The 53,595-nt window shown below is 50.1% G+C and carries 49 protein-coding genes (1 of these 49 running past the window's edge); 25 read left to right on the top strand and 24 right to left on the bottom strand.

Annotated elements, in window-relative coordinates; all coding sequences use genetic code 11:
* Positions 1 to 973, bottom strand: partial view of an SLC13 family permease gene (locus DFR60_RS21070; RefSeq protein WP_110324648.1) — the 5' portion only. Its footprint begins 464 nt before the window's first position; the window shows 973 of its 1,437 coding nt (coding positions 1–973); the start codon lies at positions 971 to 973; the stop codon falls past the left edge of the window.
* 153 nt (positions 974 to 1,126) lie between these two features.
* On the opposite strand from DFR60_RS21070, the gene DFR60_RS21075 reads away from it, so the two are divergent.
* Positions 1,127 to 1,816 (top strand): Crp/Fnr family transcriptional regulator, encoded by a 690-nt coding sequence (locus tag DFR60_RS21075; protein WP_167437668.1) that lies wholly within the window; start codon positions 1,127 to 1,129, stop codon positions 1,814 to 1,816.
* Entirely contained in the window at positions 1,794 to 1,946 is a 153-nt protein-coding gene (locus DFR60_RS30475) for a hypothetical protein (protein WP_167437669.1), read from the top strand. Before DFR60_RS21075 ends, DFR60_RS30475 begins: the two co-directional genes overlap by 23 nt.
* A gap of 95 nt (positions 1,947 to 2,041) precedes the next feature.
* Here the strand turns inward: DFR60_RS30475 and DFR60_RS21080 are convergent, their stop codons facing one another.
* The 7 genes from DFR60_RS21080 to DFR60_RS21115 all read right to left on the bottom strand — a co-directional run bounded on the left by DFR60_RS21080 (position 2,042) and on the right by DFR60_RS21115 (position 15,255).
* Positions 2,042 to 8,746 carry a bacterial Ig-like domain-containing protein gene (locus DFR60_RS21080; protein WP_110324650.1) on the bottom strand — a complete coding sequence of 2,235 codons (6,705 nt, stop codon included), beginning with the start codon at positions 8,744 to 8,746 and terminating at the stop codon, positions 2,042 to 2,044.
* Positions 8,747 to 9,505: 759 nt separating this feature from the next.
* On the bottom strand, positions 9,506 to 9,919 hold the full coding sequence (locus DFR60_RS21090) for a GNAT family N-acetyltransferase (RefSeq protein WP_110324651.1): 414 nt from the start codon (positions 9,917 to 9,919) through the stop codon (positions 9,506 to 9,508).
* Between the two features lie 117 nt (positions 9,920 to 10,036).
* Positions 10,037 to 11,215, bottom strand: coding sequence for a DHHW family protein (locus tag DFR60_RS21095; RefSeq protein ID WP_110324652.1), 1,179 nt, complete (start codon positions 11,213 to 11,215; stop codon positions 10,037 to 10,039).
* A gap of 32 nt (positions 11,216 to 11,247) precedes the next feature.
* Entirely contained in the window at positions 11,248 to 12,651 is a 1,404-nt protein-coding gene (locus tag DFR60_RS21100) for an MBOAT family O-acyltransferase (RefSeq protein WP_110324653.1), read from the bottom strand.
* Positions 12,652 to 12,653: 2 nt separating this feature from the next.
* Entirely contained in the window at positions 12,654 to 13,226 is a 573-nt protein-coding gene (locus DFR60_RS21105; protein ID WP_110324654.1) for a DUF4358 domain-containing protein, read from the bottom strand.
* Between the two features lie 108 nt (positions 13,227 to 13,334).
* On the bottom strand, positions 13,335 to 14,759 hold the full coding sequence (locus DFR60_RS21110) for an ATP-binding protein (protein ID WP_110324655.1): 1,425 nt from the start codon (positions 14,757 to 14,759) through the stop codon (positions 13,335 to 13,337).
* A 205-nt stretch (positions 14,760 to 14,964) separates the two neighbouring features.
* Positions 14,965 to 15,255 (bottom strand): hypothetical protein, encoded by a 291-nt coding sequence (locus DFR60_RS21115; protein ID WP_110324656.1) that lies wholly within the window; start codon positions 15,253 to 15,255, stop codon positions 14,965 to 14,967.
* A 188-nt stretch (positions 15,256 to 15,443) separates the two neighbouring features.
* Here DFR60_RS21115 and DFR60_RS21120 point away from each other — a divergent pair, with 188 nt between their 5' ends.
* From DFR60_RS21120 to DFR60_RS21145, 6 genes are all read left to right on the top strand, one after another.
* Entirely contained in the window at positions 15,444 to 16,472 is a 1,029-nt protein-coding gene (locus DFR60_RS21120) for a 3-deoxy-7-phosphoheptulonate synthase (protein ID WP_110324657.1), read from the top strand.
* 305 nt (positions 16,473 to 16,777) lie between these two features.
* Positions 16,778 to 18,025, top strand: coding sequence for an MFS transporter (locus tag DFR60_RS21125; protein WP_110324658.1), 1,248 nt, complete (start codon positions 16,778 to 16,780; stop codon positions 18,023 to 18,025).
* A 372-nt stretch (positions 18,026 to 18,397) separates the two neighbouring features.
* Complete coding sequence (locus DFR60_RS21130; protein ID WP_110324659.1) at positions 18,398 to 18,643, top strand: HPr family phosphocarrier protein; 246 nt, start codon at positions 18,398 to 18,400, stop codon at positions 18,641 to 18,643.
* A 21-nt stretch (positions 18,644 to 18,664) separates the two neighbouring features.
* Complete coding sequence (locus DFR60_RS21135) at positions 18,665 to 20,755, top strand: glycogen debranching protein (RefSeq protein ID WP_110324660.1); 2,091 nt, start codon at positions 18,665 to 18,667, stop codon at positions 20,753 to 20,755.
* A gap of 271 nt (positions 20,756 to 21,026) precedes the next feature.
* The gene (locus tag DFR60_RS21140; protein WP_110324661.1) at positions 21,027 to 22,415 is read left to right on the top strand and encodes a YeiH family protein; all 1,389 of its coding nucleotides are present in this window, start codon (positions 21,027 to 21,029) and stop codon (positions 22,413 to 22,415) included.
* 16 nt (positions 22,416 to 22,431) lie between these two features.
* A complete protein-coding gene (locus DFR60_RS21145; protein WP_110324662.1) occupies positions 22,432 to 22,731 on the top strand; it encodes a hypothetical protein in 300 nt (99 codons plus the stop codon).
* A 94-nt stretch (positions 22,732 to 22,825) separates the two neighbouring features.
* Here DFR60_RS21145 and DFR60_RS21150 read toward each other — a convergent pair whose 3' ends face one another.
* The 5 genes from DFR60_RS21150 to DFR60_RS21170 all read right to left on the bottom strand — a co-directional run bounded on the left by DFR60_RS21150 (position 22,826) and on the right by DFR60_RS21170 (position 26,487).
* A complete protein-coding gene (locus tag DFR60_RS21150; protein WP_110324663.1) occupies positions 22,826 to 23,659 on the bottom strand; it encodes an undecaprenyl-diphosphate phosphatase in 834 nt (277 codons plus the stop codon).
* A gap of 22 nt (positions 23,660 to 23,681) precedes the next feature.
* Entirely contained in the window at positions 23,682 to 24,356 is a 675-nt protein-coding gene (locus DFR60_RS21155) for a uracil-DNA glycosylase (protein ID WP_110324664.1), read from the bottom strand.
* A 61-nt stretch (positions 24,357 to 24,417) separates the two neighbouring features.
* Positions 24,418 to 25,179 carry an imidazole glycerol phosphate synthase subunit HisF gene (gene hisF / locus DFR60_RS21160; protein ID WP_110324665.1) on the bottom strand — a complete coding sequence of 254 codons (762 nt, stop codon included), beginning with the start codon at positions 25,177 to 25,179 and terminating at the stop codon, positions 24,418 to 24,420.
* A gap of 11 nt (positions 25,180 to 25,190) precedes the next feature.
* Entirely contained in the window at positions 25,191 to 25,799 is a 609-nt protein-coding gene (hisH, locus tag DFR60_RS21165; protein ID WP_110324666.1) for an imidazole glycerol phosphate synthase subunit HisH, read from the bottom strand.
* Between the two features lie 70 nt (positions 25,800 to 25,869).
* On the bottom strand, positions 25,870 to 26,487 hold the full coding sequence (locus DFR60_RS21170) for an SIR2 family NAD-dependent protein deacylase (RefSeq protein ID WP_110324667.1): 618 nt from the start codon (positions 26,485 to 26,487) through the stop codon (positions 25,870 to 25,872).
* Positions 26,488 to 26,681: 194 nt separating this feature from the next.
* Here DFR60_RS21170 and DFR60_RS21175 point away from each other — a divergent pair, with 194 nt between their 5' ends.
* The 3 genes from DFR60_RS21175 to DFR60_RS21185 all read left to right on the top strand — a co-directional run bounded on the left by DFR60_RS21175 (position 26,682) and on the right by DFR60_RS21185 (position 29,222).
* Positions 26,682 to 27,122, top strand: a complete 441-nt coding sequence (locus DFR60_RS21175) for a DUF4430 domain-containing protein (protein WP_243005138.1) — start codon at positions 26,682 to 26,684, stop codon at positions 27,120 to 27,122.
* A gap of 326 nt (positions 27,123 to 27,448) precedes the next feature.
* Positions 27,449 to 27,943: a hypothetical protein gene (locus DFR60_RS21180; protein ID WP_110324668.1), complete on the top strand. Its 495-nt coding sequence runs from the start codon at positions 27,449 to 27,451 to the stop codon at positions 27,941 to 27,943.
* 37 nt (positions 27,944 to 27,980) lie between these two features.
* Complete coding sequence (locus tag DFR60_RS21185; RefSeq protein WP_110324669.1) at positions 27,981 to 29,222, top strand: class I SAM-dependent rRNA methyltransferase; 1,242 nt, start codon at positions 27,981 to 27,983, stop codon at positions 29,220 to 29,222.
* Positions 29,223 to 29,226: 4 nt separating this feature from the next.
* Here the strand turns inward: DFR60_RS21185 and DFR60_RS21190 are convergent, their stop codons facing one another.
* Positions 29,227 to 29,838 (bottom strand): GNAT family N-acetyltransferase, encoded by a 612-nt coding sequence (locus DFR60_RS21190; protein ID WP_110324670.1) that lies wholly within the window; start codon positions 29,836 to 29,838, stop codon positions 29,227 to 29,229.
* Between the two features lie 141 nt (positions 29,839 to 29,979).
* On the opposite strand from DFR60_RS21190, the gene DFR60_RS21195 reads away from it, so the two are divergent.
* Entirely contained in the window at positions 29,980 to 30,417 is a 438-nt protein-coding gene (locus DFR60_RS21195; protein ID WP_110324671.1) for a LytTR family DNA-binding domain-containing protein, read from the top strand.
* A 15-nt stretch (positions 30,418 to 30,432) separates the two neighbouring features.
* On the top strand, positions 30,433 to 30,861 hold the full coding sequence (locus tag DFR60_RS21200; RefSeq protein WP_110324672.1) for a DUF3021 domain-containing protein: 429 nt from the start codon (positions 30,433 to 30,435) through the stop codon (positions 30,859 to 30,861).
* 36 nt (positions 30,862 to 30,897) lie between these two features.
* On the opposite strand, the gene DFR60_RS21205 is transcribed toward DFR60_RS21200, so the two are convergent.
* Positions 30,898 to 33,132, bottom strand: coding sequence for a bifunctional diguanylate cyclase/phosphodiesterase (locus tag DFR60_RS21205; protein WP_110324699.1), 2,235 nt, complete (start codon positions 33,130 to 33,132; stop codon positions 30,898 to 30,900).
* Positions 33,133 to 33,316: 184 nt separating this feature from the next.
* Here DFR60_RS21205 and DFR60_RS21210 point away from each other — a divergent pair, with 184 nt between their 5' ends.
* The 3 genes from DFR60_RS21210 to DFR60_RS21220 are packed head-to-tail and all read left to right on the top strand — an operon-like array spanning position 33,317 to position 35,077.
* Positions 33,317 to 33,895 carry a PadR family transcriptional regulator gene (locus DFR60_RS21210; protein ID WP_110324673.1) on the top strand — a complete coding sequence of 193 codons (579 nt, stop codon included), beginning with the start codon at positions 33,317 to 33,319 and terminating at the stop codon, positions 33,893 to 33,895.
* Positions 33,870 to 34,400 (top strand): flavodoxin family protein, encoded by a 531-nt coding sequence (locus tag DFR60_RS21215; protein ID WP_110324674.1) that lies wholly within the window; start codon positions 33,870 to 33,872, stop codon positions 34,398 to 34,400. The genes DFR60_RS21210 and DFR60_RS21215 overlap by 26 nt, the downstream gene beginning before the upstream one ends.
* A complete protein-coding gene (locus DFR60_RS21220) occupies positions 34,397 to 35,077 on the top strand; it encodes a hypothetical protein (protein ID WP_110324675.1) in 681 nt (226 codons plus the stop codon). The genes DFR60_RS21215 and DFR60_RS21220 overlap by 4 nt, the downstream gene beginning before the upstream one ends.
* A 62-nt stretch (positions 35,078 to 35,139) precedes the next feature.
* Here the strand turns inward: DFR60_RS21220 and DFR60_RS21225 are convergent, their stop codons facing one another.
* Genes DFR60_RS21225 through DFR60_RS21235 form a run of 3 tightly spaced genes read right to left on the bottom strand, consistent with a single transcriptional unit; the run spans position 35,140 to position 39,138 of the window.
* A complete protein-coding gene (locus DFR60_RS21225) occupies positions 35,140 to 36,837 on the bottom strand; it encodes a glycoside hydrolase family 3 protein (protein WP_110324676.1) in 1,698 nt (565 codons plus the stop codon).
* On the bottom strand, positions 36,830 to 37,690 hold the full coding sequence (locus tag DFR60_RS21230) for an HAD family hydrolase (RefSeq protein ID WP_110324677.1): 861 nt from the start codon (positions 37,688 to 37,690) through the stop codon (positions 36,830 to 36,832). The genes DFR60_RS21225 and DFR60_RS21230 overlap by 8 nt, the downstream gene beginning before the upstream one ends.
* A gap of 56 nt (positions 37,691 to 37,746) precedes the next feature.
* A complete protein-coding gene (locus DFR60_RS21235) occupies positions 37,747 to 39,138 on the bottom strand; it encodes an MFS transporter (protein ID WP_110324678.1) in 1,392 nt (463 codons plus the stop codon).
* Positions 39,139 to 39,313: 175 nt separating this feature from the next.
* On the opposite strand from DFR60_RS21235, the gene DFR60_RS21240 reads away from it, so the two are divergent.
* The 3 genes from DFR60_RS21240 (at position 39,314) to DFR60_RS21250 (ending at position 41,423) form a co-directional block, all read left to right on the top strand.
* Positions 39,314 to 40,543 (top strand): AraC family transcriptional regulator, encoded by a 1,230-nt coding sequence (locus DFR60_RS21240; protein WP_110324679.1) that lies wholly within the window; start codon positions 39,314 to 39,316, stop codon positions 40,541 to 40,543.
* Positions 40,544 to 40,570: 27 nt separating this feature from the next.
* On the top strand, positions 40,571 to 40,927 hold the full coding sequence (locus DFR60_RS21245; RefSeq protein WP_025531290.1) for a winged helix-turn-helix transcriptional regulator: 357 nt from the start codon (positions 40,571 to 40,573) through the stop codon (positions 40,925 to 40,927).
* Between the two features lie 70 nt (positions 40,928 to 40,997).
* Positions 40,998 to 41,423, top strand: a complete 426-nt coding sequence (locus tag DFR60_RS21250; RefSeq protein WP_110324680.1) for a pyridoxamine 5'-phosphate oxidase family protein — start codon at positions 40,998 to 41,000, stop codon at positions 41,421 to 41,423.
* A 107-nt stretch (positions 41,424 to 41,530) separates the two neighbouring features.
* Here the strand turns inward: DFR60_RS21250 and DFR60_RS21255 are convergent, their stop codons facing one another.
* Genes DFR60_RS21255 through DFR60_RS21275 form a run of 5 tightly spaced genes read right to left on the bottom strand, consistent with a single transcriptional unit; the run spans position 41,531 to position 44,803 of the window.
* Positions 41,531 to 42,256 carry a PHP domain-containing protein gene (locus DFR60_RS21255; protein WP_110324681.1) on the bottom strand — a complete coding sequence of 242 codons (726 nt, stop codon included), beginning with the start codon at positions 42,254 to 42,256 and terminating at the stop codon, positions 41,531 to 41,533.
* The gene (locus DFR60_RS21260; protein ID WP_110324682.1) at positions 42,243 to 42,596 is read right to left on the bottom strand and encodes a hypothetical protein; all 354 of its coding nucleotides are present in this window, start codon (positions 42,594 to 42,596) and stop codon (positions 42,243 to 42,245) included. Before DFR60_RS21260 ends, DFR60_RS21255 begins: the two co-directional genes overlap by 14 nt.
* 18 nt (positions 42,597 to 42,614) lie before the next feature.
* Positions 42,615 to 44,015 carry a [Fe-Fe] hydrogenase large subunit C-terminal domain-containing protein gene (locus DFR60_RS21265; protein ID WP_110324683.1) on the bottom strand — a complete coding sequence of 467 codons (1,401 nt, stop codon included), beginning with the start codon at positions 44,013 to 44,015 and terminating at the stop codon, positions 42,615 to 42,617.
* A 15-nt stretch (positions 44,016 to 44,030) separates the two neighbouring features.
* Positions 44,031 to 44,456: an ATP-binding protein gene (locus DFR60_RS21270; RefSeq protein ID WP_022030802.1), complete on the bottom strand. Its 426-nt coding sequence runs from the start codon at positions 44,454 to 44,456 to the stop codon at positions 44,031 to 44,033.
* Entirely contained in the window at positions 44,456 to 44,803 is a 348-nt protein-coding gene (locus tag DFR60_RS21275; protein ID WP_002604563.1) for a DRTGG domain-containing protein, read from the bottom strand. Before DFR60_RS21275 ends, DFR60_RS21270 begins: the two co-directional genes overlap by 1 nt.
* Before the next feature lie 387 nt (positions 44,804 to 45,190).
* On the opposite strand from DFR60_RS21275, the gene DFR60_RS21280 reads away from it, so the two are divergent.
* The 6 genes from DFR60_RS21280 to DFR60_RS21305 all read left to right on the top strand — a co-directional run bounded on the left by DFR60_RS21280 (position 45,191) and on the right by DFR60_RS21305 (position 52,197).
* Complete coding sequence (locus DFR60_RS21280; protein ID WP_110324684.1) at positions 45,191 to 45,685, top strand: NADH-quinone oxidoreductase subunit NuoE family protein; 495 nt, start codon at positions 45,191 to 45,193, stop codon at positions 45,683 to 45,685.
* 10 nt (positions 45,686 to 45,695) lie between these two features.
* Positions 45,696 to 46,253 (top strand): sensor histidine kinase, encoded by a 558-nt coding sequence (locus DFR60_RS21285; protein WP_002604565.1) that lies wholly within the window; start codon positions 45,696 to 45,698, stop codon positions 46,251 to 46,253.
* A gap of 24 nt (positions 46,254 to 46,277) precedes the next feature.
* A complete protein-coding gene (locus DFR60_RS21290; protein WP_002604566.1) occupies positions 46,278 to 46,655 on the top strand; it encodes a (2Fe-2S) ferredoxin domain-containing protein in 378 nt (125 codons plus the stop codon).
* A 12-nt stretch (positions 46,656 to 46,667) separates the two neighbouring features.
* A complete protein-coding gene (gene nuoF, locus DFR60_RS21295; protein WP_110324685.1) occupies positions 46,668 to 48,455 on the top strand; it encodes an NADH-quinone oxidoreductase subunit NuoF in 1,788 nt (595 codons plus the stop codon).
* Between the two features lie 17 nt (positions 48,456 to 48,472).
* Entirely contained in the window at positions 48,473 to 50,218 is a 1,746-nt protein-coding gene (locus tag DFR60_RS21300) for an NADH-dependent [FeFe] hydrogenase, group A6 (protein ID WP_110324700.1), read from the top strand.
* Positions 50,219 to 50,790: 572 nt separating this feature from the next.
* Positions 50,791 to 52,197 (top strand): amidophosphoribosyltransferase, encoded by a 1,407-nt coding sequence (locus tag DFR60_RS21305; RefSeq protein WP_110324686.1) that lies wholly within the window; start codon positions 50,791 to 50,793, stop codon positions 52,195 to 52,197.
* A gap of 76 nt (positions 52,198 to 52,273) precedes the next feature.
* On the opposite strand, the gene DFR60_RS21310 is transcribed toward DFR60_RS21305, so the two are convergent.
* Positions 52,274 to 53,344 (bottom strand): glycerol dehydrogenase, encoded by a 1,071-nt coding sequence (locus tag DFR60_RS21310; protein WP_110324687.1) that lies wholly within the window; start codon positions 53,342 to 53,344, stop codon positions 52,274 to 52,276.
* Positions 53,345 to 53,595 lie beyond the last annotated feature (251 nt).

Here is a 53,595-nt window from a genome sequence, read left to right on the forward strand (position 1 = left end):
TGGAAACAATCGTCTTAAAATTAACCAGCGGCTTTTTATCTACGTGGATCAGGCAGCATACGGTTATGATAAAGACGGGGACTGCATTCTGTGTATCCTTTAACAGCTGCTGCAGAGCCCCTTCCGGCAAAAGAGAGGGAGCCAGCACCCAGATGATAAAAAAGAGCAGGGCAAAGCTTAAGCTTTTCTGGCGGAGATTCATGGGAGGCAGCGGATTTTTGTCAAAAAGCCCGGCATCGATCTGTTTCAGCGGCGTCACGTCCGGCTTAAGTACGAAACGCATGAGCAGAAGGATGGCCGCCAGCGCCGTCAGAGAAATCGCCGCTGCGGTTACCATATAGGGAAGGTATTCGATCGCCGTCCCGGTCACCTTTGCATAATTGCCCAGCAACCCCGGGAGCGCGCCCTTGAAAGGTGTTGTCGCAAACCCAAAGGAAGCCGCCATTACCACGGAGATCAGCATTAAGGTCACATACCGGTCGCCTTCTTTATAGCCGATTACCGCAAATAAGCTGTAGAGAATCGGCCAGAAAATGAATATGGTGGGACTCGGAGCGGTCAATACGGATAAAAGATATACTCCCAGTAAAAGCATTGCGGTGAATACCCATGGTCGTCCGTTATTGATCCTGCGGGTGATAAACCAGCGGGAAATATACTCGCAGATTCCTTCTTCTGTTATGGCTCCCGTCAGCATGATGACAAAGAACAGCATGATGACGATTGGATTTCCGAAGGTCGAGCTCAAAAGGCCGTTAAAACTGCCGAAACCGGTAAATCCTAACATCAGGACACCGAACAGACTGGGCCAGAGCGTATCGACAAAGGTCCATAGATACATCGTTCCAAGAAAGACGCCTAATACCTTGACTCCGACTTCCGTAACTGGTCCAAAGGGAGAAATAAAACGGAAAACCAGCATAATCAATATGCCAATAATACAATGAATATAATACTTAACCCCTGATTTCATGGTGCTTCTCCTTTTATCGGTTGAATTTGTCTGAGTACTCTGTTAAGATAATAACATACGACTGCTGTTAAAAAAATAGCAATCACTAAACATCGCTTATAAAATAAAAAAAGGATGCATCTTTTATGTGCATGTTGTACAACCGGAGGGACTGTGAAGGAGAACGAAAGAGATCATTTTTTAGAAATTCTATGCAAAGAGGGCACCAGGATCCAATTGGACAAAAACCAGTACTTTTCTTCGATCATCAATCATGAAAATACTGCCTACTGTCTGATATCCGGCGTATGCGCCCTGCTGCGTTTCACCCAAAACGGGGAAGAGATTATCTATCACTATTTCAGGGAAAAGGATTTGATCGGCGGCGTGCCGTTTTTTCTATCCCACAAGGGGGCAGCCCAGGTTAATTCACTCTATAGCTTCTGTTCTTTGTATACAAAAACAGAGTGCATTCTATACAAGATTCCTTTTTCCGTACTGGAGAGAAAGATAAAAGAAGAGCCGGAAATCGGCTACTGGATCAGCGAAGGAATCGCCCGGCATTTTATGGAGGAAATCTCCCATGTACATTCTTCGAAGGAGGATCATACGTCGGGGCGTCTCTGCCGGACTCTGATTGAGCTGGCAAATGAAAAGAACGGAAGATATGAACTTCAAAAATATTTTACCTACACCGAACTGGCCAGATACCTTGGAGTCCATTCGGTAACCGTTTCCAAAATCATGCTGGTGCTGAAAAAAATGAAGGTGATTGAAAAGGAAGGTCACAAAACCGTAATCTGTGATATGGAGCAGTTAAAGTATCTTGCAGAAAATCCACATGAAATCGGTGATTTTTCGTAACAGTTCAGACGGCGGGAAAATCAGTGCAAAGGCGGACGTTAAGCTTGCCTATAAGACCGTTTTTGCGCTGATTTTTGCATCGGATGGATATCCGATGCTTCTTGACCGGCTTTTGGGGTCAAGAAGATAAGCCGTCTGGACTGTTACGAGTTCTCCACGCAGGAAGATGAATAGGATCAGACGTATGCCCCCTGTCTGCTTGACAGGGGGCATATCTATTTGTTTTTATTTTACCCATTTTCCATCGCTGCCGACCCGGTACCCATCTGCAGTGGCAGTGTTTTTAGCCATGGTACCGTCTGCATTCAGATAATACCATGCGCCGTTGTATTCCAGCCAGCGGTTCCCATACATGGCTCCGCTCTGTCCTAAATAATACCAGTTTCCGTTATATTCCAGCCAGTGGTTTTCATACATGGCTCCGCTTTCGTCCACGAAGTACCAGACGTCTGCATCCATCATCCACTCGTTGGCCGCCATCCTGCCGTCCCCCTTAAAGAAATACCAGGAACCGTTAATGCGTCCCCATTCATTTCTGGCAGGCTGGCCGTTTGGCTTCGTGTACCGCCAGCTTCCGCCGTCCTGCTTCCAGCTTCCGCCGTCCATGCTGCTGCTCGGTTTGGGAACGGGTTTGGCCTCATAAGTATCCGTACTTCCGGAACTGCCGCTGCTGCTTTCGGCCGGTCTGACGGTCACCCACAGGTAATCCTGGAACACCCTGGCGTCGCCGTTTTTGTCGATTCCGGTGTAAGAAACAGTCACCTTGATATCGCCGGAAATCATGAACAGTGCCGGACTGATTTTGTAATCACTGATCGGTTCCTCCACGGCTTCCCCTGTTTCACGGTTCATCCGGATAGCCGTCACCACCATTCCTGCCGGGGCAAACATATCCCCCACACGGTATACTGTCTGACTTGGCTGGGCAGTGATGTTAATTTTTTCTGTGTAAAAGCCCTCTTCCGCCTCATCGGCTACGGAGACATCAACGGTTGCCTGGAACTCCTTTTCTTCCTGATTCTTACCGGTTCCCATATAGACTACCGTGACCTTCTTATTGCCCGATGTGCTGAAATCGTATTGACAGTCCAGCTCTTCCAGCGGAATTTCCACCGCTCTCGTGGCATTCCCCGGACTGGCCTTTTGGATATCCATCACCTTCATTCCTTCCGGATTGAACTCCTCTCCGACCTTGTATACGACCTTCTTCGGCTTTTTATTAACCCGGATGCGGGTCGTGTAATACTCCGGTTCCACCGGTTCATCCTCTACGGTTACGGTAAAGGAGTCGGTAAACTCTATCCGCTCGCCGTCGCTGTTCTCGTCCTCGTAGATAACCTCGACGGTTGCCTTCCCCGCTTTGCTGAAATCGTAGTCTGTCACATAATCCGATATCTCGATGTCTCTTTCCGCGTTGCTGGGGCTGGCTTTCTGGTGAGCCTTCACCACCATGCCGGCAGTGTCTAACTCGTCGCCCGTATAGTATTTCATCTTGTCCGGCTTCTCGGTCACTTTAATCTTTGTTGTATAGTACTCGGTGCCTTCCTCTGTTACGACTACCCGGAAGGTGTCCGTATATACGGTTCCACTCTTTCCGGCCGCCGATACGGTAATCTCCTTTTCACCGGGAGTCCCGGAATTTAAAGTACTTACGGTGTACTGGTCTTCCTCCAGTTCGACTCTGGTCGCGTCACTCATGGTGGCCACCACCACCATACCGGCGGTATCCAGTTTTTCACCAATCCGGTATTCTGTCTTATCCGGAAGTCTTTCCACCTTCACTCCGCTGATATCCAGCACCTCCGGCTGTTTCGCAACTGCCAGCCAGCTGATAACCGGATCATTTTTACTTACCTTGTCAACTCTTAACGTTATTGTATCCGCCTTCTCCAAAGTGAAATTCAGAGTCTTTTCATCCTGCGCCCCATATCCGGAGAGAGACAGGTTCTCTGCTGCCAGTTCTTTTCCGTCCGCCAGAACCACAGCCCTCATGGAACGCGGCTCCCACCATTCGTTGACGCCGACGGTAAGAGAATATGCTCCCGCTTCCAAAGGCAGATAATAGATAACCGGATTGCCTCCTCCCATGTAGATTCCAGAGCTGAACTTATCATTCAAATCGGTGTCTGGCTTCGTTACCACGCCAGTCTTGTTAAAGCCCCACTTCGTACCATCGGAAATCTGATCGGCCTTCTCATTCTTCAGCTGATCTCCAAGAAGACTGCGAACCGCCTCGTAGACAGGCGTAGTTCCATCTTCCGGATCCGCGCTGAAGCTGTCAATGAAATATAAGGTGTCTTCCGGTACCACCTCTACCGGAATAATGGCCTGAAGATCTTTGCCGCCTTCCACAGTTCCTTTTAAACGGACCGTCTGATACGGCACGGAGAAGGTATCCTCCTCGTTATTGGTCCAATCGACCTTCGCAGTACTCTCAGTGCCATCTGCAAGCTTCACCCTCACTTCTTCCGGCAGAATGTCTTCTTCGATCACACTGCCTTCGGTAACAGCCAGGTAATCCGGCAGCCTGTCATCGATAACCTCTACAGGCTGATCCAGACGCAGCAGCAAGTCTTTGGCCGCCCGAAGCCTGATTGCTGCCGTATCGATTTCCAGCTGGGTCGCTTCTGTCTCCTTCTCCAGGACTGTCCGCGCCGCAGCCAGTGCATCAGCGAAGTTTTTCCAGTGATCGGCGGTATATTCCGCCTCCTGGTACGTTCCGCACTCGGCAACCAGCGTCTTTAAGGCTTCGTTTCCGCCTCCCGGCAAAGCTTCGCCGAGAATGTAAACGCCGTCAATGACAAGCGTTCCGCTCTTCACCACCACCTTAAAGGTATGATCTCCTGACGCAAGGCCGTCAAATACAATTGTGGAATAGCGTTTGCTGCTGGAATTGTTTTCTATATTTTCTGCTGTCTTAATGCCATCTGCGTAGATATCCGCCTGAACGCCGTCCCCATTTTCACCTACCAGCATGAATCCGGTTCCTCTGCCGTCAAACGTCACATACGACTCTTCCCCAGACTTGTTGTAGGAGGTGGTCCGGTACCAGTTATCCGCGCTGCCGTTTCCGGGACCAGCCAGCGTCCAGTTATCACTGTACTGTACCTCGTCGTCGTGGTCATCATAAAAGGCTGTCGCATACGGTACGTAGCCCGGGATCTTCTCCACCTTCAGATTATCAAAATACGTCTCTGCCCAGGAGCTTCCCAGGAAAACGCGTCCCATCAGATACGGTTTGTCATTGTCAATATAGCTTCCCGCCAGTTCTCCATCCACATAGGCCAGTATGGCGCTGCCTCTGCCTTCCAGGGCGATATGATAGGATTCCCCATGTTTCTCAGGCATACTGCCTTCCACGAGAGTGCTGCCGCCTTTGCGCAGCTTCCACGTTCCGTTCTGGATTAATAAGTTGTAACCGCTGTTATCACTGTTCATTCCTGTCTGCTGACGAATTCCCAAAAGGGCGTATCCGTTATCAGCCTGTACATCGATGCTTGCCTTATAATTCATCCAGCGGTAGTCACCGACAATGGTCTCCGGATCCCCGCCATTCCACTGGCTTACGGAAGCCGATAAAATCTGGCCAAGGCGCTGATTGCCGTTCTCTTCCTTTTCCACCACCCAGGCGCCATGGGTATCCATCATGTAGCGCGGTTCATTTCCTCGGGATGATAAGTAATCCTGCTGCTCCGGTCCGTCTGCCGTGTTGACTGTCACAGTCCCTTCCTCGTCGTACTCAAAATCATCGGCGTAGAGAATATCGTTGTCGGTAACCTCTGTACAGCCGGCTCCCATTTTTCCATCGTCATCCGTATCCAGAACTGCCTTATCCGATAATGAAGTATGTTCCGGAAGCGTAAGCGCCCGGTCACCCTCACTCTGGTGGTAATCCAGCGTCGTAAAGGTCGCTATGGCTCCGGCATCCACCGGCACGGTATAGATACCGGCCGAATTCGCAGCCACTTCTCCCTTAAATTCCATATACTCGTCTGCCTTTGTCTGCCAGATTTCCAGCTTCTGATTCTCATCGAGCTTCATATCCTCGGCCTTAATCTGATAATTCAATTTCTTCGGACTGTTGTTCACAGCCACCACTGAGAAATCCGATTTATCAGGGGCGGCCAGAGTCATATAGCTGGGTTTTCCGGCTTCATTGGAAAGGTGCTCGTTTTTGTTGTTGTCGCCTGCATAGGAGTCGCTGGCCTGGGGAATTCCCAGCCAGATCTCATTGCTGTTGTCTTCATCAGCCGCCCACCCAGACTTGGAAAACTGGGTAAAATGCGCCGTCATGTAAAGGGCCTCGTCATAACGGACATATCCAGCCCATGGTTCTCTGGCGCTGACCAGATCTTTATGCGCATACTGCAGCCCGTCATAGAAACCGCCGATTGCAGGCTGGAAAATATAATGAGTCATGTTGCTGAACACAAAGGAGTTCAAGTAACCATCCACCATGGCCAGCGGACTCTGATTTCCACCCATTGGAACGTAGGTATCGGTACGGCGCTCCGCCTGGCTCGTCATGCCAAAATTCGCACAGCCTTCGCTGTACCAGATTTCCTTATTGTATTTTTGTGCCAGATCCCGTACATTCTGATCTGTACCGGTTACATAATGGATTCCCACAGCATCAACGGCTTCCCAGGTTCCGTCCTTCTGATCCTTTGATTGATACATATCCGTTACAATTCCCCAGGAATCTATCTCATCCGCGGCCACAAACTGAATCCTGTGATAGGCGTCCTGAGCCTCCTCGGACATGTAATCCGGGAAATCATTTTCTTCTTCCACCAGCTTTGTAAATCCTTTTGTCATCGGTGCACTGGTTTCAATGGCATCATTGTAGTTCGCCTCATTGACACCGGCGGCAATGTAATCTGCCATGATGCCGTATTTCTCGTAGGCATCGAAAATCGTATCGCGGTACCATTCATAGATCTTTTCCGTGTTGGTATTGCCGTTGGTCCAGTTTGGGGAACGCCAGCGCAGAACGCTGATCTTTACATCAGGATTTACGCTCTTTGCGTCGGCTGCCAGCTGCCAGCCCGGGGAACGGGATGCGTCCGCTTCCTCGCCCTCATACCGGATGGTAGCGGGATCCGCCGCGGTTGACGTATTTCCGTCATTTCCCATCTCTATCTTTACGTGTGAGATTAACGGATGATCTCCTGCAAACAGAGTGTCGATCATTTCCCAGTATTTTTCCGGCGCTTCTGCCTTATAGTCCATCAGAAGATTGCTGGTTCCGTTACAGCTTAGAAGTCCCCAGCCTTTGTATGTCAATCCATTGGTCATCAGAGCCGCCGCATCCACATCGCTGCCCTTTATGGTGATTGCTGCGTCATATACCGGCAGAATATTCCTGATCTTTGCGGAAGCTGCCAATACGGCCTCTCGCGAAGCATTTCCGCCTGCAAGAAGGGCTTCTGCCTCGGCGACAGCCTGTTTCAGCGCCTCATTGCCAGGATCTTCCGTGTCTAGATAGGCGTTTGCCTCCGCCACAGCGCTCTTTAACTCAGAAAGCAGCGGCTCCATCATCCGCGTTTTCGTCTCGGCTGCAGCCGCTTCCTCCGACATGGCAGAAGGGATCACCACTATATCATCATAAAGGCCATTCAGCAGATAATTGGTGGCAAAGGAGCGTCCCAAAGCTGCTGTTATACTGCTCATCCCGCTCAGTTTGAAGCCGAGATCAGGAATCTCTCCCGCCTTTTCACCATTTAAATAAACCGTGACAGAACCGTTGGCGCCGTCCTTTTCCGAATAAGACACGGCCATGGCGTTCCAGTCATCTGCGATGATATGTTCCAGAGCCGTATTCCCGGCGCTGATTCCTCCACCCGCCTTGGAATCGCCGTATCCCACTTTCCCCGACTGGGTAAAAATGTGGATATTCTGATTCTCTGTTCCTATGGAAAATGCCGCTTTTTTATTCCTGTCTTCTTCATTTGTATCCGTATCTTCCACCTTTACGTTGGCAAGCAGCGTAAATTCTTTTCTCCCAAACAGCGCGGCCGCATCTTTGATCTCCGCATGGCCGCCATTCTGATTATTCCAGCCAGCTGTCACCTGTATTACGTTACCGCGGCCGGCGTCCGAAATAACGCCCGCTCCCCGATTCGTGAGGCCGCCATCCGTCTCCTCCAGCGCAGTGTCAAACGGCACCAGGGATGAATCCTTTTCGGCAACTGCCAGCCAGCTTAAAATTGCCCCTTTATTCTTAGTATCCTGAATTCGGAGAGTCACCTCTCCGGCCTTATCCAGGGTGACGTCGCCAGTGACTCGTGTTTCCTGGTTGACGTTAAGTTCTCCGGTCGTTCCCAGAGAGACCGGGGCGCCATCGTCAATCTGTGCGGTGATGGTAAGCGTCCTTCCCTGACCTGACCACCATTCGTAGTGCGCGGTTGTTATTTCATACGTTCCCGCATCCAGGGGAAGCGTATAGGTAAGAAGCTTATCCTGATCATTATAGATCCCGGATACCGCCTTATCTTCTGTTGTTACATTTCCTTTGGTTTTCACATTCTGATTGTGAAATCCCCAGGAACCTTCTGCGTACACCGCATCGGCCGCATCATTTTTCAGCTGATCCCCCGTTAATTCCTTCACGGCTTCATAGGCGGGAGTTGTTCCATCCGACGGTTCACTGCTGTAATTATCAATATAATATACCAGATCCTGAGGTACGACCTCCACATCATATCGTACACCTTTGCTGGTCACTGCTACGGTATCGTATGCCTTACCAAACTGGTCTGCATTGACAGATGCGTCATCTTTTAACTGCTCCGGCACCTGGCCCACAAAGGTAGCGATACGCTGGTTTGTCTCAGCATAGGCTATCGTGGGAACAGAAACGGAAGGTACCATCATTGCAGTCACAAGAATCCAGGACAACGCTCTCTGCCCCTGTTTCTTACAATTCATACTTTTTCCTCCTCTTTACATACCCTTTTCCATAAAACAGTTCATTGAAATATTCTCAATAAGCCCGCATTCACTGCCATTATGAACAGTGACGTAAACAGAGGAAAAAGCAAAAAATATCGAAAACGGATTCCTTTTGCTCTCTCAATTTGTTATAATGAAGTCAGGCTTATTGCTGTGATAAAATGCAGGAACAACTCTGTGCCACCAGATTGCTTTGCGTTCACGCGATAAGCTTTTTTCCTGCACTTTTTTATGTTTTTTCTCCCTCCTCTCCTTCTGACTGTATTATCACATAGTTTTTTGTTTGTTTTGAATAGATTATTTTTTCATGAAGCTGTAATTTTATTAGTATTGTTCAATAGTCCATTTCTCCCCGCCCTCTGTCCATGTAATTTCTTAAGCAATACCTGTACTTTTTATTTTTAATATTTTTCATCGGCTCTCATCACAGTTAATTATGCGATGCAGTACCAGTACAGCTTCTTCGTAAAATAAAAAACGCCCCCATACGGGACATTCAACTTCTTTGTCCTGTATGGGGGCACTGCATTTTTAACTGCTTCTCAAGTTTCCTTCATCCGGATATCTCACGCTTCTCCGTAACACTCTGCGGCTGCTGAAAGCGCGTCGATCACCTGTATTCCCACGGCCGGAAGACAATCCCGTACAATAGTTATGCAAGGACTTGAAATCTCGATTTTGCCTTTGTTGTGTTACGGAGTGAAGACAGAATACGCATTGAAAACATTTGAATGATTAAAACCATTTACAAGGTATCATCAAAAAAGTATCTTCCGTATTCTGCTTAAATCCTATTGTTTCATAAAAGCCCTTAGCACAATCTGTTTGTACCACCCATTCGGAACCTGGACACATGTTTATACACCTTTTCATAAGTTCTGTTCCAATCCCTCGTCTTTGATATTCTGGCAAAACTGCTAAATCGTAAATAATGGAACGAAAATGTAAGTCAGACAAAACTCTTACACAACCAACTAAATGATTATCAAGCCAAGCAGAGAGCACAAATGTTGAGGTAAGAAAAGCACAATTAAAATTGTCTATCATATTCTGTGTCGTATTTTCCTCTTTCGCCCAACCTACTGCAAGAAAGAGTTTATATAATTCATCGCAAGGCAAATCTTTTTGATTTCTATATTCTATTTTCATTCCTCTTGCCTCCGTAAATTCCGATTTATTTCTATTTACATCTTCTTAAACTATCGTTCAAGAAGCCTTCTGTTATATCTCCTTCATCATACGCCTCGCTGCAGTTCACGGCCCCTGCTATTTATAAACCAGCCGTGATACCGTCTTTTCCTTTGCAAATCCCGGAATCTGGTACATCAACAGAACATCCGTGATCCCCTGTTCCTCCATCCATGCCTTCAAATTCAGGTTCAGATACCGCAGGTCCGCCATATAAACGGTTCCGAAATGGTTGGCCGCGAACACCGCGAAGCTGTGGGCGTAGGAGTCCTTGATTATGAAAAGCTTCTTTTCCTTCTGATCTCCCTCTATGCTCCTGTTTTCGATTTTTGTTATGGCATGGTTGCCGTCGAGATACACGGCGTATTTGTCCTTTCCCTTCAATGCGTCAGGAAAGTAGAGGGAATCATATTCCTTCGGCTCCCCGTCGAAGGACACCCGGTAATCCTGCGGCTCCTTCGGCTGCCACACTTCGATGGAATCGTACCGCCACGGAACATTGAGTTTGGAATAGACCGTTCCATGAAACTCGCTGCTGGCCGTCCGGATATCAAACATGTCTTCCGTCCACGGGATAAGCCCCATGGACTCCGCCCACAGCCGGTATCCCAAAAACGCCCCTCTGGCGGTCCAATGATGATCCGTCCGGTAGTACAGCGCCTCGTCCCGAAACGATTTTAAGCAGTCTTCTGCCGGAAGCACCATCTCCGTGGAATTTCCTGTTTCTTTCAGGCGTTCGGAAAGCAGCTCCGTTACCCGGCCCTGATCGTAGGGCGCGGCGAGAAATGGCAGCCGGTCTGTCATGACCTGGGACGCCGACGGTACAAGCATCACCCGAACATGGTCTTTCCCCAGGGACGTCTCCGCCGCCCCTGTAAATGCGGCCAGCTTCTCCAAATTTTTGTTCAGCTGCTCCCCTTCCACATCTTCGGTATCGTATTTCTCGATCAGATAGCCGTCTTTTCCAAAGTATACACCGTTTACATCTTCCTGAAAAGCCAGACGCTCTGACGTAACCTTCAGACCGATCCATCCATTTCTTCCCGGAAACTGATCGCTCAAATACTGTTCATACTTTTCTCCATAGCTTCCATCCAGCAGAGACTTCACCGTAAATTCCGGCTTCTTTTGCAGATACCGGTTCTCCGAGTCGGAAAACGCCTTCTGCGGCGTGATCATACCCGCCAGGGATACTATCCCCAAAAAGCCCAGAAACAGGAAGGTCATGGCTCTGTCACTATGTCTCTCTTTCTTCATAAGCTCTCCTCATTTGCCAGCGCCGGGAGGCACTAGAACCTGAAATACAGAAACGGATTATAACTGGCGTCTACCAGAAATGCTACCGACAGCACAAGAATAACCGCCACAAACAGCAATTCGGCCGTCTCCCTCACGCGTCCCGAAAACTTCCTGCATAAGATCCCCGGAAGCGGTGTGGAGCCCAGGACAGCCGCCGCAAGAAGCGGCAGATTGGTCACCAGCAAATACCACGTTCTCCGGCTTGCAAAGGCGATACCTCCGGCGCCGGCCATCTGAGTGAAGTACAAAAGCCCCTCCGCCATATTTTCATGTGCAAACAGCACCCAGCCAAGAAAGACGAAGGTCATGGCGTATGCGCTTCTGACGGCGGATGGCATCTTCTCCAGGTACGGCTTCAGAATAAACTTCTCAAGAAGCAGAAGCGCACCGAAATAGAGCCCCCATAAAAGGTAATTCCAGGCCGCTCCGTGCCAGATTCCTGTCAGCAGCCAGACGATCGCAATGTTTCGCACCTGCACCGCCGCGCCTTTCCTGTTTCCGCCCAGCGGTATATACACATACTCCTTAAACCAGGTGCTCAGGGTAATATGCCACCTGCGCCAGAAATCGGTGATGCTCTTCGCCGTATAGGGATACCGGAAATTCTCCGGGAAATGAAAGCCCATCATCGCCCCCAGCCCCATGGCCATATCCGAATAACCGGAGAAATCAAAGTAGATCTGCATGCCGAACGCCAGAATCCCCATCCACATCATCAGGACAGTCCGCTCTCCATCCGGGACGCCCGAAATCTGCGTCCACAGCGCTCCTATGGTATTGGCGATCAGTACCTTCTTTCCCAGACCCACGGCAAACAGAAAGACTCCCCTGGAAAATCCGGCAAAGTTCTCAGTCCGCTCCCGCAGCTCCTCCGCAATGGTGTGATACCGCACGATTGGTCCTGCGATCAGCTGGGGAAACATGGAGACATAGGCGCCGAAATCGATAATATTCTTCTGCGGGCTGGCCTCCTTCCGGTAGATGTCGATCGTATATGACATGGTCTGAAACGTATAGAAGGAAATACCGATAGGAAGCGCCAGTCCCGGAAGAGGGAACGAAAGCCCGGTCAGCCTCCCCACGGTTTCCAAAAGGAAATCCGCATACTTAAAGACGCCTAAAAGCCCCAGATTGATGATGACCGAGGAAGCCACACAGAGCCTGGCCCGCTTCTCTTTTCCCTCTTCCATAAAGCGCCAGACCAGACGTCCGTGGACGTAATCGACCAGCGTGGAAAACAGCAGAAGGGTGATGTACACCGGCTCTCCCCAGCCATAAAAAATGAGGCTCCCAAGGAACAGAACCCCATTGCGGAACCTCTTTGGAGCAGCAAAATATACAATTAACATGACCGGCAGAAACCGGAATAAGAATAACAGGCTGGAAAATACCATGTTTACCCCTCAAAAAATGCGTTAATTGCGTCAACTGCCTTCTTGTTTTCTTCCTGTGCAGATTGAAGGGCAGCCTCTTCGCCCTGATCCAGCGCTTCGTCAGAAGCTGTTCCCAGCATAACGAAGAACACGTAATCTCCGTGGCGGACTACTTCAGACGCCTGCACCTTGCTGATGTTCATCGGATACTGCATGGAATCTTCCACGAGACGGGTGCGGTAATCGGTAAGCAGCTTCTCCACCTCTTCGCCCTTTCCTTCCTTCGCCTTGATGGCGGCAAAGGTGTCCACGTGGACGCTGATCATCGGTCCTTCCGCGATGAATTCATCATATAAATCTTCCGGAACTCCGAATATATCGTTTAATGCCTGTGCGTCATAGGCTGCACTCGGAATATAATTTTCTCCATATACCTCTTTTACGGCCTGGTGAACTTTCTCCAGATCCACCGTAATCGCCTGTGTGGTCTCGGCCACAGTTCCTGAACTTCCGTTATCCGGGCCCTTCCTGCCTCCGCAGGCCGTAAGGCTTATCGCTGTCAGAACCAGCGCGGTTACATATACTGATTTTCTCATAAATTTCTCCTTTATCTGTTCTACTTACGCGGATTCATTATAATATAGAACCGGACAGATATCTATAGCATATCTCCTACGAAATACTGAAGGTTCTCTTACGAACCGTCAGTTCATTCCCTGTCCTTCATTCCCCGTCATTTCATCAAATGAAATCAGCCATACTGCATTTCCTTTTGCCTGTTCTATGGCTGCCTGCTTCATAACCGCCTGCTCGAAACCGGATTTTGAAAAAATCACATACTGTTTCTCCTGATAGTGAAACAGTTCGCTCCTCCTAAGTAAGGTTTCTAATACATTGGGAGATACTTTGGTGTTTCTCCATTTACATTCGCCAAACAGAGCTATATTTCCCTGTACTGCCATGATATCGATTTCCTCCTGTTTTTTCTCTTTAGGGTTATTTCCCCACCACCTGCCAATTTCACCGAAAAAACACGGAAGTTTAGAATAAACATTTGGTAAATACAAATACTGATGGCATATTTCTTCGAATACACGGCCCATAAAATCATTCAGTTCCGGCTTAACCACATGTTCATAGATGCCTTCACCATTTCCTCTGACAATACTGCTGATATTGGGCCGTACAAAACGGTACCAGAAAAGAAACATGTTGTCCTCCAGCCTGTAAAGCGTCTTCCTGCCGGCGCCGTCTTCGGTGACTGGCGTCTCTTTGCGGACAATCCCCAGAGAAATCAGGTTCATCATTTGATTGCTGCACCCGCTGCTTTCCAATCCGGTTTTTACAGCAATTTCATTTAAGCGGCTGGCCCCGCCGGCTATGGCAGATATCATAGAATGATAGGTTGCCGGCTCCTTCAGCTCCTGCTTAAGCAGGTTTACCGGCTCCTCGAAAAGCCGGCCGGATTCCTGGAAAAAAAGTTCAACAATATTCTCATCCATTGACTTTTTTAAGTTCAGACGAGATAAATATTCAGGGATTCCGCCTGTAACTCCATATAAGACTGCCTGCTCCTCAGCCGGATATACGTCCAGCATGGCACGCGATTCAAAATAAGTAAACGGATGGATTTTGAACTGAGCAGTCCTTCTGCCATATAGAGGGCTTTTATATCCCAAAACCTGATACTCCATAAAACTCATCGAAGAACCACATAATATCAGGAAGAGTCTGCTGTTTTTCCAGCATTGATCGATGTGCTTTTGTATAAGTGAAGAGATTGCAGGACAGGAAGCTGCTAAGTATGGATACTCATCAACCGCTAAAATCAACTGCCTGTCATTACAAATTGTATCAATATAATCCAGCAATGCTGAAAAATCCCTGAAAGCGGTGTCCACACCGATCCCCAGGTTATCCTGCAATACAGCTCTGGACAGTCCTGCCAGGTTTTCCTTCTGAGTGCCTTCAGATGCCATATAATAAATTGCATGCTTATTTTTTATAAATTCAGTAATTAAAGTAGTTTTTCCTACGCGCCTCCTGCCATAAAAAACTGCAAATTCAAAAGTATTGCCTGCATACATAGAATTGAGCTTTTGCAGTTCCCGTTCTCTTCCAATAAACATATGGCCGCCCTCCCTGATCTGTTAATATCCGCTCCATTAGCCAGTCATCTCATCAGCTAATTGTATGATTACTAATTATGCAATTAGTATATATAAAAAAACAAAAAATATCAAGCCATTGCATAAGAAATACTTTCTTATATAAAAAGCCTGCACATCCCTTACCTCCATGATTCCAGGTTAAATAAGGCGATGTGCAGGCGTATCAAAATTCAAAATCATCAAATCCATAGATTAACGGATAAGGCGCGCAGTCCCGCAGGGGTGCCTGGATCGTGCCCTTCACGCCTCTGCTGAATGTCGGTCTGCGTGTAGCAGACTTTGTTCTGTTCTTAATCAGCCGGCCGCCCTTTCCCAGTTCTCCCACATAATATCCGTCCTGATCATAAATATCCCTGCCGAAAAACTTCCCAAGCACCGTGCCGTCACAGGCCACCAGATACTCCTTCTGTCTGACTCCCACGTATTTACCGCCCCAGGTCCAGAATCGTTCCATACTCTCGCACCATTCCCTTTTCTCAAATCTTTTCTCATATCATACACTATTTTTGTAAAAAAAGGAACACCCGGATTCCCTTGTTTGAACACATTTCCTAAAATTTCGGTCAGGTATAGATTTTTCCGGTATTCTGGTATATAATGGGCAACAACAAAAGAGAAGAATCTAATCTTCAGGAGGATACCATGGGATTTCAATATGTAAACAACCTTCCGACCCCGGATGAAATCAAAGAGCGCTTCCCTCTTCCGGCTGAATTAAAAGAGCGGAAGGCAAAGAGGGACCAGGAGGTCAGCGATGTTCTGACCGGCAAAAGCGATAAATTTCTCGTGATCATTGGTCCGTGCTCTGCGGACAATGAAGATTCCGTGTGCGACTACGCAGAACGCTTAATCAAAGTTCAGGAGAAGACCGCGGACCGTCTCATCATCATCCCGCGTGTCTACACCAACAAGCCGCGTACCACCGGCGAGGGATACAAGGGAATGCTTCATCAGCCGGACCCGGAGAAAAAACCGGATATGCACGAGGGACTCATCGCCATCCGCAAGATGCACATGCGCGTATTTGCCGAGACAGGCTTCCCCACCGCCGATGAAATGCTCTATCCGGAGAACATGACTTATCTGGATGATATCATGTCCTACGTGGCCATCGGAGCCCGTTCCGTAGAGAATCAGCAGCACCGTCTTACCGCCAGCGGCTGTGACGTGGCCGTCGGCATGAAGAATCCGACCAGCGGCGACTTATCCGTTATGCTGAACTCCGTCGTAGCGGCACAGCAGGGCCATGATTTTACATACCGCGGCTGGGAAGTAAAGAGCGGCGGCAATCCGCTGGCTCATACCATTCTCCGCGGCGCAGTCAACAAACACGGCCAGTGCATTCCGAACTACCATTTTGAAGATCTGGTTCTGCTTCAGGAACTTTACGCCAAGCGCAGCCTGGATAACGCAGCCTGTATCGTGGATACCAACCACTCCAATTCCAACAAGAAATACATGGAACAGATCCGCATCGCCAAGGAAGTTCTTCACAGCAGAAGACATGCGGCTCAGATCAAGGATCTGGTCAAGGGCCTGATGATCGAAAGCTACATAGAGCCAGGCAGCCAGAAAGTCGGCGAGCACTGCTACGGGAAGTCTATCACCGATCCCTGTCTCGGATGGGCAGATTCTGAACGACTGCTTTATGAGATTGCGGAAAACGCATAGCGCTTTACAAAGCTGTGGAAAATGTATAAAAATAATAGAACAGCCACACACATGGTCTTTAATCCTGTGCGCGGCTGTTTTACTTTGCCCTTACTTTGTCTGAACGACTCCATTTACAATCCATTCACCGTTTTCATTCACGGTATTTCACATCAATCACACCATTCTGATCCCGAACCCAGCACCAGGCCCTTTGCCTGACGGTGGAAGCCCTTCCCTGATTATCAAGCGATTCAAAATTATATTACTAATTTCGCATCATTTATTGTATACTATATTTCTAATCACCAGCTGGGGGAAATAATATGAACGCATTACAGAGAAACTGGAAACAGAATTTTTTTATGATATGGGCGGGGCAGGCTTTTTCCCAATTTTCAAGCGCCGTCCTTCAGTTTGCCATTGTATGGTACTTAACGGACCAGACCGGCTCGGCTCTCGTCCTGACAGCCGCTATGATGATGGGATTTTTACCGCAGGGTGTCCTGGGGCCGTTTATCGGGGTGTTCATAGACCGGTATAACCGAAAACGGATCATGATTCTCTCGGATCTGCTCATCTCCGCCGCCAGTTTGGTCATGGTAATCGCTGGCTGGACGGGGACATTGTCAACCGAACTGATTCTCGTGGTCCTGTTTTTCCGTTCCATCGGTTCTGCCTTTCACACACCGTGTCTTCAGGCCGTTACGCCGCAGATTGTTCCGGAGGATCAGCTGACCCGCTGTGCCGGATATTCCCAGGCTTTAGAATCCGTATCGCAGATACTAAGCCCGGTACTGGCTGCCGTATTCTACAGCTCCTGGAGTTTAAGCGGCATCATCTTTCTGGATGTCCTGGGCGCATTGGCCGCGGTCTTTACACTGGCTATTACAGAGATACCAAAACTGCCGGAAGAGGAAAACAGGGGAAAAGTCCATGTACTGCGGGAGGCCATGGAGGGCTTCTTAATTCTGAAGACGAATAAGGGCATGCTGGGTCTGGTTCTGATCAGCACCCTGTATACCCTGGCGCTGATGCCGACCAGTGCGTTGTTCCCGCTGATGAGCATGTCCTATTTTCATGGAACCAGCACAAATGCAAGCGTCGTCGAAGTCGTATTTTCGATCGGGCTGTTGTTCGGCTCTCTTATACTATCGAAATGGGGCGGAACGAAAAACAGGATTTATACCATTGTCGGTTCGTTTCTGCTGATGAGCTTCAGTTTATTTATATCCGGGCTTCTTCCTGAGCATGGTTTTGCCGCATTCGTCTTCTGCTCCTGGCTGATGGGCGTGTCCGGCCCGTTTTATTGGGGAATCTACACACCACTGCTGCAAAGCAGCTTCGAAGCAAAATATCTGGGACGCGTTCTATCGTTATCCGGAAGCATCCGGCTGATCAGCGGACCGGTCGGATTATCCGTCTCTGGAGTATTTGCGGAGCGCTTTGGCGTTGAGAAATGGTTTATTATCGCCGGATGGCTGGTGTTCATCGCGTCGTTTTTATGTCTTGCAATACCAGCCGTGCGCAATTGTGATCGACAGGCGGAAGGACAGGCTGGGGATGGGCAGTAATATTTCTAAGGTCCCGGGATTACACGCTTGCTCAGAACCTCCGGACCATATGGATCATATTATATCTGTGTGACCTGGCCCTATTGCAGATATTATAACCAGCGCTGTTATCTGAAAGGTTTCCGCACATTCCCAGTTTTAGTGGATACATGCAGCCAGCATTTAGTTTTTACACATATTTCACAAAATTTTCACGATTAAACTGTTTATTTTTTTGCTTTAATCTTGTATCGCACTAAAATATATGGTAGAATATAGATAGATTGATTTATCTATATTTCACAGTTCACCAATCATTTTCTGGAAGAGTATCTTAATGTTTTGTCACCCGACGTACGGATTATCCGCCCGCCATAAAAAGGAGGCTGGGATATGCGAACGAAACAAGTTGACATTTATCAGCGTTATACCCCCATCCCCATAGCTGTTTTAATTACGGCGGCCAATTGTTTTGACTGCGACATCTATATCGATAATGGCAAATCGAGAGTAAATGTAAAAGACTATGATGAGATGAAGAAAGGACTGGTAACGCGGAACAGAAATTTACTATTTTACTTTGACGGCAAAGATGAGAAAGCCGCTGAAGGACGGATTGAGATGTTGTTTCAGCCTTAATCTGTCAGAAAGGACACCGATATGCCACAGTACACCGATGATTTCAGGCCGCTTGACACCATATCCGGTTTTTCCGTAAGACCAGGATTGTACGAAGAATTCGGCGCGCGTCTGATACCTGGAGGAGTCAGTTTCACGCTTCATTCACAGGAAGCTGCGTCCTGCGAGCTGCTGCTGTTTCACCATAACGAAAGCGAACCATACGCGAAGATCCCCATCCCGGACCGTTACCGGATCGGGAATGTCTATTCCATCATCGTGTTCGGCTTAGACACCCGGGATTTGGAGTATGCGTTCAGCATTGATGGGCCGTATGATCCAAAGAAAGGGCTTATCTTCGACAAAACCAAATACCTTCTGGACATTTATGCGAAAGCCGTTACCGGACAGGGCACATGGGGCTCCAAGCCGGAAAGCGGCTTTCGGTATAAAGCGAGGGTAGTCTCAGACAATTTCAACTGGGACGACTGCTGCCATCCTCCGATTCCCATGGAGGATTTAATTATTTATGAGCTTCATGTCAGGGGATTTACAAGGGATGCCTCTTCCGGAGTCACCGCTCCCGGAACCTTTCAGGGGATCATAGAAAAGCTTCCCTATCTGGAGGACTTGGGCGTCAACGCCATCGAGCTGATGCCCATTTTTGAATTTGACGAGATGCGCAACCAGCGCAGCGTGAACGGGAAGATGCTGCTGGATTACTGGGGCTACAATCCCGTCAGCTTCTTCGCTCCCAACACCAGCTACGCCTCAAAAAGCGAGCACAACCACGAGGGCCGGGAGCTGAAGACACTCATCCGCACCATAAAAGAACACGGCATGGAGGTCTATCTCGACGTCGTCTTCAATCACACCGCAGAAGGCAATGAAAAGGGCGGATTCTTCTCCTTCAAGGGCTTTGACAACCAAATTTACTACATGCTGACCCCCGAGGGCTTCTACTATAATTTCAGCGGCTGCGGCAATACCTTAAACTGCAACCATCCCATCGTCCAGCAGCTGATTCTGGACTGTCTCCGGTATTGGACCATCCATTACCACGTAGACGGTTTCCGGTTTGATCTGGCTTCTATCCTCGGGCGAAGCGAGGATGGCACGCCGCTTCACAAGCCTCCCCTTCTGGAATCCTTATCCTATGATCCGGTGCTCGCCAGTGCGAAGCTGATCGCCGAGGCCTGGGACGCGGGAGGTCTGTACCAGGTCGGCTCCTTCTCTTCCTGGAACCGCTGGGCGGAGTGGAACGGCAAATACCGGGATGATATGCGCCGTTTTTTAAAGGGCGACGACAATACTGCCGCCGCGGCTGTTAAGAGAATCACCGGCTCGCCGGATCTCTATCCGCCTGCCACACGGGGATTCAATTCCTCCGTCAACTTCCTGACGTGCCACGACGGTTTTACCCTCTATGATCTCTACAGCTACAACGAAAAACACAACGAGGCCAACGGCTGGAACAATACAGACGGAGACGATAACAACAACAGCTGGAACTGCGGTATCGAGGGTGAGACCGATGATCCGGACATACTGGCGCTCCGTTTCCGCATGATCAAAAACGCCTGCGCTGTCTTAATGTGCAGCCGCGGGACTCCGATGTTCTTCGCCGGCGACGAATTCGGCAACACCCAGTACGGCAATAACAATGCCTACTGCCAGGACAATCACATCTCCTGGCTGGACTGGTCACTGCTGGAGAAAAACCGGGAAATCCATGCATTTTTCCGCCGTATGATCGCCATTCGAAGGAATCATCCGGTAATCCGTAGGGAGACAGTTCCATCCAGCACCGGATTTCCACCTGTCAGCGTCCACGGAACAGAGGCCTGGAAGAATGAAACAGCGGCCTATACCCACTACATCGGCATCATGTACGCCGGGAAACACGACGACGGCACCGAGGATATCATCTACCTCGCCGTCAATACCTACTGGGAACCGCTCACCATCGGCCTGCCGCATCTTCCAGAAGGATTTTTCTGGAAACTTCTCGCAGACACCGGACGGGGCAGCGGCAGCATTCCCGATACCTTAGATGGCTGGAATGAGGTGATCAGCTATTCTATATTGGCTGCCCCCCGGTCCCTCATGATCTTACAGGCAATTTCTTTGTAAACTTCAATAAAAGTCCGGTAACCCTGTGAAATCAAATACGCATTATTTGAATTTACTGCAGGCATAACTGCTTACAGAAATTTTCAAATAATGCGTATTATTTTTGTCAACTATAAATCAATATACATAATTAACAAAAAAATCGAGAAATATTAGGGGAAAAATACATTGATTAATCTTATTGTTTTTAATATACTATTTAAACATGTTATTTTTTTAACAGTATTTTTATACTTATATCAAAAATTTAATAAATGCAGGAGGAAACACAATGGGGACAAACAGTTCCAGAAAAACGGCGGCGGATGATGTCGTAGTCGCTGACAAATTCAGTATCACTGACCTGATTCACAAAGAAGACTGGTTATCAATCTGGGGAGCTTTCTTAATTATTGCAGTTGCATCCGTTGGTGTCATTACCGGAAGTTACGTTTTTAAAGGTGGCAAATTTGGTAAATGGGGCAGCGCCGATACCGGTTCCATTCTTCAGTTTTTTAACGGCAGTGCAACCAGTATAAAAACCTGGTCCGGAATTTTACTGACCCTGGCTGCATTGGCAGTTATATTCGCAGTGTCCAATCACCTGATGGGAAAAAACATCAAAAAATATCTCATTGCATTTATCGGGATATTTGCCTTAACCACCCTCGTCCGGCTGATTTCTTCCCAGGTTATTTTCAGCAAATATCTGGAATATGCATTCTGGGCACTGATCATCGGACTCTTTATTTCTAATGTTTTTACTGTTCCGAAATGGCTGAAGCCAGCTATTCAGACAGAGTTTTATATAAAGACAGGGTTGGTTCTTATGGGGGCCTCCGTTCTCTTTTCCAACATACAGAAATTTGGATTATACGGACTCGGTATTGCATGGCTGGTAACACCAATTGTTATCATATTCATGTGGATGTTCGGAACAAAGGGACTGAAAATCAAAAATAAATCTATGGTCATGACCATCTCTGCAGCGACTTCTGTCTGTGGAACTTCAGCCGCTATCGCAACAGCTGCAGCCTGCAAGGCAAAAAAGACAGATCTTACCTTTGCCGTAGGCATCTCTCTCATTTTCACCGTTATCATGATGGTATGCATGCCGCTTTTCTGTAAACTGGTTGCCATGGATCCCATGGTAGGCGGGGCTTGGATCGGAGGCACTGTTGATTCTACCGGCGCCGTCGTCCTGGCAGGCAACGCTATGGGAGAACTGGCAGGCCAGGTAGCCGCTCTCGTCAAGATGATTCAGAATATTTTAATTGGATTTATTGCATTTGCTGTGGCGGTTTTCTTCACAACAAGAGTCGATAAGACCGCTGGACAGACTGTAGGCGCTTCCGAGATCTGGCACAGATTTCCAAAATTTATTCTTGGATTTTTAGGCGCTTCGTTATTCTTCTCTTTTGTATTCCAGAATACGATCGGAGTAGATGCCACAGCCACTATCTTAAACAATTTAAAAGAGTTTCAAACGTGGTGTTTTGCTCTGGCCTTTACCTGTATTGGGCTCGAAACCAATTTTAAAGAAATGGCGGAGCAGTTCCAGGGCGGAAAGCCGTTTGTCTTATACATAGTCGGGCAGACTTTTAATCTGGTGCTGACCTTCCTCGTCGCCTGGCTGCTGTTGAGCGGAAGACTGTTCCCGATACCAAATATAACAATTTAAACAGAAAGGCTCAGACATGGAAAAACAAAAAGACGGGAAACTGCTTAAGACCATTGGTTTCATTGGTATTGTTATTTTCATTGCTGCGATTGCCGTATCAGTCTATATGATGAGCCGCAATATGGGACAGGTTCCCGGCATAGATTTCGGACCTGGTCAGTACTATTATACGGATATTCCCGGCTGGCAGAAATATTTTCTGACAAACGCGTATGACAACCACGTACCGCTGGCGATATTGGTTGTGCTCTTCTTTGCATGGGGATATTTAATGTACCGTTTTTGGTGCTTTCTTGATAAAAAATGGAAGGACTGATCTCCCCATAAGGCAAAAGCGATAGCTGCTTAAAATCATCGATTAAGCAGTTATCGCTTTTTTATTGCTGACTCCTATGATGTCTTCCTTCAGTTTAACCAATCAGCGCTGTGATTCCAAAGTAGACTAAAACGATGGCTCCAAGAACGATTCTATAGTAACCGAAGAATTTAAAGTCGTGTTTTCTGATGTAGCCCATCAGGAAGCGGATTGCGTATACGGAGACGATGAAAGCCACTGCCATGCCGAGGATCAGATAGAAGACCTGGGGGCCGGTGAAATGGAGACCGTATTTTACAATCTTTAAGAAGCTGGCGCCGAACATAACGGGGATTCCCAAAAAGAAGGAAAACTCGGCGGCAGCACTTCTGGAGCATCCAAGGATCATGGCGCCCAGGATGGTGGAACCGGAACGTGATGTGCCGGGGATCAGGGACAGGAGCTGGAAAAGGCCTATGTAAAGCGCCGTCTGGTAGGAGATGTCTCCCACCCGCTGCATCTCAAAATTTCGGCTTTTATTCGCGTTTTCTATGACGATGAACAGCACGCCATAGATAATTAAGGTGGCCGCAACGACATAACCGTTCATCAGGTATTTTTCCATAATGTCATCGATCAGAAGTCCTATGATGGCCGCCGGGATACACGCGAGGATAATTTTGGACCACAGCTCCAGTGTGGCCCGCTTTTGTGCGGGTTTCTTCGTCGGTGAAAATGGATTCAGCTTGTGGAAGTACATGACCACGACCGCCAGAATCGCGCCCAGCTGGATCACGACCATAAACATATTTTTAAAATCTTCCGGCTGCTTCAGATGGATGATTTCATCTACCAGTATCATATGGCCCGTACTGCTGATGGGGAGCCATTCGGTAAATCCCTCCACGATTCCAAGCACGATTACCTTTAATGTCTCAATTATACTCATCTCTTATTTTCCGTCTCCATTCTTATATATTTTCAATCTGCCAGTCTATGGGCTCCAGCCCGTTGGCCTTTAAATATTCATTGGTTTTGCTGAAATGCCTGCTTCCGAAAAAGCCCCGGAACGCAGAAAGGGGACTGGGATGCGGCGCCTCCAGAATCAGGTGCTTCGGATTGGTCAGCATACTCTTCTTATTCTGTGCCGGTCGGCCCCACAATAAGAATACCATCGGCCGGTCCTGCTCGTTTAAGATTTTGATAGCCGCGTCCGTAAATGTCTCCCATCCGATTCCCTGGTGGGAGTTAGCCGCATGAGCGCGGACAGTCAGCACTGTATTGAGCAGCATGACGCCCTGATCCGCCCACTTCTTTAAGTAGCCGTTATTGGGGATATCGCATCCCAGATCGTCGTGCAGCTCCTGATAAATGTTCACCAGCGACGGAGGCACAGCCACATCCGGCTTTACGGAGAAGCAGAGGCCGTGGGCCTGCCCGTAATTGTGGTAGGGGTCCTGCCCCAGAATCACCACCTTTACCTTGGAAAGGGGCGTAAACTGAAACGCATTGAAGATATCATCCGCCTCCGGAAAGACTCTTTTCGTCTCATACTCCTGCTTAACCTTCTTATAAAGCTCCTTGTAATATGGCTTCTTAAACTCCACACTCAGTGGTTCCAGCCAGTCATTATCGATCGCACCCATTTTGCTGTTATTTCCTTTCGTATTGTCCTGTATACTTTTGACTGTATCGTAATCCTCTGCCCTATAACCTCACAGGCAGTCCCCGGTCCGCCAGATAGCGCTTCAGATCCATGATCTCCATTTCCTTATAATGGAACAGGGAAGCCGCCAGCGCTGCGTCTGCTTTTCCCGTCGTCAGGGCATTGTAAAAATGTTCTTTTGTTCCGGCGCCGCCCGACGCGATGAGTGGTACGGAGACGCAGTCTGCGATCATGGCGTTTAATTCATCGTCATATCCGGCCTTTGTGCCGTCGCAGTCCATGCTGGTTAAGAGAATCTCCCCCGCGCCCATGCGGTCGGCCTTCATGGCCCACTCCACGGCGTCAAGCCCCGTGTCGATACGGCCGCCGTTTTTGTATACATTCCATCCGCTTCCGTCGGCCCGCCTTCTGGCATCGATGGCGACGACCACGCACTGGCGTCCGAATTTGTCCGCCGCATCGGAGATCAGCTCCGGTGTGTTGATGGCAGAGGAATTGATGGATATCTTATCTGCGCCCTCCCGCAGAAGCAGTTTAAAATCATCTACCGTGCGAATTCCGCCGCCCACGGTAAATGGGATAAAAACCGTTTCCGCCACGCGGCGCACCATATCCACCACGGTATTCCGGTTGTCTGAGGAAGCTGTGATGTCCAGAAAGACAAGCTCATCCGCTCCGGCCTTATCGTATGCGGCCGCGATCTCCACCGGATCTCCGGCATCCTTTAAATTCACGAAATTGACGCCCTTCACCACGCGTCCGTTATGTACATCGAGACATGGAATTATCCTTTTCGTCAGCATCCGGCCACCTCCTATTGTAGTTCAATGAAATTTTTCAGAATCTTTAATCCCGTGGTACCGCTCTTTTCCGGGTGGAACTGACAGGCAAAGATGTTGCCGTGTTCCACGGAAGCGTGAAAACGGACACCGTAAACGGAGGACGCCGCCACATCCCCTTCATTCTCCGCTTTTAAATAATATGAATGGACAAAATACACATATTCCCCCGAAGCCAGTCCTTTAAAAAGCTTTGCTTCCGGACGGATGTCCAGACAGTTCCATCCCATGTGGGGAACCTTGAGCCCCGGTGTATCCGGGAACTTCACAATCTCTCCCGGAAGTATCCCCAGTCCGGGAACGCTAACGCTCTCCCCGCTCCGCTCAAATAAAAGCTGCAGTCCCAGACAAATCCCTAAAAACGGAGTTCCCTGGTCTGTCACGCGGTGAATCACATCCACTAATCCGTATTGACGGAGCTTCCCCATGGCATCTCCAAAGGAACCAACTCCCGGCAGAATCACCCGATCCGCGGAAAGAATCGTCTTCTCATCCCGGCTGATAACCGGCTGCTCTCCCAATGCATCCAGTGCCTTTTCCACACTTCTTAAATTTCCGGCATCGTAATCAATAATCGCTATCATGGCCGCCACCTCGTATCGCCTTTTTTCAACATTTTATCACAGGATCCCTGATTGTACAACGAACAAAAACCTATAAATTTCTAAAGTACTCCACGGAATTCATCGGGACAGACACAGCCGTTTCCCCCATTTCAGCGGAAAGCTGTGCAAATTTCCCGTGGATCCGGTACATATGAGCCTTCTTATTCAGCGCCGCTGTCTTCTCAAACGGCCACCGGATCACCGTAGGCACGGCAAATCCTACCCCCAGTTCCAGGATAACCAGCCTCCTGTTCAATGTGCCGGCCAGCCAGGCTGTATACTTATTCCACTGAGGCAGATAGCCTTCCTCAATATAAGTTTCCGCCTTGATGGTATTTCCCGTCAGCGGCGCGCCGCAGTGAGGGCATATATCCTCCGGAATCTCCCCCGGCTCCCAGATATCCTTCGTGCAGGAGCGGGAACACTGGCGCCACGTTTCATTTCCGCAGGGAGCCACAATTCTCGATGCATCGATCCCGGACTCAAAGATCCGGGCATCCGTCACTGTCGTCACGATAAAAAAGTCCCTGCCCTCCGTCAGCTCCGCCAGCTTCTCATACACATTGGCTATATCCGGGACAAGCTCCGCCTTCCATTCTTCCCCCAGACCGATCAATAATTTCTCACACTCTGTAATTTCCTGTCTGATATTCCGATTTTCTTCCATTTTGACTCTCCGTTTCATCTCTTGTCCGGCCGCCCCGTTCCCGTTATCATGCCAATTGACGGCGGCCAACTGCCCCTCATTATACACCACCCCGGGCATTGGGAAAAGTATTTTCTCAGTATCCCTAAATTTTCTTGAGTTTCCCTGCCTTTTTATGCTATACTATGAGAACTTAGTATAGAAAGAAGACTTTAATGATGATTACAGACAAACAAGGACATAAGAGACTGAAACGTCCCTCCCCGTTTCTCGGTGCCTGCGTGGCTGTGGCCGTGCTGGCGCTGCTGCTGGTTATCTATAACTTTTCAAAGCCCGTTCCCATGGTTGGCAGTAAAACCATCACCATCGATGTGGTTTACAAGGATGGCAGTGAGGACAGCTATCACGTTACTACCGAGGCGCAGTACTTGAAGGAGGCGGTGGATGACATTCCGGAGCTGACCATAGAAGGCACCACCACCGAGGAATACGGCCTCATGATGATTACCGTAGGTGGAGTGCGGGCGGACTATACACAGGATGGAGCCTACTGGGCGCTGCTTTTAGATCATGAACCCTGCAACTACGGTATCAGCATGCAGCCCATCAAAGACGGCGAAAATTACAGTATTGTATATACACCGGCGGACCAGTAATGGAGCCGCCGTTTCTTTGGGCAAAAGGTGGGGTGGTCCCGCACCAATCTCAGCTTCCTGGTCTGCCCCGGCTTGCTCATGCGGCCTTTCCTGTTCCGGTTTCGGGCATAAGCACTTCTAAACGTGCAGGATTTTTCTAAAAGCCAGAGAAAATGCCCAAACTCGCTGCGCTCAAACAGGTGGGCATTTCCCCTGAACGAAAAATTCTGCGCGTTAAGAAGTGCTAATTCCCTGCAAAGTCACAGGAAAGGCCGCATGAGCAAGCCGGGGCAGACCGGGAAGCTGAGATTGGTGCGGGACAAACGATTACAGAAATGGAGGGCAACATGAAAACAAAGGAACTTGTCCGTGACGCGTTTCTTGCCGCAATCCTTCTGGTGCTGCAGGTCAGCCTTTCCTGGCTTCCCAATGTCGAGCTGGTGTCGCTCCTGCTGATTCTGTATACCCTCATATTCCGCCGCCATGTCTGGTTCATCCTCTATGTATTCGTCATCCTGGAAGGACTGATCTACGGCTTCGGCCTGTGGTGGTTTTCTTATCTCTATGTGTGGGCGATCCTTTGCGGTTCCGTATTTCTCATGGGATGGAACGGAAAACCTCGTTCCATATCGGCCGCACTGCTTGCAGGGATCTTCGGAATGCTCTTCGGGCTGCTGTGCGCCGTCTCCTACTTCTTTACAGGCGGCATCGGAGCCGCGTTTGCATGGTGGACAGCAGGAATTCCCTTCGACATTGTTCACGGCATCAGCAACTTTGCCGTCACACTCCTGCTGTTTGACCCGCTGTACCGTCTGCTGAGCAGACTGAGAAACCAGTTTTAACATACAAGAGTATTCACAATCAAAAAGGAGAATCTATATGGAATCTGCAGTTGTAAGAATAAAAAAAGGCGAAGGCCGCTCGTTGAAAGCCGGCGGCATGTGGATTTATGACAATGAGATCGACACCATCAAGGGGGATTACGCCAATAGCGACATGGTATTCGTGGAAGACTTCGACGGTTATCCGCTGGGCCATGGCTTCATCAACACCAACTCCAGGCTGACCGTCCGCATAATGTCCAGAAAAAAGGATACCGTTGTAGACGACGACTTTCTGGAGATGAGAGTGCGCGCCGCATGGGAGTACAGGAAGACCACGACCGACACCTCCAGCTGCCGTCTCATCTTCGGCGAGGCCGACTTTCTTCCGGGTATTGTCATCGATAAGTTTTCCGACGTACTCGTTGTGGAATCCCTTGCCCTGGGAATCGACCGGTTCAAGCCGGTTATCCTGGACAAGCTTAAGAAGGTCCTGGCCGAGGACGGAATCCAGATCCGCGGCGTCTACGAACGAAGTGATGCCAAGGTCCGGCTCCAGGAAGGCATGGAGCGCTTCAAGGGCTTCATCGGCGATCCCTTCGACACCAAGGTGGAGATCGTGGAAAATAACGTGCATTATCTCGTAGATGTCAAAGACGGGCAGAAAACAGGCTTCTTCCTTGATCAGAAATACAACCGGCTGGCAATTCAGAGACTCTGCGCCGGCAAACGGGTATTAGACTGCTTCACCCATACCGGCTCCTTTGCGCTTAATGCCGCTCTGGCCGGCGCTTCCTTCGTCCTGGGTGTGGACGCCTCCGAGCTGGGAATCGCCCAGGCGAAAGAAAACGCGGCCTTAAACGGCCTCTCCGAACATTCCGCCGACCAGAAGGGAGGGGGACTTTCCTCTACGGTCGAATTCCGCTGTGCCGATGTCTTTGAGCTGCTTCCCGAGCTGGAACGCCAGGGTGAGAAATTCGACGTCGTCATCCTCGATCCCCCCGCCTTCACAAAGTCCAGAAACTCCGTAAAGAACGCGGTTAAAGGCTATCGGGAGATCAATTTAAGAGGTATGAAGCTGGTAAAGGACGGCGGCTACTTAGCCACCTGCTCCTGCTCCCACTTCATGACACCGGAGTTGTTTGAAAAGACCATCCGGGAAGCCGCCGGCAATGTTCACAAGCGCCTCCGCCAGGTCGAATACCGGACGCAGGCCCCGGATCATCCCATTCTCTGGTCCGGAGATGAAACCTCTTACTATTTAAAATTCTTCATATTCCAGGTATGTGACGAGAAATAGCATTTCACACATGCTCCAGATCCTGCCCCGCCTTCTGCGCCGAATCTGCCCCCGCTTCCGTGCGGCTGATTCTGTACAGAAGGTGGGGCATGTCCATTCCATAGTAGTGCTTAACGATACTGCCGCAAACAGTCATGCCGTTTCTCTCCGCCACGGCCCTGGAAGGAGCGTTGGTATCCCGGATAATGGAATACACCTCCTCCGCTCCCAGCTTCTCAAATGCGTAATCCCTGCATGCGGCGGCTGCCTCCAGCGCGTATCCGCAGTGCCAGAAATCCTTTCTGAATAAATACCCGACCTCCAGCACCTCTCTTTCGCCAGCCTCCTGCATGGTCAGTCCGCACTGTCCGATCAGCTCCCCAGTCTCCTTTAAAATCACGGCCCATAAGCCAAACCCGTATTTTTCATAGCGCATAAGCTGACGGTCCAGCCAGTCGGCGGCCTCCCAGTCCTCAAATGCGTGCTCATAGGCGTACATCACCTCTTTATCCTTTAACATCAGGCAGAGGCCATCGTAATCTGCCCGCCGAAGCCGCCGCAGAGCCAGCCTTTCTGTCTCAAGAATGATCTGCTCTTCCATGTTCTCCCCCATAACAGCTCCCATCGTCTTTTCCATGTTATCTTCTCCTTCTCTTCCTCTCTCTGTATTTCATCGCCCCTCAAGGCATCTTGGCCGGTTCCCCTTGTTCTTTTTTCCTGCCGCTTCTATAATGATATCATAAATCCGGTGCACAGGATATCCAAAAAGGAGAATGACATGAAAATAACACTGCACGAGGGGCTCGACCTTTCCGAGCCCGAAATTGAAATCCGGTGCCACATTGCCGACCCGCGTCTTAAGCGTCTCCTGGACTATATCCGCCAGTACTCCTTTTCACTGGAAGGGCGGATCGGAGAGACTTCCTTCTATCTGCATTCCGAGGAGATTATCTATGTGGACTCCGCTGACGGGCGCACATTTCTTTACAGCGGAAAAAACGTGTACGAAAGCCGTGAGACGCTTTCGTCCCTCGAGGAAAAGCTGGCTAATACCACATTTGTCCGGATCAGCAAGAACTGCATCGTCAACACCGCCTGGCTGAAGAGCGTGTCCCCCCTGTGGAATCACAGGCTGGAGGCCCTGCTGAAAAACGGCGAAAAGCTCATTGTCAGCAGAAATTATATACCTGCGCTGAAAGAAAAATTATCCCGATAACAAGGAGGAAATGCCATGAAACGATTATTAAGAACCTATCTTCCCAGTTCGGCGATCGCATTTACCATCGTCGTCCTGTTTAACGCCGTCTATAACCTGATTCTGGGAAACAACGATGCACTGAGCGGCGTCTTTGTCCTGGAGCTAACAGGGCTTATCATTTTCATACAGCTCGTTTCGGTCGTGTGCGATCACATTCCGTTTCAGTCAGAAAGAGCGTACCAGATCACGTTCTTCGCAGCAGAGTATGCGATTGTCATAATCGCAAGCTTTGTTTTAAACTGGACGGTTCTCACCATCAGCAGCTTTCTATACACATCACTGCTCTGTGTGTTTATCGCGGTCCTGATCGACCGGTACTTTTCGGCCGTACACCGCCATGAGGCGGATGAGATCAACCGCCTGATCCTCTCCCAGGATAAAAAGGAGGAGCAGACCCCATAAAATAACCTCCGGGCTCCTGCTCCTGCTTACAAAACTCTATCTGCCGGCCGTCTGGCTGCTCAGCAGCATTCCAAATGCTTCCGCGGTCATCGGCCGGCCAAAGTAATACCCCTGTATTACGTCGCATCCGTGCGCCTTTAAATACTCGTACTGCTCTCTCGTCTCCACGCCCTCGGCGATGGTGCTCAGTTCCAGCGACTCCGCCAGGCGTATGATGCCATCTACGATCTTATTGCCTCTCTCATCTCCGATATTGTCGACAAAGCTTTTATCGATCTTCAGTGTGTCAAACGACATGTCCTTCAGCATGGCCATAGAGGAATACCCCGTACCGAAGTCATCCAGAAGGATCCGGTAACCGGACTGATGCAGATGCCTGATGGCATCCAATAGCCGGGGCTGGTTGTCGAAGAACACGCTCTCCGTAATCTCGACCTCCACATTCTGGACTTCCACCGCAGTTTCTGTCAGAATCCGGTTGTATTTCTCCACAAAATTCAGGTCATAGAGAAGCTTTCTCGATACATTGACGGATACCGGCACCACCGCATATCCACGGTTCCCCCATTCCTTCTGCTGTTCACAGACAATGCGGAACATATGCCGGTCCAGCTCGCTGATGAATCCATTTTTCTCAAACAGCGGGATAAACTCCCCCGGCGACACGATCTCACCGTCAGGCCTCGCCCATCGCACCAGAGCCTCTGCCCCTACGACCCGCTTGGATTCCGCGTCATACTGGGGCTGGTAATACGCCTTGAATTCTCCATTTTCCAGTGCGCTCTTCATCACGGCTTCGATCCGCTTATCCCGGTAAATCTGCTCCTTTACCCGCTCATCATAGAATGCGTAATGGACGGCGAACTGTCCCTTACGGCTCTTTCTGGCAATACCTGCGCAGTCGAGACAGAAATCCAGTGTAAGGCTCTTCTCTCGAAGCTGGAATATCCCCATGGCCGGCACGATAGCCAGCTTATTCTGAGGCCAGATGGAATACGACTGAAGACGGCTGCAAAGCTCCTCTAATCGCCTGCATAAGGCATCATGGTCGTGACCGTCAACGAGTGCCACAAACATATCCGCAGACTGATGAGCGAAAATTTCCTCGCCTCCGCACCATCCCGCCAGAACTCCATGGATATACCGGATCAGGTGATTTCCTTCCTCATATCCCAGAAGCTCATTGATAAACTTAAAATCATCGATATCCAGGCTGACCAGGGACAGGCTTCCCGCCTCTGCCCGGCGTATCTTTTTCTCCGCCTCCACCTGGAATTTGGCAAAGGAGTAACCGCCGGTGATCTCATCCGTATAGAGGCTGTGCATGAGCTCGGCCTTCCTCCGTTTCTGATCCTTCAGAATATAAACCAGGATTCCCGCGAAAATCAGCACCATAAACACGCCCAGCAGATACGTCCGCCCCAGCACCGCGTTCATCTTGCTGTCCAGCACACTGGCCGGTGCCACGGTGAGCAGATACCAGTCATTAATGGGCAGCGGCCGGTAGTACATGTACTGAATCCCTTTATTCATGAATCTGACGCATCCATCCTGTCCATTCTCAAAATCCACCTTCATCCGGTCCGCAATCGCCTGATTCTTCCGGTCTTCCGCTTCCATGGACGTAAAAATGTTCTGCATATTGGGGTAACTGTAGGAATTAGTGGAATCCACGATGCAGTTGCCCTCTTTATTGACGATATAGGTATATCCGCGTCCTCCGAAGGAGGTCACCTCCAGCTGCCTGCGCATCTCGTTGATATCATAGGTGCCAAACAGAACCGCCGTAACCTCTCCATTATGATAGACAGGCACCGCATATACATGGATCGTTTCACTCCCCTCCCGGTCCACCAGGGGATCGGACACACTGTTTTCTCCCGCCAGGCCTTTTCTGTAATAAGGACGGTCGGACAGATCCATATGTACATGATCCGTGGTATATGTCGTTCCATCCGCAGTGATGACCCCCATCCGCTTAAAACCATTCTCCTGCGCGGTAGCGGCCAGCATGGCAGCGGCCTCCTCATAATTGTCCGCAGTGTAAAAACCGATGCGGCGCGAAACCTCGGTCAATAATTCCAGTTTTCCATTTATCTCTTTTTCCAGAATACTCTTTCCCTGTGTGGAAACCTCCTCAAGAGAAGAGATGATCTCATTCTGAAAATCATGTTTCAGAGTACTCGCATATAAGAGCCACGACACGGTCAGTAAAATCAGTATCAACAGGCCGAGTATCACTTCCTTGTATTTCGCGAAAAGATTTCTCATACCTCTTCCTTTCCCGCCTGCGCTCTTGTACACGATGACAGGCGGCATCCTCTTTCATTGTACATGAAAGAAAAAGGGTACGTCAACCTTCACTTGTTTTTTTATGCCCTTGACTTTGGAATGGTTACCTGATATAGTATCGGTATATTATATATCGTTTTGATATATAGCAGGAGGTAATATCATGTTAGAGTATATTATTCTTGGTTTTTTAATGGGATGCGCCGCCAGCGGTTATGACTTAAAGCAGTATATGGCGGAAAGCACCTCCTATTTCTTCGATGCAAGCTATGGGAGCATTTATCCCGCATTAAAGAGGCTGGAAGAGAAAAAACTCATCCTCTCAGAAGAAAAAGTGACCGGAGGAAAGTTCAAGAAGCTCTATTCCATTACGGAAGAAGGCCGCAGTGTCTTTCTTTCCTGGTTAAAGCAGCCGGTGCGTTTTGCTAAAACACGCCTCGATTACCTGGTGCCGTTTTTCTTCTACGAGTATTTAGACCCCACCACGGCAAAGCAGAATCTGGAGTTGTTTATAGAGACCGCCTCCGTAGGGCTCGAAGAGCTGAAGGCACAGAAAGAAGAGCTGAATATCAGAAATATGGACGCCGGCCACACGTTCCACGGATCCGTGCTCGTCTATGGAATCCGTTACTATGAGATGCTGATTGAATGGTGTTCCCAACTGGCAACAGAAAAATCCACAACAACAGCAAACACCCAAAAAGGAGGTCCCCTCAGTGAAAACAATCATCCACGACTTTGACCCCGCCGTATTTGAAGAGCTGTTTCCCGAAACCGCTCAGTTGACCAGGCTCGGAACCTCCGAGCCGCCTGCCGTCATCCTTTCCCCCATGTATCCGGCACGCCCCTGTATCGGCTGTTTTGGCTGCTGGATCAAGACTCCGGGCAGCTGCGTCCTTCCCGATTCCTATCAGGAGATGGGCAAACTGCTGTCTAAAACCAGCGAGCTCATACTCATCAGCCGGTGCTGCTACGGCGGCTACAGCCCCTATGTGAAGAATCTGCTGGACCGCAGCATCGGTTATATCCAGCCATTTTTCCGCATCATTGACGGAGAGATGCACCATGTCATGCGGCACGATAACCGTATGGCAATCACGACGCATTTCTATGGGGACTCTATCACAAAGCTGGAGCAAGAGACCGCAAACCGCCTGGCGAAGGCAAACGCCGTCAATTTCGGAGCTTCCGGCTGTACCGTGCATTTCTATCAGACACCGGAACAGATAAGGGGGAATATGGCATGAAAGGAATTTTGATAAACGGCAGCCCAAAGAGACGCGACAGCTCCTCCGGCGCGCTGCTGGACGATTTAAGGTCTTTACTCGATCCCGGCACTGAGACGGCCGTCATGACCGTTACCGCTTCCCATCCCGCCGCCTCATCTGCTTACACGGGCATGCGCTGGGAGCCAGCCCCCGAGGACGTAAAACAGCTTAGCGGTTTAAGCTTCCTTGTCCTCTCCTTTCCGCTCTATGTGGACGGTATTCCTTCCCATCTGCTTTCCTTTTTAACCGAACTGGAATGGCAGCAGAAAAACAACAGGCTTCTGGAGAGTGCTGAACCGCTGGCCGTCTATGCCGCCGTAAACTGCGGATTTTACGAGGGAAAGCAGGCCGCACTCGCGCTTCGGATTGTGGAGAACTGGTGCCTGCGCTGTGGTTTCGAATACAAACAGGGCATTGGATGCGGCGCCGGGGCCATGCTGGCTCAGTTAAAAGGCGCGCCGCTGCAAAAGGGCATCAAAAAGCCGCTGGGCACTGCACTGAAAGACATGGCTGCACGCATTGGACGCCTTGAAAAGGGAAAGGACCAGCTCATCTCCCTCTCCTTCCCCCGCCCTCTCTACATAGCCGCCGCTCACATCGGCTGGAAGAAACAAGGCCGTGAAAACGGGCTGACCGTGAAAGAATTGAAATCGTAAGACAGAAACTCCCCTGCCGTTTGGATGGAACTCAATCCGGCAGAGGAGTTTCTGTTTTACGACTAAATTCTGGTATCCCAGCGGCCGCAGAATACATTTTCACTGTATCTGCCCTTAAACGGGGACTTTCCGGTCATTTTACTGATAGCGGCGGATACTGCTTCCTCCGAATTCAGATAGGCGTTGATATAAGTCTTTGCCATTGGCACGTCGATCAGATGGTTTGTATAGTTCAGAGAGAGGAATATGGTGGGCAGTTCCGACACGTACCACGGCTGGTCTGCGGGCTGCGCCCATTTTACACGCATGGTATTGTACTGTGCGAATCCCGATACATTAAATACCACCAGACACGCGTCATACTTTTTGCGCAGGTCCTCCATCTTACCTTTTATAGCCGGCGTATCGCCGTCCACGATGAATCCGGCTTCCGTAAGCTTCCTTACGACCATCTCCTTTATGGGAGCGCTGTCGTCCGCCTGAAGCTTGCCGGCAATCACCGTTCCCTCTCCGCCGATAAATACCAGCTTCACCCTCTTATACTTCTCAGGCGTCATTGGAAGGTAATGTTTCGTGTCCTTGACGAGAGTAATGAACTTGTCAGCCTGCTCTGCGGCAGACTTGTGGAACTCGCTGCATCCGATCACCGACAGCTGCTCTCTCGGAGGCATCAGACGGCCTTCGGCCTGCAGCTTGTGGAGTTTCAGCGCCGCCTTGATTCCGAGAATCCGGTGAAGCGCGTCACTTAGCCTCTCCTCCGTAATTACGCCGTTTCTGTAACCTTCCATCATATAGCCGAAGTCCTCGTCCATATCGTTGAAGAACAGGAACATATCGCAGCCCGCGGCAATCGCCTGCGGAACCTGATCCCGGCGAGGCATGGCCGCAAACATGCCGATCATGTGAGACGCGTCGGTTACTACCAGGCCATTAAATCCAAGACGGCCCTTCAATAAATCCGTAATCAGCTCCGGGGACAGGGTTGCCGGCAGAATGTCCTCGTCTGCGGTATCGGGACGAAGCTTTCTCGTATAAGCGGGAAGTGCGATATGCCCCGCCATAATGGTCATGACGCCTTCGTCGATCAGTTCTTTGTAGACTCTTCCGAAGGTATTGTCCCACTCCTCGCAGGTCATATCATTGACGCCCATGAGAAGGTGCTGGTCGTTCTCTTCGGTTCCATCGCCCGGGAAATGCTTCATACAGGTAGCCATATTCTGCGTTCTGGTACCCTTGAAAAATGCCTTCGCATACCGGATGGTATCTTCCGGGCTGTTGTTAAAGGCCCTGCACTGGACAATGGTATTTCTCCAGTTATAGAGCAGATCTACAATTGGTGCGAAGTTCCAGTTGCATCCGATAGCCGCGCTCTCTAAAGCCCCGATTCTCGCCACCTCACAGGCAGTCTCCTCGTCGTCCGCAGCCGCCGTCGCCGCCCCGCAGGCCACCGCGGTACCGCCGCCCACGCCGCCGTTTCCGCCCGCCTCACAGTTAGAAGCGATCAACAGCGGGATTTTTGAATTTTCCTGAAGAACCCGGTTCTGCTCATATAACTCCTCCGGCGGCGCATTGTGATAGCGAATCGCTCCAACGTGATAGTTCTTTACCGCATTTTCCAGGTCTTCCGGCTTTCTGGAGGTCACCATATTGACGAACAGCTGTCCGATCTTCTCCTCATCCGTCATGGATGCGATGGTATCCTCCACCCATTTCATATCTTCATCATTTAAGTAATAAGGTTTTTCTCTTAAATTAACCATTGTTTTCTCCTTTTCCTAAATTTTTCTCAAAATCCGCAGCACACTGACTCTCGTATCCGCCACGATAACTGCCATCTAAGAAACGTTCCAGCGCTTCCTCCCGAAACTGTCTCCAGGACTGCGCCTCCCTCTTCACCAGAATCGGATAGAAGCAGACACCGTTCTGTCCGGCCGCCTGATGGTCTCCGGGCGCGTCACCGATCATCAGGACGTGATCTCTTTCATATCCGGCCTCCAGAAGGCGGCTGATGCAGTACGCCTTGGAACCCTCAGTCTGTGTCAGCACGATATCCGTGAATGGAAGAAGTCCGCACCGCTCCCATTCCTCCACCACAGCCTGCTTATTGGCCGATGAGACAATGGCGATATCGGCCTTCTCATGTGCCGCCCGGATACCTTCCGCCACACCCTCATACGGCTTTTTCGCCTCCTCAGGAAGTCCTCCGATGGCTGCATTTACCGCCTTTGACCAGGAGAGCGCCTTCTGAAAACAAACGTGGGCTTCGTCCGTCTCCATCTTCGACAATGCCTCGCCCGACAGCTCCGGCGCCGTCTCACACCACCGGACAAACGCATCGATCCCATCTATGGAACGGTACTTTCCGGAGGCCTCGCGGAGAACGATAGCCAGCGCCTTGAACCGGTTGATTCCACGGGTCATGGAATACAGATTCACTTCGTTCCAGCGCTCCAGGAGCGCCTCCTCCCACTGCTCCAGCCCCCATTCCCTCACCATGCAGGGGCCAAAGCATTGGAAATGCTTGATATCCATCGTGTCCATAGCACATCCGTCGGAATCGATGCAGATCAGATACTCCTTTTTTCTCTGAAAGTTCTCAAATAAGTTACCCATTGTCCTCACCTTTCCTTAAGTTCTATGATTTCCCAGCTCATTCCGCAGCAGCCGGTTTATTTCTCAGCAGCCCGTCTCTCCGCAAGAATACGGTTGTTTTCCTCTACCACTTTCTTGGATAACGGATATGCGAACAACAGGATCAGGCCTACAATCAGGTAGCAGACGGCCGGAGCCAGAGTCGCCACGGTATAGATATTTTTGGTAACGGATTCCGTCTGTACGATGACCTCACCCGCTTTGGAGGACTGGTAGCCAATCGCGCCCAAAACCCAGCCGCCGAGGCCGCCTGCCAGCGCCTGGCCGATCTTACGAGCAAAGGAGTATACCGCGTAAATAGTGCCGTCGTCGCGGCTTCCGGTCTGTACCTCCTGGTAATCGATTACATCCGTGATAAACGCCCAGATTAGGAGGTTGAAGAGTCCGGTTCCCAGGTTTCCAAAGGCTATCATGACACAGAAGGCCCATGGGTTCTGAATTCTGACGAAAAACAGAATGAAATAAATAATGGAAGCAAATAATACGGAAAATGCGGAAGCTTCTTTCTTACCGAACTTCTTCAAAATCGTTGTTGAAAATGGTGCCAGGATCAGAGTTGCGCCGGTACTGAAGAATCCGGCCAGTGACATGGCCTCTTTACTCTTAAAGTAATCCATGTATAAGTATGTGTTCATACTTCCGGACAGCAGCATGGAGAGCAGAAGAACGATGGCCGCTCCGATGATGGCCAGCAGGCTGCGATTGTGCATCATTCCTTTCACAGCTCTTGCAAAGCTGCCTTTGTTTGTCTCCTTCACCTGCGGCTTTACGCGCTCTGTTGACAGGCTGTAGCACAGGATATAGCAGATCAGGGCCAGAACTGCAAACAGGCAGGCAATATAGAAGAAACGGTCTGCCAGAACCACCTGGTTTCCGCCCTCGTAGGCGTATACAAACAGGGGAACACCCACATTGACACACACGCCGGCCAGTGCCGCGCCTACGCTTCGAAATGTGGAAAGCTGGCCTCTCTCGATGGGTTCCGCGGTGATTCCCGACGCCATGGAACCATAGGGGATATTGATTCCCGTATAGCAGATACTTCCCCAGAATAAATATGTAAGATAGATGTACACCATCTTAAATGTCATGGACTTATCCGCAATAAACGGATTAAACATCAGGACGCCGGCCACAACCACCGGAACGCACATCCTGCGGATCCACGGTCGGAACTTTCCGTCCTTTGTAGGCTTTGCCGTATCCACGATATGCCCCATGGTAATATCAGTAAATGCGTCCACACACCGGGCAACCAGAAACAGCGTTCCTACCGCCATTGCACTGATGCCGAGTACCTTCGTATAGAATACCATAAGAAACGTGCTGGCCAGCATAAAGAAAAAATCATTGCCGAAATCGCCGAACATATAACCGATCTTATCCCTGAAACCAAATTTTCTTTCCATGCAAAATTTCCCCTCCTAAAGGTAAGTTTATCTTTTTTTGATAAACAAACTTTACCATAAATACATAAAAGTCTTGAGGATAATTTTTGTAGTTATCAGCACAATATTTGTTTTGTATGGTATAATATAAAAAAAAAGTAGTATAAAGATTTCGTTACAAAGGAGACCCCCTTATATGAGCCATGAACCTCAGACAGCGGTCATCGATCTGATGATCTCCCTTTTATCCACCACGCTCGGCGTGCAGACCTCCGTTCTCTCTCCCGGTTCGGAAGAACTGACGGATATTGATTACTCCCTGCGGAAATCCATTTTCACCGGACATGACGCCAGGGAACTGTTTAGTGAAATAATGGAAAAAGCCGAGGAGAAATATATCTACAGCATCACGGACCATTTTTTCAGTCACTATATTCTCATGCCGCTTCCGGAAAAGAATCATTGCGGCTGCCTTCTGGTAGGTCCCTATATGACAGAGGAAGCCAACGAGTTCCTGTATAACCGGGTCGTCAACCGGAACCGGCTGACCTTAGAGACGCTTCCCGTGTTAAAGCAGTACTATCAGAACTTATCCATTGTAGATCCCGCGCGAATCACCGCGGCGTTAAACCACATTGCCGTCTTCCTGTATGAGGACCATCACGATCTCACCATCCGCTACATGACAGAGGACTGGAACGAGCAGTACAGCGGCTGGAACTATGTTCCTGATCCGGAACACGCATTTTCCATCCACGTGACGGAAAAACGCTACGCCGCGGAAAACGAATTTCTGGATGCCGTCATGCGGGGAGATCAGGTGCTGGCAGTCCGCCGCTTCGAGACGTTTTTAGACTTCCGCATCGCCCCCAGATACAAGGACCCCATCCGTGACAGCAAGAACCTGATCATCGTTTTAAATACGCTGCTGCGCAAGGCCGCGGAGAAGGCGGTGGTCCATCCGGTATACTTAGATGAGATCTCTCATCATTATGCTGTCCAGATTGAGGCCTCGACCTCCCGCAGACAGCTGGAGAACCTGCGGATTGAGATGGTGCGGAAATACTGCCTTCTTGTCAAGAATCAGTCCCTCAAGAACTATCCGCCGCTGATCCGAGACCTCTTAAACCACATTAACTTAAACTTAAGCTCAGACCTGAGTTTAAAATCCTTATCACAGATGTTCAGTGTCAACGCCAGTTACCTCTCCTCCCTGTTCCGCCGGGAGATGGACATGACCCTGACCGACTACGTCAACGGCCGCCGGATCGACACCGCTCTGAAGCTGCTGAACACCACCGATATTCAGATTCAGGATATTGCCTACTATGTAGGAATCGAAGACGTGAATTATTTTACAAGAATCTTCAAGAAAAAAATCGGCGTATCGCCCACCGAGTACAAAAAATCGATCCGCCCTGCATAGGACGTACGTGTTCAGGAGGTATCAGACATGAAACAGCGAAACGAATACACCTGCCCGCTGGAGCTCACCCACGATGCAATCAGGGGCAAATGGAAGCCCATCATCCTGTGGCAGCTGAACAAGGGCGGCAGCTCCCTCTCCTCTCTCAAAAAAGAAATCGCCGGCATTTCCCAGAAGATGCTGCTCCAGCAGTTAAGCGAGCTGGCCCAGTACGGCTTCGTTGGCAAGACTACCTACGACGGATATCCGCTGAAGGTGGAATACTACTTAACCGACCGAGGCAGGAAGATCTTTGAGGCGGTTACCATCATGCAGAGCGTTGGCATCGACATGATGACAGAAGATGGGCGGGAAGATTTTCTGAGAGAAAAAGGGCTGCTGTAGTTACAAAAAAGTGGGTACTGTTCACGCCCGTCTCACCGTTCTATAATGAGAAAAAAAGGAGGATTTACATATGAAAGACGCCCAGAATACCGTAGGAAATATGCTTGACAAACAGAGTGTCTCATTTATCGGTTCCGTCTCCGCAGATGGATTTCCCAATGTCAAGGCCATGCTGCGGCCACGGAAACGGGATGGAATCAGAACCATCTATTTCACCACAAACACCTCTTCCATGAGGGTCGGGCAGTTCCGTGAAAACCCGAAGGCGTGTGTCTACGTCTGCGACAGCCGCTTTTTCCGCGGCGCCATGCTGACCGGAACCATGGAGGTTTTGGAGGACAGCGAGAGCAAGGAGATGATCTGGCAGGAGGGCGACACTATGTATTACCCAGGCGGAGTCACAGACCCGGATTACTGCGTCCTCCGTTTTACCGCCTTAAGCGGACGTTTCTACACCAATTTTCATTCCGAATGCTTCGAGATCCCGGAAGCGTAAGCGGCAGAAGGAATGTATCAACAAAAAACGAGGAAAGAGGCGGTCCGCGCAATTGCTGCGCGAATCGCTTCTTTCCTGTCGTTTTCTTTCCTGCCGTTTCTATCTGATCATACTCCCAACGGCCGGAGCAGGCAGTCCACAACACCTTTCATACTCTTTTCTTCAGCCTCGATCGTAAGCTCGGGCTCATGAATATCCTCCAGATAATGGGCGTCGGAATTGCTGATAATCCGGCATCCGTTCAGATAGGGATTGGTCCGTTTCAGCTCATGCAGTTTTTTCAAATCCTTCACCTCCGCAGTCGTAAACTGACTGTCCGGAGGCACAAAACCTAAGTTGGAGACCAGACTGTTGGCCGTCTTGTCGATGTGAGCCGGAAACATCACCCCATCGTAGGAGCGCACCAGCTCCCACAGCCCGTCAAAGGAGATATCCGTGCTGTTGATCAGAAGATTTGGCACGGTTCCGTACACTTCGTCTTCCTTATTATATAGCTGCTGTTTTCCAAATATTTCCTCATTGTTTGGAAAAGGGATAAGCCTGTCGTAAACGTAGGCATCGAAGGCCATGGCTGCCTCCAGGTTCGGAAAAAGGCAGACGGCGTGGACCTCCTCCGAAGTGTTGATCTCCATCCCGGGAACTGCCAGAACGCCGTATTCCTCAGCAAAACGCAGGACCGCCGGACAGTTTTTGCAGGAGTTGTGATCCGTCACCGCGATTACATCCAGCCCCTTTATGGCTGCCATCCCGACGATATTGCCCGGTGTCATATCGTCATCCCCGCATGGTGATAAGCAGGAATGGATATGCAGATCATAGCTAAGGCTCTTCATGCGCTCCTGCCTGAAGCATGTTCCAGACGATGAGAGCCGCCTCAAATATGGGGACTTCCGTCTTAAGTACCGTAATCTCCTGATCGGCAGCTTTCTTTCTGGCCACATCATCGAGAGCGGCACCTTCCGCCATGATCACACAGGCTGCATCCGCCAGGGAGGCAACCGCCAGCGTATTCATATTGCCCATCACCGTCACCCAGGCGCATCCTTCAGGCGCGCGCCCCATGGCAATACTGAGTAAGTCACAGCAGAACGGCTTTGTGATTACCCGTTCCAGCCCCTTTCCGGTATTTACGACATCGAAGATGCCGCTGTCTATCAACTCCTGAACCGTCATATATTTTCTGCTCCTTCCCTATTCCTTTTCTTTCTCCTTCTCGTCCCGGCTGTCAAGCAGTGACATCTCGTCGGAAATTCTCTGAATGTATTCCGTCATAACCTTTAGCATCTCGTAACCTTCGGCGTTGCCAGCCGCTATATCGTCCGCCAGGATCGACACCTCCTCGGACAGCTTATGTAAATTCTCTCTCAGGTAATAGACGCAGTCGGACTCTACCGCCTCCCCGCGAACAATATCCTCGGCCAGCGCCTTGCAGGTCGGCGCGCCGCAGGAGCCGCAGTCCAGACCCGGCAGCTTCTTACAGAGCCGTTCCACCTGGTTGAGCCTCGCAAAGCTCTCCATCATGGTGTTCCCGAGATTAAACACCGGTTCGTACTGGACATCCTTCGTCCATTTAACAAGCTCCTCGGCATCGCCGTCGATATGACTTCTTGCCACCGGCATGTATTTGCGCAGCCTTTTCAGCTTGACCTCCGCCACATACGGGTTCTCTACGGTCAGCACGCCTCCGACGCAGCCGCCGTTGCAGGCGTTTAGCTCCACAAATTTCAAATTCGTAAACTTCTGGTCTTCCATGTCCTCCAGCACCCGGATGACATTCTCGATCCCGTCGGCGGCCAGATACTCTTCCGTGAAGAGGCCGCTTGCCTCCCCGCCGCTCCGTCCCCAGCTGATGCCGATCTTTCCGGACGTCCCGATCTCCGGCGGATCGTCTCCCACCGCCTTCATGCAGGACAGCAGCTGCGGATATACATCCTTGATGGCAAGCACCCGGTCTACCTCGCTGTGGTCCGTCCCCAGAGGGGATTTTACATACGTCACCTTGGAAGGACACGGAGATATGAAAATGATCCCAATCTTTTCTCTTGGAAGTCCGGTCTCCTTCATGGCCTTCTCTGCTGCCAGGATCGCCGCCACCTCCACAGGGGGATTAAGCGGAAGGAGATTCGGAATCAGGTTTGGGAACCGGACCCGGATCAGCCGCACCACCGAGGGACATGCCGTGCTGATAGCCGGAAGCCGGTCGGGATTCTCACTTAAGTATTCTCTGGTGGCCTCCGAGACCAGCTCGGCAGCCGCGCTCACCTCAAAAACATCGTGAAAGCCCATCATCAGCAGGGCATTTAACACGATATTCACATCGTCTAAATTGTTAAACTGGCTGTATAAGGACGGCGCCGGCAGCGCCACCGTATACTCGTACTGTTTCAGCACATCCAGCTTGTCATACGTCGCATGCTTCGCATGATGGGGGCATACCCTGATGCACTCGCCGCAGTCAATGCAGAATTTGCTGTTGATCTGCGCCTTCCCGTTTCTCACCCTGATCGCCTGGGTCGGACACCGTTTGATGCAGTTAATGCATCCCATGCACAGGTCCGCATCCAGCCTGACTGAATGATAAAATTTATCCACCTTCTCACCCCCAGATTATACTATCTTCACCACCATCCGGACGGTTGTACCCACTCCCAGCGTTGTGTCAACCTCCAGCACATCCGAATACTTCTTCATATTGGGGAGGCCCATGCCTGCTCCGAAGCCCAAAGAGCGCACTTCGTCCGGAGCCGTGGAATATCCGGCCTGCATGGCCAGCTCTACATCAGGAATTCCGGGACCCACGTCCGCCAGGATCATCTCGATCTCTTCCGGCGTTATGTTGACCGTAATCTCCCCGCCCTTCGCATGAATCACCATGTTGATCTCCCCTTCATACATGGCAATGGCAACCTTTCTCACAGCGTCAGGGCTCACGCCCATCTGCTTTAACTTTCCCTTCACATCGCTGCTCGCCTCACCCGCCCTGGTGAAATCATCCGGCGATATGTGATAGTTCAGAGTGATAACATCATCCATCAGATCGCACCTCCATGAAGCCCCGCTGAATAAAGCATTCCACAGGCCGAGAACATCCGGTGGCCGGTGGCCATCACAATTAAGTTTCGCTCCCTCGCCATTTCCAGCATGGCATCATCGGGCTTTTTCCCTCTGACAAAAACAAGACAGACAATATCCAGCATCTCCGCGGTACGGATCACCTGCGGATTACAGAGCCCTGTAAGCAGCACAGAATGATCCTTGGAAAATGCCAGCACATCGCTCATCATGTCGGAACCGCAGGCACTCCGCACTTCCACCTCCAAATGATCCTCACCGACCAGCACCCTGGCGCCCAGAATATCCTTTACATCTCTAGCAGTCATACATACACTCTCCTTTTTGATGATTTTATCACTTCAGCCATGATATTCTTTTTCAATTCATAAGTAGATTATAGTAATTTTTCGAAGGAAAGGAAAGCCTTTTATATAATTTCTTTTATTTTTAGAATATTCCGGTCCTCTATCTGTTAAAAATACACAAAAGTCTGGTCTGTGTGCAGCCTGCCTGCCAATGCCGAAAGGAACCGGATTACCGCCATTTGCTATATCCTACTACTTTTCTATGTAATAAATCATGAAATCAGTATATTTTTACCTATATATATCGTTATTTTTTTGTCGAATCTCTCCGAACCTATGGATTTTTTCTCAATATCATGGTAGAATGTTAGATACATTGCATAAGCAACAATTTAAGGAGGTTATAAAATGGCTTGCAAAAAACAAGGTGTCCTGTTTAGCGGGACAAAAGAGCAGGAAGACGCTTTAAAAAAAGTGATTTCCGAGCTTAAAGGCACGAAAGGCGCCCTGATGCCAATCATGCAGAAGGCACAGGACATTTATGGTTATCTTCCAATTGAAGTACAGACCATGATATCTGATGAAACGGGCATACCGCTTGAGAAAATATACGGTGTTGCTACCTTCTATGCCCAGTTTGCCCTCCAGCCAAAGGGTAAATATCAGGTTTCTGTCTGTCTTGGTACAGCCTGTTACGTCAAGGGCTCCGGCGAGATTTACAATAAGCTGGTTGAGCTTCTTGGCATTACCAACGGAGAATGCACTCCCGATGGTAAATTTTCCCTTGATTCCTGCCGATGCGTAGGCGCATGCGGACTCGCTCCGGTCATGATGATCAACGGCGAAGTTTACGGCAGACTGACACCCGATGACGTCCCTGGCATTCTTGCCAAATATGAATAGTTAAAATCCCATGATGACAGAAATTTCTTTAAATGTATTGGATGTAGCGGAAAATTCCACGAGAGCGGGCGCAGCGCTTGTCGCTATCACCGCAGCCGTCGACACTGCTTCCGACCTGCTGACTATCACCATAGCGGATGATGGATGCGGCATGACAGAGGAGCAGGCAGCTCATGTGACGGATCCATTTTTTACGACCAGAAAGACGAGAAAGGTAGGCCTCGGCATTCCCTTTTTTAAGTATGCTGCAGAGAGCACCGGCGGAAGCTTTACCATCGACTCAACTCCCGGTGTGGGAACCACGGTCACCGCAGTTTTCGGTCTTTCCCATATTGACCGGATGCCGCTTGGAGATATGAACGGAACGATAGAGACGCTCATTACATGCCATCCGGATACGGATTTTCTCTATACATACCGCTATAACGATGCGTCATTTGTACTGGATACCAGAGAGTTTCGGGAGATTTTAGGGGATATCCCCTTTGACACCCCCGAGGTATCCGCCTATATCAAGGAATATCTGGCAGAAAACAAACTTGAAACAGATGGTGGCGCGGTCATTTAGACCGGCCGGAATTGGAGGAATAACATGAAGACTCTTGAAGAATTAAAGGCAATCCGAGAGAAAATGCAGAGTCAGGTCAGCATGCGCGAAGAAGACCACGCACGCACCCGTGTACTGGTTGGTATGGCAACCTGCGGAATCGCCAGCGGCGCAAGACCTGTTCTTAATAAACTTTCCACACTCGTTCAGGAAAATAACATGACAGACCGTTTTTCCGTTACACAGACAGGCTGCATCGGCTTATGCCAGTATGAGCCCATCGTCGAGATTCTCGAGCCTGGTAAAGAAAAAGTAACTTATATCAAGATGAACGCCGAGAAAGCGGAAGAAGTATACAAAGAGCATCTGATCGGCGGTCATATTCTGGAAAATTACACGCTGGGTTCAGCTGACATTAAATAAGGAGGAAACAAGATGTATCGTTCACATGTATTAGTTTGCGGCGGAACGGGATGTACTTCCTCCGGAAGCCAGCAGATTATGGTAGCATTAAGAGAAGAATTAAAGAAGCAGGGACTGGATGAGGAGGTTTCCGTCGTTCAGACAGGCTGCCATGGACTCTGTGCCCTTGGCCCGATTATGATCGTTTACCCGGATGCAACCTTCTACGCCATGGTCAAGGAAGAGGACATTCCTGAGATCGTAGAAGAACACTTATTAAAGGGACGTCCTGTACAGAGACTCCTCTATGATGAGACGGTTACGCCATCCGGCGTCAAGTCCTTAGGAGACACCGATTTCTATAAGAAGCAGCACAGAATCGCACTGCGCAACTGTGGCGTCATCAACCCGGAAGTCATCGAAGAGTACATCGGTACCGGCGGATATCAGGCCCTCGGAAAGGTTTTAACCGAGATGACTCCGGACGATGTAATTCAGGTTCTGCTGGACAGCGGTTTGAGAGGCCGCGGCGGCGCCGGTTTCCCGACCGGACTCAAGTGGAAGCTGGCTAAAGGCAACGCTGCAGACCAGAAGTATGTCTGTTGTAACGCCGACGAGGGCGACCCCGGCGCGTTCATGGACCGTTCCGTTCTGGAAGGTGATCCTCACGCAGTACTGGAGGCCATGACCATCGCAGGTTACGCCATCGGCGCTTCCCAGGGTTATATCTACGTTCGTGCAGAGTACCCGATCGCCGTACAGCGTCTGAAGATCGCCATTGACCAGGCCAGAGAGATGGAACTCCTGGGCGACGATATCTTCGGCTCAGGCTTCTCCTTCAATATCGATTTAAGACTCGGCGCAGGCGCATTCGTCTGTGGTGAGGAGACTGCCCTTATGGTATCCATCGAAGGCAACCGAGGCGAACCGCGCCCGCGTCCTCCGTTCCCGGCACAGAAAGGTTTATTTGGCAAGCCAACCATTTTAAATAACGTAGAGACCTGGGCGAACATTCCTCAGATCATCTTAAACGGACCGGAGTGGTTCTCCTCCATGGGAACCGAGAAGTCCAAGGGAACGAAAGTATTCGCTCTCGGCGGCAAGATTCATAATACCGGCCTTGTAGAAGTTCCGATGGGAACCACACTGCGCGAGATCATCGAAGAGATCGGCGGCGGTATCCCCAACGGCAAGAAGTTTAAAGCGGCTCAGACCGGCGGACCATCCGGCGGATGTATCCCGGCAGAGCATTTTGATATTCCGATCGACTACGACAACCTGGTTGCCATCGGCTCCATGATGGGTTCCGGCGGTCTGATCGTTATGGACGAAGACGACTGTATGGTCGACATCGCCAAGTTCTTCTTAGAGTTCACGGTTGAGGAGTCCTGCGGTAAGTGTACCCCGTGCCGAATCGGTACGAAGCGTATGCTGGAGATCTTAGAGAAGATCACCAAAGGCCAGGCTACCATGGCTGACCTCGATAAGCTGGAAGAATTATGTTACTACATAAAGGCCAACTCGGCCTGCGCACTTGGGCAGACAGCACCGAACCCGGTACTTTCCACATTAAAGTACTTCCGTGATGAATACGTAGCCCATATTGTAGATAAGACCTGTCCTGCAGGCGTTTGTAAGGCTCTTCTCTCCTATCATATCGATCCTGAGAAGTGTAAGGGCTGTACGCTCTGTGCAAGGAACTGTCCTGCCAACGCAATTACCGGTACCGTCAAGAATCCGCATGTTATCGATGGCGATAAGTGTATCAAGTGCGGCGCTTGTATGGAGAAGTGTAAGTTTGGCGCTATCTACAAGAAATAATGGAGGGAGAACGTATCATGGAGAATATTACAATTAAAATCAACGGCATGGAAGTCAGTGCTCCAGAAGGCTCCACCATTCTGGAAGCAGCAAGACTCGCCCATGTTGAGATACCAACTTTATGTTATTTAAAAGATCTTAATGAAATTGCCGCCTGCCGTATGTGTACGGTTAAGATTAACGGCGGCAAGCTGGCTGCGGCCTGTGTTTACCCGATTAATCCGGGCCTTGAGGTATGGACCAACACGCCTGACCTCGTAGAATACAGAAAAAAGACGCTCCAGCTGATTTTATCCAACCACAACCGTTCCTGTTTATCCTGTGTCCGCAGCGGAAACTGCGAGCTGCAGACCTTATGTAAGGAGCTGGGCGTGGAAGACAGCGATTACTACGATGGAGAGAAGACTCCGTCCTGTATCGATGAGAGTGCGGCCCACATGGTCCGTGACAACAGTAAATGTATCCTCTGCCGCCGCTGTTCCGCTACCTGTGAAAAAGTACAGGGAATCGGCGTCATCGGTGCCAATGAGCGTGGTTTCGCCACCATCATCGGTTCCGCATTCGATATGGGCCTGGGCGAGACCAGCTGCGTATCCTGCGGCCAGTGTATCGCAGTCTGCCCGACAGGCGCTCTCTATGAAAAGACCTGCATCGACGACGTAGCCGCCGCTATCGCAGATCCGTCCAAACACGTCATCGTACAGACAGCTCCGGCAGTTCGTGCGGGACTGGGCGAGGAATTCGGCTATCCGATCGGAACGAACGTAGAAGGCAAGATGGCTGCTGCGTTAAGAAGAATCGGCTTCGACAAAGTATTCGATACCAACTTCAGCGCCGACTTAACGATTATGGAAGAAGCGCATGAATTTATTGAAAGAGTTCAGAACGGCGGCACACTGCCGATGATCACCTCCTGTTCCCCAGGATGGATCAAATACTGCGAGCACTATTTCCCGGATATGACGGAGAACTTATCCTCCTGCAAGTCCCCGCAGCAGATGTTCGGCGCTATCGCCAAATCCTACTATGCGGAAAAGATGGGCTTAAAGCCGGAAGATATCGTATCTGTCAGCGTTATGCCATGTACCGCGAAGAAGTTCGAAATCGGCAGAGACAACCAGGCTGCCAACGGCTGCCCGGATGTAGACTACTCCATGACGACGAGAGAGCTCGCCAGAATGATCAAGAAATTCGGTATCCGCTTCAACGAGCTTCCGGATGAAGAATTCGACGCTCCGTTAGGCCTTGGTACCGGCGCGGCTGTCATCTTCGGCGCAACCGGCGGAGTTATGGAAGCAGCCTTGAGAACGGCAGTCGAGACCCTGACCGGCGAGGAATTACAGAAGCTTGACTTTACCGATGTACGCGGCACTGAAGGCATCAAAGAAGCTACCTACAACGTAGCCGGCATGGATGTGAAGGTTGCTGTCGCCTCCGGCCTCGGCAATGCCAGAGAGCTCTTAAACAGAGTAAAATCCGGTGAGGCAGACTACCACTTCATCGAGATCATGGGATGTCCGGGCGGCTGTGTAAACGGCGGCGGCCAGCCCCAGCAGCCAGGCTCTGTCCGCAACACCGTAGACATCAGAGCCCTGCGCGCCAAAGTATTATACGACGAAGACGCAGCCAAAACCATCCGTAAGTCCCACGAGAATCCAGCAATCAAGGAACTCTACGAGACCTACTTAGGAAAGCCCGGCAGCGAGAAAGCGCACCACCTGCTTCACACGACTTATGTAAAGCGAAAAATCAATGAAGTTTAATTTATAATTATTTGCCTGAGACCGTCCCTTTGCCTTAATAAAAAATTCCAAAGGGACGGTCTCTTTGTATCCAGATTACATCTAGCGCCATTCCCCTACCGGAGCCAGTACACAGCCCCAGGGCCTGCGGAGAGTCTGAGGGCGGCAAGGGCGGGAGCGCTGGTGGTTTCCTTTTCCGAGGTACGCAGGAACTTAAGCGGAAAGGCGGGAAAAAGGGGTGGTGAAAGCAGGCCTCAAAGCCTGCTTTCAAGTGCACATGGAGGAAAAATCCTTCAGGATTTCTTCCGTAATTTGCACGATCCGCCCCTTTTTCCCGCCTTTCCGCTTTAGTTCCTGCCACCGAGGAAACAAGAAACCAACAGCGCTCCCGCCCTTGCCGCCCTCAGACTCTCCGCAGGCCCTGGGGCGTCCCCTCCAATACTTCTAAAACCTCATAAGAATATTTAATGGGTAAACCCATTGTTTCCATCTCCTCATATGTGTTAGAATTGTCTCGGACGGCTGATTTGTCAGACCGTCCGGATTGATTTTCACACGATCACACGACTTAATCACATAGAAGAGGGAATTTTATGGGCGGAATATTTGGTGTCGTATCTAAAAAGAGTTGTACACTCGACGTATTTTTCGGAGTGGATTACCACTCCCATCTGGGAACCAAACGCGGCGGTATGGCCGTATACGGGCCACGGGGCTTCTCCCGTGCCATTCATAATATCGAAAACACTCCTTTCCGTACCAAATTTGACGGGGACCTGGAGGAGCTGGAAGGCACTTCCGGGATCGGATGCATATCCGACAATGAGCCGCAGCCGCTCTTAATTCAGTCCCATCTCGGCAGTTTCGCCATCACCACAGTAGGTAAAATCAATAATCAGGACGATTTAATCCGGTCGGCTTATGAGAACGGCCATATTCATTTTATGGAGATGAGCGGCGGCAGGATCAATTCGACAGAACTGGTGGCGGCTCTGATCAATCAGAAAACCAGCATCACAGAGGGCCTTCAGTACGCCCAGGAGCGGATCGACGGCTCCATGACCATACTAATCCTAACCCCGGATGGAATCTACGCGGCAAGAGACCGTATGGGACGCACCCCCATCGTAATCGGTAAAAAGGAAGACGCATTCTGCGCCTCTTTCGAAAGCTTTGCCTACATCAATCTGGGCTACTCTGACTACTATGAGCTGGGCCCAGGAGAGATCGTCTTTTTGACGCCGGAAGGCATGGAAAGCCTGGTTCCAGCCAGGAAAGAGATGAAGATCTGTTCTTTCTTATGGGTTTACTACGGCTATCCGACTTCCTCCTACGAAGGCGTCAACGTGGAAAATATGCGCTATGAGTGCGGAAAGCTTCTGGCCCGCCGGGATGATGTAAAATCAGACATGGTAGCCGGTGTTCCTGATTCCGGCATCGCTCACGCTATCGGATATGCCAACGAATCCGGCATCCCGTTTGCAAGACCCTTTATCAAATATACGCCCACATGGCCCCGTTCCTTCATGCCTCAGAACCAGGGAGAACGGAATCTGATTGCAAAGATGAAGCTGATCCCTGTAGATGCCCTGATCCGCGGCAAGAGTATGCTGCTGATCGACGATTCGATTGTCCGCGGCACACAGCTTGGTGAGACTACGGAGTTCTTATATCAGAGCGGTGCGAAAGAGGTTCATATCCGTCCGGCCTGCCCGCCTCTCATGTTCGGCTGTCCTTACTTAAACTTCTCCCGTTCCAACTCGGAGCTGGATCTGATTACCCGCAGGATCATCCGCGACCGTGAGGGGGACAACGTCTCCGAAGAAGTGCTGGCCGATTACGCGGATCCCGACAGCAGGAACTACCAGGAGATGGTAGAAGAAATCAGAAAGAAACTGAATTTCACCACACTCCGTTACCACAGGCTGGATGATTTACAGGCATCCATCGGTATTTCTCCCTGCAAGCTCTGCACCTATTGCTGGAGCGGGAAAAAATAACAGAAAAAAGAGGTCTCCTGACGTTTTGCTGCAGGAGACCTCTTTTCTATTCCATATAAAAGGTTATAACTACGGATCATTTTGAGAGACGCTTCATCACCCTCACCACTTCCTCCGGCTCCACGTTCCTGCCGATGTTTCTCATCGTCTCTTCCGGTGAACAGCTTCTGGCCGCGGCCTCGAGCAGACGGCGTTCCGGAATTTCTCCCGCATGCATGTCTTCCAGCGAGACCGGAAGCCCTACCTTCCGGCAGAAGCCGCGAATTTTACCGATCTCCTCCTCCGGCCGGCCCTCCAGCACCATCTGCACCAGTGTACAGAACGCCACCTTTTCTCCGTGCATCACGGAAGACAGCTCCGGAAGAAGGGCCAGGCCGTTGTGAAGTGCATGTGCGCAGGCCAGTCCTCCGCTCTCGAAGCCGATTCCGCTTAAATACGTATTGGCTTCCACAATATTTTCCACAGCTTCCGTGCAAAGCCGGTTCTCCACATCTTTTCTGGCCTGTTCCCCATATGTGAGGACCGTATCGAGACACGCCTTCGCCAAAGCCTCCGCCGCAATGGACACGCTGCCGCCGGCCCTCGTCACCGCTCCGTTTCTCCTGCATGCGGAAGCCTCATAATACGTGGAAATGGCATCTCCCATCCCCGCCGCAAACAGCCGCACCGGAGCGTGTGCGATGATCTCCGTGTCCAGAATAATCAGATCAGGGTTCCTCTTTAACGAAAGGTAACGGTCAAAGGTACCGTCCACCCGGTAGAGAACGGCGATTCTGCTGCACGGTGCATCTGTGGATACCGCAGTCGGCACCAGAATCACAGGCTTTCCAGAATAATAGCCTGCCGCCTTTGCCGTATCCTGCGCCTTGCCGCCCCCGATCCCGAATACGGCGCCGCAGTTCTCCGCCAGCCCGGCCAGTCTCGTGGTCTCCCTCTCACAGCACTCGCCGGTAAACACCTCTTCTTTCCAGGAAATCTCCTCTTTCTCAAAGCTCTCCGTCACCGCTTCCCGGTAAACGTCATGGACAAACGGGTCCATAATCAGCAGTACTTCGCCCTCCCCAATGCTCCTGTAATGCTCCGCCAGTTTCTTTATCTCTCCCGGCCCCTGTATGTAGGTGGACGGCGCGTCGATCACACGTCTCATATGGCTGCCTCCATTCTTATAATTTGATCCTATATCCATCATTGTAAAAGATTAATAATTTTTTCACAATATAAATTATCACCAAATTTCCCGTTCCGGTTCCAATGGCTGCAATTTTCCCGATTGCCTTCCCTTCCTACTCCTGTTATACTCCCGTCTTTGACACATGAATGAACGTATAAGTGCCACAACCCCTTTGAAATACTGGGCTTGTGGCACTTTGTACTCTCTTCACGAAATATAGTAATGTT

Origin of the sequence: Hungatella effluvii (assembly GCF_003201875.1) — a bacterium.
In the GTDB taxonomy this organism is placed as follows: domain Bacteria; phylum Bacillota; class Clostridia; order Lachnospirales; family Lachnospiraceae; genus Hungatella; species Hungatella effluvii.

Coding starts and splice junctions, on each gene's coding strand:
- DFR60_RS30475 (WP_167437669.1), top strand. CDS start 1,794: ATGAAATCGGTGATTTTTCGTAACAGTTCAGACGGCGGGAAAATCAGT.
- DFR60_RS21080 (WP_110324650.1), bottom strand. CDS start 8,746: ATGAATTGTAAGAAACAGGGGCAGAGAGCGTTGTCCTGGATTCTTGTG.
- DFR60_RS21090 (WP_110324651.1), bottom strand. CDS start 9,919: ATGAAAATAGAATATAGAAATCAAAAAGATTTGCCTTGCGATGAATTA.
- DFR60_RS21095 (WP_110324652.1), bottom strand. CDS start 11,215: ATGAAGAAAGAGAGACATAGTGACAGAGCCATGACCTTCCTGTTTCTG.
- DFR60_RS21100 (WP_110324653.1), bottom strand. CDS start 12,651: ATGGTATTTTCCAGCCTGTTATTCTTATTCCGGTTTCTGCCGGTCATG.
- DFR60_RS21105 (WP_110324654.1), bottom strand. CDS start 13,226: ATGAGAAAATCAGTATATGTAACCGCGCTGGTTCTGACAGCGATAAGC.
- DFR60_RS21110 (WP_110324655.1), bottom strand. CDS start 14,759: ATGTTTATTGGAAGAGAACGGGAACTGCAAAAGCTCAATTCTATGTAT.
- DFR60_RS21115 (WP_110324656.1), bottom strand. CDS start 15,255: ATGGAACGATTCTGGACCTGGGGCGGTAAATACGTGGGAGTCAGACAG.
- DFR60_RS21120 (WP_110324657.1), top strand. CDS start 15,444: ATGGGATTTCAATATGTAAACAACCTTCCGACCCCGGATGAAATCAAA.
- DFR60_RS21125 (WP_110324658.1), top strand. CDS start 16,778: ATGAACGCATTACAGAGAAACTGGAAACAGAATTTTTTTATGATATGG.
- DFR60_RS21130 (WP_110324659.1), top strand. CDS start 18,398: ATGCGAACGAAACAAGTTGACATTTATCAGCGTTATACCCCCATCCCC.
- DFR60_RS21135 (WP_110324660.1), top strand. CDS start 18,665: ATGCCACAGTACACCGATGATTTCAGGCCGCTTGACACCATATCCGGT.
- DFR60_RS21140 (WP_110324661.1), top strand. CDS start 21,027: ATGGGGACAAACAGTTCCAGAAAAACGGCGGCGGATGATGTCGTAGTC.
- DFR60_RS21145 (WP_110324662.1), top strand. CDS start 22,432: ATGGAAAAACAAAAAGACGGGAAACTGCTTAAGACCATTGGTTTCATT.
- DFR60_RS21150 (WP_110324663.1), bottom strand. CDS start 23,659: ATGAGTATAATTGAGACATTAAAGGTAATCGTGCTTGGAATCGTGGAG.
- DFR60_RS21155 (WP_110324664.1), bottom strand. CDS start 24,356: ATGGGTGCGATCGATAATGACTGGCTGGAACCACTGAGTGTGGAGTTT.
- hisF (WP_110324665.1), bottom strand. CDS start 25,179: ATGCTGACGAAAAGGATAATTCCATGTCTCGATGTACATAACGGACGC.
- hisH (WP_110324666.1), bottom strand. CDS start 25,799: ATGATAGCGATTATTGATTACGATGCCGGAAATTTAAGAAGTGTGGAA.
- DFR60_RS21170 (WP_110324667.1), bottom strand. CDS start 26,487: ATGGAAGAAAATCGGAATATCAGACAGGAAATTACAGAGTGTGAGAAA.
- DFR60_RS21175 (WP_243005138.1), top strand. CDS start 26,682: ATGATGATTACAGACAAACAAGGACATAAGAGACTGAAACGTCCCTCC.
- DFR60_RS21180 (WP_110324668.1), top strand. CDS start 27,449: ATGAAAACAAAGGAACTTGTCCGTGACGCGTTTCTTGCCGCAATCCTT.
- DFR60_RS21185 (WP_110324669.1), top strand. CDS start 27,981: ATGGAATCTGCAGTTGTAAGAATAAAAAAAGGCGAAGGCCGCTCGTTG.
- DFR60_RS21190 (WP_110324670.1), bottom strand. CDS start 29,838: ATGGAAAAGACGATGGGAGCTGTTATGGGGGAGAACATGGAAGAGCAG.
- DFR60_RS21195 (WP_110324671.1), top strand. CDS start 29,980: ATGAAAATAACACTGCACGAGGGGCTCGACCTTTCCGAGCCCGAAATT.
- DFR60_RS21200 (WP_110324672.1), top strand. CDS start 30,433: ATGAAACGATTATTAAGAACCTATCTTCCCAGTTCGGCGATCGCATTT.
- DFR60_RS21205 (WP_110324699.1), bottom strand. CDS start 33,132: ATGAGAAATCTTTTCGCGAAATACAAGGAAGTGATACTCGGCCTGTTG.
- DFR60_RS21210 (WP_110324673.1), top strand. CDS start 33,317: ATGTTAGAGTATATTATTCTTGGTTTTTTAATGGGATGCGCCGCCAGC.
- DFR60_RS21220 (WP_110324675.1), top strand. CDS start 34,397: ATGAAAGGAATTTTGATAAACGGCAGCCCAAAGAGACGCGACAGCTCC.
- DFR60_RS21225 (WP_110324676.1), bottom strand. CDS start 36,837: ATGGTTAATTTAAGAGAAAAACCTTATTACTTAAATGATGAAGATATG.
- DFR60_RS21230 (WP_110324677.1), bottom strand. CDS start 37,690: ATGGGTAACTTATTTGAGAACTTTCAGAGAAAAAAGGAGTATCTGATC.
- DFR60_RS21235 (WP_110324678.1), bottom strand. CDS start 39,138: ATGGAAAGAAAATTTGGTTTCAGGGATAAGATCGGTTATATGTTCGGC.
- DFR60_RS21240 (WP_110324679.1), top strand. CDS start 39,314: ATGAGCCATGAACCTCAGACAGCGGTCATCGATCTGATGATCTCCCTT.
- DFR60_RS21245 (WP_025531290.1), top strand. CDS start 40,571: ATGAAACAGCGAAACGAATACACCTGCCCGCTGGAGCTCACCCACGAT.
- DFR60_RS21250 (WP_110324680.1), top strand. CDS start 40,998: ATGAAAGACGCCCAGAATACCGTAGGAAATATGCTTGACAAACAGAGT.
- DFR60_RS21255 (WP_110324681.1), bottom strand. CDS start 42,256: ATGAAGAGCCTTAGCTATGATCTGCATATCCATTCCTGCTTATCACCA.
- DFR60_RS21260 (WP_110324682.1), bottom strand. CDS start 42,596: ATGACGGTTCAGGAGTTGATAGACAGCGGCATCTTCGATGTCGTAAAT.
- DFR60_RS21270 (WP_022030802.1), bottom strand. CDS start 44,456: ATGGATGATGTTATCACTCTGAACTATCACATATCGCCGGATGATTTC.
- DFR60_RS21275 (WP_002604563.1), bottom strand. CDS start 44,803: ATGACTGCTAGAGATGTAAAGGATATTCTGGGCGCCAGGGTGCTGGTC.
- DFR60_RS21280 (WP_110324684.1), top strand. CDS start 45,191: ATGGCTTGCAAAAAACAAGGTGTCCTGTTTAGCGGGACAAAAGAGCAG.
- DFR60_RS21285 (WP_002604565.1), top strand. CDS start 45,696: ATGATGACAGAAATTTCTTTAAATGTATTGGATGTAGCGGAAAATTCC.
- DFR60_RS21290 (WP_002604566.1), top strand. CDS start 46,278: ATGAAGACTCTTGAAGAATTAAAGGCAATCCGAGAGAAAATGCAGAGT.
- nuoF (WP_110324685.1), top strand. CDS start 46,668: ATGTATCGTTCACATGTATTAGTTTGCGGCGGAACGGGATGTACTTCC.
- DFR60_RS21300 (WP_110324700.1), top strand. CDS start 48,473: ATGGAGAATATTACAATTAAAATCAACGGCATGGAAGTCAGTGCTCCA.
- DFR60_RS21305 (WP_110324686.1), top strand. CDS start 50,791: ATGGGCGGAATATTTGGTGTCGTATCTAAAAAGAGTTGTACACTCGAC.
- DFR60_RS21310 (WP_110324687.1), bottom strand. CDS start 53,344: ATGAGACGTGTGATCGACGCGCCGTCCACCTACATACAGGGGCCGGGA.